Below are 55126 nucleotides of genomic sequence, written 5' to 3'. Positions count from 1 at the left end.
ACGCCGGCATGTCGATGGAGAGCATGGTCCGTGACATGCGGAACCGCTTCCTCGTGGCACTGGTGCTCGCCGCGGGGATCACCCTGTGGTCGCCCATGGGCCGGGACATGTTCGGATTCACGGTGCGCGCGCCGTTCGGGCTGCGCGACGACGTGTTCGCCCTGATTCTCAGCCTGCCGGTCGTGTTCTACTCCGCTTGGATCTTCTTCGACGGCGCCTGGCGGGCGCTGCGCAACCGCACGCTCGACATGATGGTGCTGGTCGCCGTCGCGGTCGCCGCCGGCTGGCTCTACAGCGTCGGCGTCACCGTCACCGGCGGCGGTGAGGTCTTCTACGAAGCCGCCGCGGTCCTGACCACGTTCGTGCTCCTCGGGCACTGGTTCGAGATGCGGGCCCGCGGCGGCGCCAACGACGCGATCCGCGCCCTCCTGGACCTGGCACCGCCCAAGGCCACGGTTTTGCGGGGGGACCAAGAGGTCGAAATCCCCACCGCCGAGGTCGTCGTCGGCGACCTCGTGCTGATCCGACCGGGTGGCAAGGTGCCCGTGGACGGCACGGTCGAGGACGGCATCTCCGAGGTCGACGAGTCGATGGTCACCGGCGAGAGCATGCCGGTCGGCAAGTCCCCAGGCTCCGAGGTGATCGGCGCCTCGATCAACACCACGGGCACCCTGCGGGTCCGGGCCACCAAGGTCGGCTCCGACACGGCGCTCGCCCAGATCGTCCAGCTGGTGCAGGAGGCCCAGAACTCCAAGGCCCCCGGACAGCGGCTCGCCGACCGCGCCGCGTTCTGGCTCGTCCTCGTCGCCCTCGTCGGCGGCGTCGGGACCTTCCTCGTGTGGCTGGCCGTCGGCGCACCCGTGCAGGTCGCCCTGCTCTTCGCCATCACGGTCGTGGTCATCACCTGCCCCGACGCCCTCGGCCTGGCCACCCCGACCGCGATCATGGTCGGCACCGGGCTCGGTGCCCAACGCGGCGTGCTGTTCAAGAACGCCACCGCCCTGGAGTCCGCAGCCCGCATCGACACCGTCGTGCTCGACAAGACCGGCACCCTCACCAAGGGTGAGCCCGAGGTCACCGACGTCGTCGTCGCCGACGGCACCGGCGAGGACGAGCTGCTGCGTCTGGTCAGCGCCGTCGAGCGCGAGTCCGAGCACCCCTTGGCGGGCGCCATCGTCGCGTATGCCGTGGAGCGGGGCATCGCGCCTCCCGTCGCCTCGGGCTTCCGCAACGTCCCCGGCCACGGGGCCGTGGCGGACGTCGACGGCCACCGTGTCGTCGTCGGCAACCGCAAGCTCATGACCCAGGAGGGCATCGACGCCGGTCCGCTGCTGGCCCGACGCGAGGAGCTCGCCGCCAGCGGCCGCACCGCGGTGCTCATCGGCGTGGACGGGCGCGGCGCGGGCGTCATCGCCCTGGCCGACGCGGTCCGCGAAACGTCCGAGCAGGCGATCCGCGAGCTGCACGAGCTCGGCACCGAGGTCGTCATGCTCAGTGGCGACAACCAGGCCACCGCAGAGCGCATCGCCGGCCAGCTCGGGATCGACACCGTCATCGCCGAGGTGCTCCCGGGCGACAAGGCCGCGAAGGTCGCCGAGCTCCAGGCCCAGGGCAGGAAGGTCGCCATGGTCGGCGACGGCGTCAACGACGCCCCCGCCCTGGCCCAGGCGGACCTCGGCATCGCCATCGGCGCCGGCACCGACGTCGCCATCGAGACGGCCGACCTCGTGCTCATGCGTTCGGACCCGCTCGACGTGCCCATCGCGCTGAGAGTCGGCCGCGGCACCCTGCGCAAGATGCGCCAGAACCTCGGCTGGGCCGTCGGCTACAACGTCATCGCGCTGCCCATCGCGGCCGGCGTCTTCGAGCCGTCGCTGGGCCTCGTCCTGCGGCCCGAGATCGCGGCCCTCTCGATGTCCGGGTCCAGCGTCATCGTCGCCGTCAACGCTCTGCTGCTCAAGCGGCTCCGCCTCCCCGCGGCACCGCAGACGGCGGCACGCCTTGAACCCACACAACATGCAGCCGAGCCCGTCGCCCACCCCGGCGGCTGACGCGAATCCGATCAGTCGTAGTGCCGATCAGCCGACCCAAGGCCATCTTCATTAAACCTTCAGGAAATTCAGATCAGAGCCTCATCGTCGCACCGCATGCTGGACACCGGTGCGCACCTGACTTCCCCTTTGCCGGGTGCGCACCACCGCGATCGAAAACGCAACTCAAGGAGCAAACTCTCGTGCACCTCAACAACCGCTACCCCATCCTTGCCGGGCTCGGCATCACGACCGTGCTCACGCTCAGCGCCTGCGGGACGGACGACGCCGTGACCGGAACGAGCGATGGGACGAGCTCCACGACGTCGAGCACGTCCGAGGCAGCTGACGCTGGCCAGAAGGGCGACGTCATGTTCGCGCAGATGATGATCCCGCACCACAAGCAGGCCGTCGAGATGGCGGACCAGGCTCTTCAGAAGGACGCTTCCCCGAAGGTGACGGAACTGGCAGAGCAGATCAAGGCGGCGCAGGGTCCTGAGATCGAGACCATGACGAAATGGCTCGAGGAGTGGAAGGCGCCCATGACGGCGGAGCAAGGTCATGGGGGACACGGCGGCGGTGGCGGCATGATGGACGACGGAGACATGAAGGACCTGTCCGCAGCCCGTGGTCCGGCGTTTGACGAGATGTGGCTCACGATGATGATCGAGCACCACGAGGGAGCCGTCGATATGGCGCAGGACGTTCTCAAGACGACCAGCAACCCTGAGGTCAAGGAGATGGCCCAGGCCATCGTCGATGGGCAGAACAAGGAGATCGCCACCATGAAGGCCCTCCTCTGACAACCCGCCAGCACGCACACCGACGACCTCCACCCGAAAGGCTCCGATGCGCTGGCCGGCACACCATGGCACCCGCGCGATAGTTGCGGCGGCTAGCTCGCTGGTGATACTCGCGGGGTGTTCGGCGGAGGCCAGCGACGAAGCAGACCAGGCGCCAACCGTGTCGGTTGGCGCCACCGGGGCCGCGCTACCGTCGGCGCACGTCCATGGGGTCGGTCGAGACCCTGGGGACGGTGCGCTTCTGCTGGCGACGCACGAAGGCCTCTTCCGGTACGGCGCCGACGGCCCCACCAGAGTGGGCCCCATCGTCGACCTCATGGGGTTCACCATTGTCGGTCCAGGTCACTACTACGCCTCGGGCCACCCCAACATGGTCCGCGACCTTCCTCAGCCCATGGGGCTCATCGAGAGCACCGACAGCGGCAAGAGCTGGACAGTTCTCTCGCGCGGGGGACAGTCGGACTTCCACACCCTCACGCAAGCCGGTGACACCCTCATCGCATTCGACGGACAGCTCCGCCGCACAAGTGACCACCGAGCCTGGTCAACTGGCGCCCTGTCGGGAGAACCACGAACGCTCTCCTCCGACCCAGAGGGCGAGACCGTTCTCGCGACCACCCAGACCGGGCTGATGGCGTCCAAGGACCAGGGAGTCACATGGGCGCCGATCGCGAATGCACCGCCGCTGCTGCAGGTTGCATGGGGTGACGCGCGAACGGTCGCGGGCGTCACCCCCGACGGGGCAGTAGCGATGAGTAGCGACGGCGCCCAGACATGGCGATTGACCGGGGCAAGCGTCCCTCCTCCGCAAGCGATGAGCGCCAGCGTGACCAAGGCAGGCCTTGAAATCCTCGTTGTGACCGAACAGGACGTGCTCGGCTCAAAGGACGGAACGCGGTTCACCACCATCAGCAAATGAGGTGGGGTCGCTCCCACCAGAACCGGTGAGGCGAATCGGCGGCGTCCCGCGTCTGCTCAACCTTCCGATCCGGAACAACCACTTCGTTGTCTGTTGTTCCCGCCTCGATTGCGCATGGGTCCTAGCGCGGTGGACGGTGCCAGGCGCCCAGCCGCGATGGACTCAAGGCGTCCCCCTGACCGCAGAAGTGGCGGCTTCCCAATCCGTTCGGCGTGCGGCTCCGAACTGCTTGGGACCACCGAGATCGCCTCCTTGGTCACCCTTCTCCCAGGAGCGAATCATGACGCGAAGCACCACAGCTTTCCTCGGTACCTCAGTACTCGCGCTCGTCGCGGCGGCGTCCCTCGGCACGAGCTCAGCCTCGGCCCACCCGAGCCCGGCGGGCAACGGCGCCGACAGGACCGTGTCCCTCAGCGCGCAGCTCGACGAACTCAACAACTCCGGTGCGTCCGGCACCGCCACCGCCACGGTGCGCAACCAGCGCATCCAGAAGATCGACGTGCACGCCCACGGCCTGACTCCCGACGCCCCGCACGCCCAGCACATCCACTACGGCCAAGAGGCCCTCAACGAATGCCCGACCCTAGCCCAGGACGACAACAACGACGGGCGCCTCAACACCGTCGAAGGCATCCCGGCATACGGACCGGTCGTCGTCTCGCTCAACACCTCCGGTGACACCACGCCCGCCAGTTTCCTGGACGTCACCCGGTTCCCGGTCTCCGACAACGGCTCGTACCACTACAGCCGCGACAACATCAAGTTCACCCGCGTCGCCGGCACCGGCTACACCGGCGGCGGCGGCACCGCCAAGCAGATCGCCGACTCCATCCGCGAGGGTGAAGGCGTTCTGGTCATCCACGGGGTCGACTACAACGGCAACGGCGTCTACGACTTCGAGGGTGCGGGTGCCAGCGAGCTCGACCCGAACCTGCCCGCCGAGGCGACCGATCCGGCCGTCTGCGGTGTCCTCAAGGTCGACAACTGACCCCTGATCTCGGCAATACCTTGACGCTTCGTCAGTAGCAATGGCCCACCGACACCACGGTGGGCTATTGCTGTACTACCTCCGGGATTTGTCAACGCCTGCACGGCAGTCGCCTGTTCATCCCTCGACCGACCATCTAGCGTGAGTGGTCCAGACGCTCGTGTTCAGACACAAGGAGCCGCACTGATGAGTGACCGCAGTCGTCAGATCCCGGACCGCGAGCCGGAGTCGTCGACGACGATGCACATCCCTGCGGTCGAGGGGCTCGAACGCTCCGACGTCGTCCACGAGAGCGAGCACGTCCTCACCCGGGCCGACCAGGCCACCGTCGAGACGCTCCGTCCCGACACAGCCCTGCTCGTCGTGCTGCGCGGCCCCAACACCGGGGCACGCTTCCTGCTCGACGACGACCGGGTCACCTCGGGGCGCCACCCCGAGAGCGACATCTTCCTCGACGACGTGACGGTGTCGCGCAAGCACGCGACGTTCGAGCGCACCGGGGGCCGGTTCGTCGTCAAGGACGTCGGCTCCCTCAACGGCACCTACGTCAACCGTGAGCGGATCGACGAGTCGGTCCTGCAGACCGGCGACGAGGTGCAGATCGGTAAGTACCACCTCGTCTTCTATGCCGCCAAGCAGGCCTCAGCGGCCGCTGACCCTTGGTGAGGGGACTCACGACCCTGAGAGCTCGCCTGACTATCCGCGTCCGTCCACCAGACCCCTCGTTTATGTTCTAAACGCAAGACCTTCGCACCCGCTTCAGCGCCCAGGCTCGTCATCCAAGGCATAGGTTGAGCAGTCTCCCGAACCAGTGATGGTCACGCCGGGCGGCTGCAACCGTGCTCTTACGGCGGTGTGGTCATGGCCGCGGGGGCCATGCCGGACGATGGACGATCAGTGCACCATTCTCCATTTGGGCCGAGGCCACCGCGAACGCTGCAGCCGGCCAGGGGCAGGCCAACCCCCACGCATGGAGGAAGAGCTCCCCGCATCACCTGGTCCTCGGTGGTTCACCCGGCGGGGAGCGCTTCGACACATTCGCCAGTGGTCTCGCAGCCTCGTTCGGCGGAGGCGCAGTCCGACCACTCGGTCGTGTGCCGTGAGCGCCAACGGCGCGCGTCGAAACCGCGCCGGGGTCAGCACACCGCCGATGTGCTGAGAGGACGCCAACATGTGCGGCCCCGACTAATGCTTGCAGCGTGGGCGCTGGTGGCGGAAGTGCTCAGCGAAGCCCGGATGAGGTCAGGGGTCAGCTGGAGACGGCGACCCCTGCCGAACGCCTCGTGTCAGCGATGCCGGTCACTGCACGGGCATCCCAGTCGACGGCAAGTGCTTGGACCGATCCCCAGGACGCGCGGTACGACTTGGGCATGACGCGAGTGCGGTAGTCGAGCTTCTGCAGGGCCGCCACATGCTCGCCGGACTCCAGACGCATCAACCCGTTGTCCAGCTTGAACCGGGGTGCCGGAACCGCTGCCTCCAGTCGTTGGCCGAGCAACGCCCACCTCAGCACCACGGAAGCGGTGGTGTTGGGGATCTGGCTGCCTCCGGGAGCGCCGATCACGAGGGCCGGGCGCCCGTCACTTCCCAGGACCATGGACGGGGAGCTCCACGTCACCGACCGGCGTCCCGGCTGCGGGCGGTTCGCCGTCCCGTTGCCGATGAGGTTGAAGCGCCCTAGCTGGTCGTTGAGGAAGAAGCCGCCGGTGTAGGTCTCCGAGCCCCAGTAGCTCGTGATGGTGTTGGTCATGGAGACCGCCATGCCGTCGTCGTCGACGACGGAGATGTGGGTGGTGTTCGGGTCGCCGGAGTTGTCCGGGCCGGTCCTGGCGCGGGGCTCCCGTTTGAGGGTCTTGGCGAGCGCCGCATTTCGAGCTTGCTCGGTGATGTCATCGAGCGGCACGTCGACGAAGTCCGGGTCGCCAAACCAGCGATGCACCGAGCGCTCGGCCACCTGCCATCCGCGGGACTGCATGTCAATGAATTCTGGGGAGTCCGGGTCCACGTCGCCGATACCCAGGGCTTCGGCGATCTGCGCCATTTGGATAATCGCGCCCCCCGGAAGGGCGGGCGCCCCCGAGAGAAACGTGAAATCGCCGAGGCGGCCACTGGCGGGCGTGGAGTGTTGGATCTTGTATGCCTTGAGTGATGCAGCGTCGAGCCCCGGCACCTCAGTGAAATGCCGTGTCAGGGAACCGTCGTAGACGGCGTTGGCGCCCTCGTTTGCCAGCACACGCATCGTCGCGGCGAGGTCCTTCTGCACCAAGGTGTCACCGCGACGCAGAATGCTGCCGTCGCTGCGGTGGAAGTGCTTGAGGTCGCGGACCACTCGGCGGCCGCGGACGGTAGCGAGCGTCTCCGCGAGGTAGGCCGAGACCGGACCGCCGTTCTCGGCAATGGCGATCGCCGGTTCGAGCAGGTCGGCCCACTTCTGTGTCCCGTAGCGCCGGTGGAGGTCGGCCATACCCGCGACAAACCCAGGTGTCCCCACGCCGCTCTCGGGCACCTCGCCCGACTGGGCGACCACCTCGCGGTAGTCGTGGTTGGCCTGCTCGTCCCCGCGGGCGACGATGCTGACCCCGCCCCCGCCGATGCCCGAGGACGCGGGCTGCATGACGGCGTCGGCGAAGGCTGCAGCGATTGCGGCATCGACGGCGTTGCCGCCACGGCCCAGGACGGCCATGGCCGCCTCGGTGGCCAGGGGGTGACCGGTGTTGGCCCCATGCGCTCCCAACGCCGGGGGACGTGGGGACCGTTGGTCACGTGAGGAGGCCGCCGTCGCGGAAGACGGTTCATCTGTTCCGTTCGTGCACCCGCCGACGAGCAAACCTGTGGCGAAGAGCCCAGTGATTGCCTGACGTCGGCTCGGCCGAGCGTGAGGGACTGACGTGTTGTGGGAGTTCATGCGCGTCCTTTCGCGATGTTGGCGAGCCAAGCGGCGCGCAGTATCCGTTCCAGCGGGCCGACACCCCAGCGACGCACCCACAGGGTGGCAAAGGCGGTGAAGCTGAGGACCAGCCCGATTGTCACCGGGACGCCCACAGCCCGCGACTCGATCCGTCCGCCCATCGCGGCGATGACGAAGAAATGGATGACGTAGAGCGTAAAGGCGAGCTGGCCGACGTGCGCCAGGGGCAGCGCCCACTGTGAAATCTTGGGCCAGAAGTACAAAGCACCACCGATGACGAATGTGGCGCTGCCGATGCTGCTGACCAACCACAGGGGCATCTGGCCGTGGGCTGCGCCGGTGAGCAGGCGCCTCCATCCGAAGTCGGCTCGTGCGCCGAGGATCATCGCGGACATCTGGCCCGTAACGAACGCAACTACTGCGACGGCAGCGCCGAGGATCAGCATGCGCCGCTGAAAGGTCCGGTCCCGGAGGTTTCGGCGGCCGAGCCACATTCCAGCTAGGAACGGCACCACCCAGACAAGCAGGGGGTACGCGCCAGACAGGAAGAGCGAGTGCAGGATCGTGCTCGGTGTCTCACCCAGCGTCGGCATCCGGGTCTTGTGCTCGCCAGGGATCTGGTCGGCCAGCACGATGACCGGGCCCACGAGGAGCATCAGGAGCGTGACGGCGGCCAAGGCACGGTCGGAGAGGCGTCTCCACAGCAGCGCACCCAGGAACAGCACTCCGTAGGTGGGCAGGATGACGCTGACCGCGGGGGTCAGAACCTGGAGTGCGAGGCCGCCAACAAGGAAAATCAGTGCCCTCCACAGCAACACCGGCCACCGGCCCGAGTGGTGCTGTCGTGAGGCCAGGAACAGCGACATCCCGACGCCTGCAAGGACCACGAACAGGATGGACGCCCGACCGAAGGGCAGCGTCCACACCTTGTTGAACCAGCCGTCGGAACGCACGGTGCCAAGATTGATCATCATCATGCCGATGAGAGCCACAGCCCGGGCAGCGTCAACAGCGTCAAGTCGCCCAGCGCTGTGAGTGTGGGGTAGGCGGGGAGTCGCTGACGCGCGGGCCTCGGTCATAATCCATGCTCCAGACACATAGGGGGTGCGGACGGGCGGCCGCGCCAGTTGTGCTCGATGGCGCGGCGACGGCGCGCATCTAAATGGTTGACGGCGAAGGGTTCTCTAACCGAGGCCCGATGAACAGCGTCAGCGCCCCTTGGGCGCCGGTGCTGCAGCGGCTGGGGGCGAGCGGCCATGGCGCCCACCGCACTCCTGGTCGAGTAGGGCTCAAAGCACTGCACCGACGTGACCACAACCGAGAGAACACTCAGCGTCCACGGTCGGTTTGTACACCTAGAAGGCGCGAGGGCAGCCGCAGCAGCGACAGGACGTGCTGGGCACTGAAGCCGAAGCCCAAGACGTACACGGCTACCGCGGACGCTGCCGGGGCAGAGCCGATTTACGTCCTATGGACGCATAGCCGTTCCGGAGCACCTTCGTAGACGGCGCGGGTTGTCCACAGCTCGGCAGCGGTAGACGAGCAACCTAGTTGGTTGACCATCGATCGTAAGTCGGCCCATGCAGGACGAAGAGGGGCCAGTTGCTCGCCAACCGCGGTGTACTTGCGAGTGGCCGTACGGGCCTGACTGCCCTCATCGAGCCCGTGCGGCGCGTGGCTGCTAGGCGAGTGGTGGTGGTTCGCGGTTGCCGAGCCGACGAGCGAATGAGTTGTCGCGTGGGCACCCGCGGCGAAACCCCACGATGCTCCGGCGGCACAAAGGAGGACGACCAGCAGACGCAGTAAGCGCCTACTCAGATCTGTCCTTGAAACCATGGGGTGATTCTAGGCCGGGCGCGGGGTGGCGCTGTCGGACGACATGCCGCACACGGCGGGCGCCGAGGTCTTCGCGAGATGCCATCGCGTGACATGGCCGTACCCTCGCTCGGACTTGATCTGGGGCATATCTGGTTGTACGCGTCGTTGGGTGACCACATCGGCTCGGTTCAACGCTTTAGGTCGACAGGATGCTGTCGTCGGCAATAGGTGGCTGGCGCGCCACGAAGGAGAGTTCATAGTGAGCACTTCCCAACCCCACTCAATTCAGCGTGCATCTACTCACGCCGATGACGAGCTACTCACTTTGCAGGAAGTAGCCGCTCTGGTCCGGGTACCGGTCGCAACGCTGCGCTACTGGCGCCACCTCGGGACGGGGCCTCGCAGTTTCAGGGTCGGACGGTGCGTTCGCTACTGGCGCACGGAGGTCGTAGCGTGGCTGGACCAGCAGTCCTCAGGGGCGGTGGACTTGGGGCGCGGCGGCGCGAATGCCGCCGGCTAGCACACCGGTCACCGAAATCGGGTGCGACAGACCCATGCGACCTCGGGGCATGCGTATTGCGACTCGAACTATGCAAGGGGATAGTTGAAGGGCGAGGTCGTCAACCTCAGACTGCTGCCGTGGCTTCACGGTGCGTCGCCACTCGCCGGCCTTGGAGCCATGGTGGCAAGGTTCGATGCCTCCGCAATCTGTCTGATGCAGCAGATCTCCGATGACTGTGGTCGCTGAGTAGATCGCGCCAACCAGCCGCATGGCACACCAGAAGGACTGTAAAGATGGCCAACATCGAGAAGCGACCCGGTGGGGTCTGGCGTGCGCGCTACTACGACGCGGCGGGTCGCCAGCACGCTCGTCATTTCAGGCGCAAGGTCGATGCCAAGAGCTGGATCGATGAGGTGACCGCCTCGCTCGTGACGGGCAACTATGTGGATCCGAGGGTGGCGCGGACCACCGTGTCTGACTGGTGCGACTCGTGGCTCGTCGGGTATGGGACTCGACGGAAGTCCACCGTGCGGCAGGCTGCCGTGCACGTGAAGGTGATCAAGGCCCACTTTGGGTCCACTCCGCTCTCCGCGGTAAAGCCGTCGGACGTGAAGGCTTGGACGGTGGCGCTGGGGGAGCGGTATGCGCCCTCGACGACTTACGCGACGTACCGCAGGTTCGCTCAGATCATGAGCGATGCCGTTCACGACGGGATCCTTCAGAAGTCGCCGTGCTCGAGGCGAACCTCACCTCCGCAGCCGAGGCAGCGGCCACATGTCGCGACGACCGAACAGGTGTGGGCCCTCCACGACGTCATGCCGGCGCACCTGCGCGTCGCCGTCCTGCTCGGTGCGTTTATCGGTCTGCGGGTGTCCGAGGCGGCAGCGCTTCGAGTGCAGGACGTGGACTACATGCGAGGTGTGGTCAAACCGCAGATCCAGTACCCGGACATGCCCCTGAAGTCCGAGATGAGCATGACGGCGGTGCCGATGCCATCGGAGCTGGCGCTGCTGTTGTCGGCGAACCATGCGGCATACGGCGGCACCACGGTCGTCACGACCGAGGACGGGCGGGCGACGACTCCGTACGCGATCGAGCGGGCGATCCGCGCAAGGAGAGGACAGGTTCCTGGGCTCCCGGAGGGCTTCCGGTTCCACGACCTGCGGCACTACCTCGCGTCGTTGTTGATCGCTTCTGGGCTCGACGTCAAGGTGGTCCAGACCAGGCTCCGCCACGCAACCGCGACCACGACGCTCAACACCTACGGCCACCTGTGGCCGGACGCCGACGAGTCCTCACGAGCCGCCGTGGCGGTGGCGCTGAATGCTCGTGAGGACTCGTCAAGGACTACTGGGGAGGCCTAGGCCTCTGACCTGCGGCTTTGCTCAGATGTCGAAGTACATCTCGAACTCGTGCGGGTGCGGACGGAAGCGGATCGGGTCGACCTCGTTCTTGGTCTTCCACTCGATCCACGTGTCGATGAGGTCCTGCGTGAAGACGTCGCCCTCGAGCAGGAACTCGTGGTCGGCCTGGAGTGCCTCGAGCACGGCCGGCAGCGAGCCGGGGACCTGCTCGATGGCCTCGTGCTCCTCCGGGGGGAGCTCGTACAGGTCCTTGTCCACCGGCTCCGGGGGCTCGATGCGGTTCTTGATCCCGTCGAGGCCGGCCATGAGCTGCGCGGCGAACGCGAGGTACGGGTTGCAGGACGGGTCCGGGATGCGGAACTCGATGCGCTTGGCCTTGGGGGAGTCGCCGGCGATCGGGATGCGGACGCAGGCGGAGCGGTTGCGTGCCGAGTAGACGAGGTTGACCGGCGCCTCGTAGCCCGGGACCAGGCGGTGGTAGGAGTTCACCGTCGGGTTGGTGAAGGCGAGCACCGCGGGGGCGTGCTTGAGCAGGCCACCGATGTACCAACGGGCGAGGTCGGACAGGCCGCCGTAGCCGCGCTCGTCGTAGAAGAGGGGCTCGCCGTCCTTCCAGAGCGACTGGTGGGTGTGCATGCCCGAGCCGTTGTCACCGAAGATCGGCTTCGGCATGAACGTCGCGGTCTTGCCGCCCTGCCACACCGTGTTCTTGACGACGTACTTGAACTTCATCATGTCGTCGCCGGACTGGAGCAGCGTGCCGAAGCGGTAGTTGATCTCCTGCTGGCCGGCGGTGCCGACCTCGTGGTGGCTGCGCTCGACGTTGATGCCGACCTTGTCGAGGTTGAGGCAGATGTTGTCGCGCATGTCGGCGAAGTGGTCGACCGGCGGGACGGGGAAGTAGCCGCCCTTGTAGCGGGTCTTGTAGCCCTTGTTGCCACCCTCCTCGACGCGCCCGGTGTTCCAGGCCGCCTCGATCGAGTCGACGTAGTAGTAGGACGCGTTCGCCTTGGTCTCGAAGCGGACGTCGTCGAAGACGTAGAACTCGGCCTCGGCGCCGAAGAACGCGGTGTCGGCGATGCCGGTCGACTTGAGGTAGGCCTCGGCCTTCGCGGCGATGTTGCGCGGGTCGCGGCTGTACGGCTCGTCGGTGAACGGGTCGACGATCGAGAAGTTCATGATGAGCGTCTTGTGCTCGCGGAACGGGTCGAGGTACGCCGAGCTCACGTCGGGGATGAGCTTCATGTCGGACTCGTGGATGGCCTGGAACCCGCGGATCGAGGACCCGTCGAACGCCTGACCGTTGGTGAAGAAGTCCGCGTCGACCGTCTCGGCGGGCACGTTGAAGTGCTGCATGACTCCGGGCAGGTCGCAGAAGCGAATGTCGACGAACTTGACGTCCTCGTCCTTGATGAACGACAGGACCTCGTCAGCAGAGCTGAACACGTGGGTCTCTCCTTGGCTGGGGTGATCGGGGCGGTGCCCCGGGCATGGCACCGACCCTAGAGGGCACCGGTTTCTCGTCCATGACCCGGATGTTTCACCGGTGTTACAGCCTGCCAGAGGCCCACTGACCCGCGTCGGGCCGTCTCGGGCACACGGCATACAGTCCTGCTGTGAGCACGACGGAACCGCAGGAGTATGCCGGCCAGCAGCTCGGTATGCCGGCCGCCGGTCCCGGGTCGATGGCTCCGCTGTGGCGTCGCGCCGTCGGGCTGCTCGTCGACTGGGTGCTCGTGCAGCTGCTGTCGGCGCTCGCCTTCGGTGCCGAGCTGGGCGCCGGGGGAGCGCAGGCGTTCGTGCCGCTCGGCGTCCTCGCGGTCCTCAACGTCCTCGCCATCACGGCGTTCGCCGCCACGCCGGGGCAGGCACTCATGGGCCTGCAGGTGCTGCAGATCCGCCCCGGGTCGTTCACGCTCCAGGTCCTCGTCCGGACCGGGCTGCTGTGCCTCTTCGTCCCGGCGCTGCTCACCGACCGCCACGGCCGCGGCTTCCACGACGCGGCCGCGGGCACGGTCATCGTCCGCCGCTGACCCGGCCGGGGTCTGGTCAGGAGCAGGTGAAGACGTCGCGGCTCACCGTGGTCACGCCGTTCGCGTTCACGGTCACCTTGCCGGCGAGGTGCAGGTCGAGGCTCGACCCGTCGGTGCCGGACAGCGACGTCTTGAGGCGGTACTGCCCGACGCGCAGGACGTCGCCCTCCGGGGTGAACTCGGTCGCGACCGCGTTGACCTTCTCGCGGTAGGTCCCGCTGTAGGTGGGCAGGGAAGCGTCGTCGGGGACGAGCTCCACGAGGCCGTGGATGACGCCGTTGATGTGCAGCTCGCCGGTCTGGCGCCCACCGGGCGGCGTGACGACCCGGTAGCCGCCGGTCCGGACCTCGCGGAAGCTCCCTGCCCAGGGGACGCAGAAACCCTCGCCGGCGGCGAAGTGCTCGACGGCGTCGTAGTCCTCCGGCCAGAAGTCGTGCAGGGCGCCGGCGGCGGCAGCTCCCGCCGAGCCGACGGTCAGGGCGGTGGCCGCGACGAGGGTCGTGATGAGGCGTCGCATGGTGTCTCCTTCGGGTGGCGTGCCTCGCGGGCACGCGGGTGGGTGGTGGGACCTCGAGCGGACCACGTGCCGGGTCGGGGCCGGATCGGTCATGGGACCCGGGTCGGCCGGGACGATCTCCCGGGCGCCGAGGGACATCGGACCGGGGACGGGGCGGCGCTGTCGGGAGGACACTTCAGGGATGGGATCGGCCTTGCTCGACCGGAGGCGCAGCGCCGCCGGATGGTTCCTCGCCCTCGTGGTGCTGACGCTGTACCTGACCATCCCGCTGTCGCTGGCGGGCGACGTCCTGCAGCGTCCCGGGGTCGTCTCGCCGCACTCCGACCTGTGGATCGGGCCGATCGTCGCGGCGTTCGCCCTGTCCGGTGCCGCCCTCACCCACCTGAGACCGAGGAACGCCATCGGCTGGCTGCTGCTGCTGTCGGCGCTGCTCCAGGTCACCAACCTCGCCGCCAGCGCGTACTCCGTCCGCGCGCTCACCGACCCCGACGGGTCGCTTCCCCTCGGGCTCGCCACGGCCTGGGTGGCCTCGTGGACGTGGCTTCCCTCGCTGCTGCTCGTCGCGCTCGTGCTCCCCGCGCTGTACCCGGCTGGGCACCCTCCGTCGAGGTACTGGGCGTGGCACGTCCGCCTGACCGTCGTCGCCATCGTGAGCGGGTCCGTGCTCTTGGGGGTCGCGCCCGGTGCCCTCGACGACGGGGTGGCAGGCACGGAGCTGCCGTGGTCGGTCCCGGCGTGGGCGCTGTGGGTCGTCGGTGCGCCGACCGTCGTCCTCCTCGCGGTTTCCGCCGTGAGCGTCATCGTCGGGACCGCCTGGCGTGCCGTGCGAGCCAGCGCCCCGGAGCGCCAGCAGCTCCTGTGGCTGCTCAGCGTCGTGGCGCTCATGGTCGGGACCGTCTTCACCGAGTACCGGTTCCTCTTCGGCCTGTCGTACGGCCTCGTCCCCGTCGCCGTGTCGATCGGTGTGCTGCGCTACCGGCTCCTCGGCATCGAGGTGGCCCTGCGCCGCACGCTGCTCTACGTCCCGATGACCGTGTTGGTCGCCCTCGTCGTCGGCGGGCTGACGACGGTTCTGGCCGACGTGCTGCCCGAGGGTCCGCTCCCGCTGCTCGTCGCCTCCGCCGTGGTCGTCGTCGTCATGCTTCCCCTGGCGCAGCGGTTGCGGGTCGTGGTCGACCGTCTCGTGCTGGGGGAGCGGGCCGACCCCCTCGCCCTCGTCGACCGCGTGGCCGCCGACCTCGAGGTCCCCCACGACGACCCCGTGGCGGCGATGCTCGAGGCGGTCGCGTCCGCTGCGGGCGCGTCGTGGGCCGTGGTGCGCGATCCCACGGGCCGGCTCGTCGCGCAGGTGGGGGCGGTCGACGACCGCGCTGCGCCGACGACGACGGTGGGGCTGAGGCACGGTGGCGAGGACCTCGGCACCGTGGCCATCGGCGTGACACGGGGACGTCCGGAGGTCACCGGGACCGGTCAACGGATCGCCGCCGCGCTGGCCCCGCACCTCGCCGTCGTCGTCCACGCCCGGCACCTCGCCGAGACCCTGGAGCGCGAACGCGAGCGCGTCACCACGGCCACCCTGGCCGAACGTGATCGCCTCCGACGCGACCTCCACGACGGCCTCGGACCCTCGCTGTCGGGGATCGCGCTCGGGCTCGAAGCTGCTGCCGTCGCCCAGACGACCGACCCCGCCTCGGTTCCCGCCCTGCTCTCCCGGACCCGGGCGGAGGCCGACTCGGCCGTGACGGAGATCCGACGGGTGGTCGACGGGCTGCGTCCCGCCACGCTGGTCCTGCGCGGCCTGCCAGCCGCCGTCCGCGACACCGCGTCCATGCTCGGGCTCGGCCGACCCGGCGGCGTGGGCTTCCGCTTGGAGGCGGACCTCCCACCCGTCATCGCACCGGCGGTGGAGGAGGCCGCCTTCCGCATCGTCGCCGAGGCGCTGACCAACGTCGTGCGGCACGCGGATGCGACCCGCTGCGCGGTGTCCCTCCGCGGAGTCGACGGGGGGCTCCACGTCGTCGTGTCCGACGACGGTCGCGGGCCGTTCCCCGTCAACGGCTCTGGCGTGGGGCTCGACTCGATGCGGCGCCGGGCCGCCGACCTCGACGGCCGGCTGCACGTCGACCCGGTCGACCGGGTGGGAGGGGGCGGCACCGTGGTCACCGCGGTCCTGCCCCTGGTCGCGCCATGACGGTGCGCGTCGTCGTCGCCGACGACCACCCGATGTACCGCTTCGGCCTCGCCGCCGTGCTCGCTCAGGCGGCGGGGGTCGAGGTCGTCGCCGAGGTCGGCGACGGGAACGCGCTCCTGAGGGCGGCCACCGACCTCGCACCCGACGTCGTCATCACCGACCTCACGATGCCGGACCTCGACGGCGTCACGGCGACCCGCCGGCTGCTCGAGGCACGACCCGGGCTGGCGGTCCTCGTGCTGTCGATGCACGAGGACGACGAGCACGTGTTCGCCGCCCTGCGCGCCGGCGCCCGCGGCTACCTCGTCAAGGGAGCCGACGGCACCGAGATCGTGGGAGCGGTGCGGGCCGTGGCTGCGGGAGGCGCGGTGTACGGCGGAAGCGTCGCAAGACGGATCGTGTCCTTCTACGCCGGCGGCGAGCAGGGCTCACCCACGGCGCGCGCCTTCCCGGACCTCACCCCACGGGAACGGGAGGTGCTCGAGCTCATCGCCGTCGGCTGCCGCAACCACGAGATCGCGCGCCGGCTCGAGCTGTCGGAGAAGACCGTCCGCAATCACGTGTCCCAGGTGCTCGCCAAGCTCCAGGTGCCCGACCGCACCTCGGCCGCGCTCCGGGCGCGCGACACGGGGATCGGCTGACCGCGCCGGCACGGCGGGGGTGAGGCGGGTGGACGGCCTCAGACCGTGCGCGACCCCGTGGCCGCGGTGAAGCCGCCGAGGCCGATGTAGGTCAGGCCGACCGCGACCCGGCCCTTGGCCGACCCGCTGCGTCGCCGGGCCAGCCGGGTGGAGATCGTGCCGGCGAGCGCGCCGTAGCTCGCGTCGAAGACGAGGCCGATGGCGACGAAGACGACGCCGAGCACGAGGATCTGGCCGGTCATCGACCCGCGGGCGGGGTCGAGGAACTGGGGGAAGAACGCGAGGAAGAACAGGGCGACCTTGGGGTTAGCGATCCCGACGAGGTAGCCCTGCCGCCAGCTCGTCCAGTCGCTCTGTCTCGGTTCGATCGTCGGGACGTCGACCGTCGTCGTCGCGCCGCGCGTGCGCAGGACCCCGATCCCGAGCCAGACGAGGTAGGCCGCCCCGGCGTACCTCACGACCGACAGCGCCAGGGCCGACGTCGCGAGCACGGCGGTGAGCCCGAACGCCGTCGCGAGCACGAACGTCGCGGTCGCCGACTCGACGCCGATCGCCGACATCACCCCGACGCGCCGCCCACCGGCGACCCCCCGGGCCACGAGGAAGAGCATCGCCGGACCGGGGAAGAGGATGAGCAGCAGCGACGCACCGGCGAACGCAGCGAGGGTGGTGGCGGACGGCATACGGCGAACGCTAGACCCGGGCCACGGGGGATGGCGAGGGGATTCCGCGACGTGGGCGGGGCCTACTTGCCGCGCGTGGCCTTGCGGTCGACGCGAGCACGGGTCGGGTCCATGCCTGCAGGCACGCCGGTGCGGAGGCCACCGAGCGACTTGAGGCGCTTGTTGACCACCGACGCCTCGTCCTTGGTGAGGACCGGGCGCATCCGGGTGAGCTTCGAGCTGATCTTGCTGACCTTGACCTCGCCCTCGCCGTCGCCGACGACCCAGAGGTGGACGGGCACGCCGGGGGCGACGCGGTTGGTCTTCTTCTCCTCGGCCTTGAGCAGCTTGAGCACACGCTGCTTGGGACCCTCGCCGAGGAGCACGACGCCCGGACGACCCAGGGCGCGGAACACCATGGCGGCGCTCGACATGTCGCCCGGCTTGGAGGCGCGGTTGACGTCGACGGCGACCGGCTCGGTCGAGGCGTACCAGCCACGACGGCCCATGCTCTGCAGGGCGGCGCCGGCGGCGCCGGCCTGGCCCTCGAGGACGCCGTACATGGCCTTGTTACCGCGGCGGTTCATCACGAAGGTGGCGGCGAGCAGCGCGGCCGGGATGGCGATGAGGACGAGGTACCAGCGCCACAGCCCGCCGAGGAGGAAGCCGATCCCGACGATGACCGCGAAGGTCACGAGCGCCGCCAGCAGCATGAACCACCCGATCTTGCCGTCGAGCTGCTTGATCGCGCGGTAGCCCTGGCGGATCTCGGCGAACCGGCCGGGCTTCTTCTCTTCGGTGCTCTCTTTGGCCTTGGCCACGGGGTGCGTGCTCCTGCGTCAGTTGAGTGGCGGCTGGGTGCGCGCCGGTGCGGAAACGATCTCGTGGATCAGGATACGGCCCGCGCGGAGCGCGCCACCAGTGACGCGGCCTCCTGGCGGGCGGGGTCGCTCGCGGCCTGGGCGAGGTGGGACAGGTGCTCCGGGATGGGGCGGCCCCACTTCGTCATCGCCGTGGCCCACAGGCGTCCGGCGCGGTAGGACGAGCGCACGAGCGGGCCGGCCATGACGCCCTTGAAGCCCATGTCCTCGGCCACCGTGCTCCAGTGGACGAACTCCTCCGGCTTGACCCACCGGTCGATGGGGTGGTGCAGCTTGGAGGGGCGGAGGTACTGGGTGATCGTGAGGATGTCGCAGCCGGCGTCGTGGAGGTCGGCGATGGCCTGCTCGACCTCGTGGTCCTCCTCGCCCATGCCGAGGATGAGGTTGGACTTGGTGACGAGCTCGGCCTCGCGGGCCATCGACAGCACCGCGAGCGACTTCTCGTAGGTGAAGGCCGGCCGGATCTGGCGGAAGATGCGCGGCACCGTCTCGAGGTTGTGCGCGAACACCTCGGGGCGCGCGTCGAAGACCTGCCCGACGAGCTCGGGCTTGGCCCCGAAGTCGGGCGGGAGGATCTCGACGCCGGTGTTGGGGTTGAGGGCGTGGATCTGGCGGATCGTCTCGGCGTAGAGGCCGGCGGCGCCGTCGGGCTGGTCGTCGCGGGCGACGCCGGTCACGGTGGAGTAGCGCAGACCCATCTGCTGCACCGACTCGGCCACGCGGCGCGGCTCGTCGAGGTCGAGCGTGGTGGGGCGGCCCGTGGCGATGTCGCAGAAGTCGCAGCGGCGGGTGCAGACGTCACCGCCGATGAGGAAGGTCGCCTCCTTGTCCTCCCAGCACTCGAAGATGTTGGGGCAGGAGGCCTCCTGGCAGACGGTGTGCAGGCCCTCCTTCTTCACCATCGAGTGGAGCTGGGTGTACTCCGGCCCCATCTTCGCGGTGGTCCGGATCCACTCGGGCTTGCGCTCGATCGGGGTCTCGGCGTTGCGGGCCTCGACACGCAGGAGACGACGTCCTTCGGGTGCGGCAGTCACGCGCTCCAGAGTACGCCCGGCCCCGGACAACCCCGTCACCGCCGGTCGGCCTCCGGGCCGGGCACCCTGCGCGGCAACCGTCCTCGGACGGGCGTCCTCACGCACGGCGAGCCGCTGCCGGCGTCCGTATGCCGCGCGGCGTGTCCCCCGCGGCCGGAACCTCGCGAGGCCCGGTAACGTCGAACGGACATGAGACGCATCGCAGCGTGGGGACTGGTCGGTCTGCTGGGGGCCTGTGGGTCCCCGAGCGACGCCGGGGACACACCGGGCCCGGTCCGGACGCCCACGGCGTTGTCCGGCTCCGGCACGGGCACCGACTGCGGCGTGGTCGTCCTGCGGCAGGGGGAGCGGCTCGAGGTCGCGGGTGCCATGCAGCGCGCCTGCCTGGAGGCCGCTCTTCGGGAGGGACGCGGTGCCGTGCTCACGGTCACGGCGCCCACGGTCGAGGGCGACCCGGTCGTCACCTCGTGGCGGCTCGGGGCCGATGGCACGCTCGCGGCCGACATCGACGCGAGCCGCGACCGCTTCGCCGGGAGCCAGCCGCGGACCCGGACCAGCTGCGGCGTCGTCACGGCGATCCCGAGCCCGCTCGCGTGCGACGGCAGCGGGTGACGCGCGGCATACGCCGTCGTGGGCTCAGCCGAGGACGTCGGTGAGGTGCTTCTCGGCGTAGGGGAGCAGGTCCTGCACGGTCACCGTGCGCCCGGCCTCGTGACTGATCGACGACACCCCGGCGTCCGGGATGCCGCACGCGACGATGTTGTCGGCCCACGACAGGTCGGCGTCGCAGTTGAGGGCGAACCCGTGCATCGTCGTCCGCCGGCTCACCCGCACCCCGATCGCTCCGAGCTTGCGGTCCGGCCCGCGGTCGTCGGCAAGGACCCAGACGCCACTGCGTCCGTCGACGCGCACCGTCTCCACCCCGAACTCGCGGGTCATCCGCATCATCGCGTCCTCGAGCCGACGCACGTGCGCGACGACGTCGATCGGGACCGTCGGCAGCGCGACGATCGGGTAGCCGACGAGCTGCCCCGGACCGTGCCACGTGATCTTGCCGCCGCGGTCGACGTCGACGACCGGTGTGCCGTCGAACGGTCGCTCGTGCGGCTCGGTCCGCTTGCCGGCGGTGTAGACCGCGGCGTGCTCGAGCAGCAGGGTCGTGTCGGGCTCGCGGCCCTCCGCCACCGCTGCGTGGACGACCCGCTGGCGCTCCCAGCCGTCGAGGTAGTCGACGTAGTCTGGAGCGAAGCCGAGGTGCACGAAACGCATGCCCCCACCGTATGCCGTCCGACCGCCTGACGCTGCGCCGCCGGGGACCTAGGGTGATCGGGTGAACCGCCACAGAGCCCGGCCCGGGCGGCCCCGGTCCCTGCTCTTCGGAGCCCTCGTCATCATCCTGTGCTGGCTCGCGGTCGGAGCCGTCGGCGGCCCCGCGACCGGTCGGCTCTCCGAGGTCCAGAAGAACGACAACGCGTCCTTCCTCCCCACCGACGCCGAGTCCACCGCGGTGCTCGAGCGGGTGAGCCGCTTCACCGACGAGGAGGAGATCCCCCTCATCCTCGTCGCCGAGCAGGGTGACGGCGCCGAGCTCGACGAGAAGGACGGGCTCGCGCTGGTCCAGCTCACGCAGGCCCTGCCCGGCCTCCCGCTGCCCGGTACGGACCGGACGCTCGGCGACTACCTCGTGGCCGGGACGCAGCTGGTCCCGATCCCCAGCGAGGACCGCAAGGCCGTCCTCGTCGTCATCCCCCTCACGGAGGCGGCGGTCTCGGACGTCGTCGAGGGGGAGGCGCCCATCATCTCCGCGGCGGAGGAGGTGCGGGTCAAGGCGCGCATCGCCCTCTCCGGAACCGGGCTCACCTCCAGCGTCGGGGGACCCGGCGGTCTCGTCGCCGACTTCTCCTCGGCCTTCGCCGGGATCGACGGCGTCCTGCTGCTCGTCGCGCTCGCGGTCGTGCTCGTCATCCTGCTCATCGTCTACCGCAGCCCGATCCTGCCGGTCGCCGTGCTGCTCAGCGCCGTCTTCGGGCTCAGCCTCGCCGCGCTCGTCGTCCGGCCCCTCGCCGAGAGCGGCACGATCGAGCTCTCCGGCCAGTCGCAGGGGATCATGTTCATCCTCGTCGTCGGCGCCGCCACCGACTACGCACTCCTGCTCGTGAGCCGCTTCCGCGAGGAGCTGCACGGCGAGCCGAACACCTGGCTGGCGCTGCGCCGGGCCTGGCGGGGATCGGTCGAGCCGATCGTCGCCTCCGGTGCGACGGTGATCCTCGGCCTGCTGTGCCTGCTGCTGGCCGACCTGCGCAACACCGCCGGACTCGGCCCGGTCGGTGCGCTCGGCATCGCCGGCGCCCTGCTGGCCTCCCTGACGTTCCTGCCCGCGGTCCTGCTCGTCATCGGGCGCAAGGCGTTCTGGCCGTTCGCCCCCCGCGTCGACAACGTGCACGCCGAGGACGTCGTCGGCACCCGGGCCCTGTGGGGCCGGGTCTCCGGACTGGTCGGCCGGCACCCTCGCCGGGTCTGGGTCAGCACGCTCGCCGTCCTCCTCGCCGCCGCGGCGTTCGCCCCGACCTTCAGCGCCGAGGGCGTGAGCATCAAGGACACCTTCCTCACCGCGACCGACTCCGTCGATGCGCAGGAGGCCATCGAGCGCCACTTCCCCGCCGGGTCGGGCAGCCCCATCCAGGTCGTCGTGCCCGCGGAGCGCGCCGAGGCGGTGCGCGAGGCGATGGAGGCCGACGACGGGATCGAGGGCGCCTTCGTCGGCCTGACCCCGCCGATCCCCGGGCAGGAGCCACCCACGGCGGCACCGGTCGACGGCCTGCAGCTCGTGCAGGGCACGGCGACCGGCGCCTCCGACAGCCCCGAGGCCGAGGAGACCGTGCGGCGGCTGCGGGTCTCGCTCGACGACGTGAGCGAGGAGGCGCTCGTCGGGGGCCAGGCGGCGATCAACCTCGACGTCCTCGAGGCGAGTGGACGCGACCTGCGCGTCATCGTGCCCGCGATCCTCGTCGTGATCTTCCTCGTGCTGTGCCTGCTGCTGCGCTCCTTCGTCGCGCCGCTGCTCCTCGTCGTCGCCAACGTCGTCTCGTTCGCGGCGACCATCGGGGTCGCGGCCCTCGTCTTCGACGGGCTCGGGTTCGGCGGCAGCGACCCGGCGATCCCGCTCTACGGGTTCGTCTTCCTCGTCGCCCTGGGGATCGACTACTCGATCTTCCTCATGACGCGCGTGCGCGAGGAGTCGATCCACCGCGGGACGAGGCCCGGCATCCTCGTCGGGCTCGCCGTCACCGGCGGTGTCATCACGAGCGCGGGCATCGTCCTCGCCGCGACGTTCTCGTCGCTGTCCGTCCTGCCCCTCGTCTTCCTCGTGCAGGTGGCCTTCATCGTCGCCTTCGGCGTCATCCTCGACACCTTCGTCGTCCGCAGCCTCCTCGTCCCGGCCGCCGCGCACGACCTCGGACCGGCGGTGTGGTGGCCCGCCCGACTGGCCGGGGACCGCCGCGACGACACCGCGGGTGGCGCCGGCGGCGGGGGTGCCGACGACGGCGAGCGTGTCGACGACGCCGGGGGCGACCCGACGGACGAGACGTTCGCCTCGAGGGCGCCGGCCGCCCACTAGGGTCCAGCCATGGTCAGAGTCGGGCTCGCAGGGTACGCATCGGCAGGGCGCCACTTCCACGCGCCGCTCATCCGCGACGCGGGGCTGGAGCTGGCCGCCGTGGCCACCGCCAACCCCGAGCGCCGCGCCGAGGTCGCCGCCGACTTCCCGCAGGCGCAGGTGGTCGACGACCTCGAGGCGCTCCTCGCTCTCGAGGGACTCGACGTCATCGTCCTCGCCACCCCGACGGGCAGCCACCTCGAGCACGCCCAGCGGGTCATCGACGCGGGCATCGCGTGCGTCGTCGACAAGCCGCTCGCCGTCAACGCGGACGACGCTCTGTCGCTCGTGGACGCCGCGGAGCGGGCGGGCGTGCCCCTCACGGTCTTCCAGAACCGGCGGTACGACCACCAGTTCGCCACGCTCGCCACGGTCGTCTCCGACCGCCTTGCAGGAGAACCGTTCCGGTGCGAGCTGCGGTGGGAACGCTGGCGGCCGGTGGCCAAGGACCGGTGGCGCGAGAACGCACCGGCGACCGAGGGCGGCGGCATCCTGCTCGACCTGCACGCGCACCTCATCGACATGGCGGTCCGGCTCTTCGGGCCGGTCACCACCGTCTTCGCGACCGTCGAGGCGCACAGCACGACGTCCGAGGACGACGCCTTCCTCGTCTGCCGACACGACTCCGGCGTGGTCAGCCACCTGGGTGCCACGTCCCTGTCCGGGGCGGCAGGGCCGCGGGTCCGCCTGCTCGGGCGGGGGGCGGCCTACGTCCAGAACGACTTCAACGGCGAGCCGAACGTCCTCCCGGACACGGCCGACGCCGACCCGGAGCACTGCGGCTGGCTGTACCGCGAGACCGAGCGGGAGGCGGTGCCGACCACGCCGTCGAGCCCCGTCGAGTTCTACCGGGCCGTCGGGGCGGCGCTGGCCGCGGACGACCCCCAGCCCGCCATGCCGGTCGACCCGCACGACGCGGTCCACACGCTCGCCGTCATCGACGCCGCACGGCTCAGCTCCGAGGGGCAGCGGGTCGTCGAGGTCATCACGCCCGGCACCCGGCCCGGGCACGCCGACGAGGTGTGACGTGACCGACGACGCCAAGGCCGTCCTGCGGCGCTACCTCGCCTGGGCGCGAGAGGCCGTCCTCTGGAAGCTCGAGGGCCTGTCGGAGCACGACGTCCGCCGACCCCTCACGCCCACCGGGACCAACCTCCTCGGGGTCGTCAAGCACCTCGCCGGCGTCGAGGCCGGCTACCTCGGCGACTGCCTCGGGCGCCCCGTCCCGGACATGCCCGCGTGGTACGCCGAGATGATGGCGGACACCCTCGAGGACAACGCCGACATGTGGGCGACCGCGGACGAGTCGCGCGAGTCGGTCGTCGGGCTCTACCAGCGGGTCGCGGCTCACACCGACGCCGTCCTCGACGAGGTCGAGCTCGAGGACACCGGCACCGTCGAGTGGTGGGGGGACGCGGGCCGGGACGTGTCGGTGCACCGGTTCCTCGTCCACCTCATCGCCGAGACCAACCGGCACGCCGGCCACATGGACGTCGTGCGGGAGCTCGTGGACGGGCTCGCCGGGATGCGTGCCGACGTCCCCAACCTGCCCGACGGGGACGCCGCGTCGTGGAAGGCGTACCGGGACCGGGTGCAGGACACGGCCGACCGCTTCCGGTGACGACGGATCAGGGGCTGGTGAGCCGCCGCGGCTCGAGCCGTTGCTCGACGGCCCGCTCGCCGTCCCGGGTGACGACGTAGGCGCCCTTCCCGTCGCGCTCGGAGACCGCCTCGACGAGCTCGGTGCCGTGGTAGACCAGCCCGACCCCGTCGTCGGTGCAGTGCGTCGTCGGAAGGGTGCCGTCGGCGACGAGTGCGTGGACGAGGGGCCGTCGTCGCGCCTCCGAGTCGTAGTGGACCCCGCTGCCGTAGGGGAGCAGCGCCAGGCCGTTGTTCACCGCGCGCAGCTCGGGACCGAACGAGTCGGTCGTGCCGCCGACGTACCAGCAGATCGACCCCGCCGACACCCCGGCGAGCACGACACCCGCCTCCCACGCCGCCCGCATCGAGGGGCCGACGTCGTGCACGGCCCAGACGGCGAGGAGGTTGGCGACCGACCCGCCGTTGACCCAGACGACGTCCTGGTCGAGCAGGTGCCCCCGGACGTCGTCGTGGTTGGGCATCGGGAACAGGTCGAGCGTCGAGAGCTCGAAGCCGGCGACCCGGGCGGCCTGGTGGAGGTGGTCGTTGAAGAACCGCTGGTCCCCGCTGGCCGTCCCGAGGACCGTGACCCGCGGCCGCCGGCCGGTCACACCGGACAGCTCGACGGCGTGGTGGACGAGGGCGTCGAACTCGAGCTGGGTGCGCTGGGCGGGGCGGTAGCCGCCCGAGGTCGCGAGGATCGTCGGCTGGTCGGCAGGCATGACCTGCACCCTAGGGGTGGGAACCGTCGGCCGGGCCCTCGGGGGGAACGACGGCGCCGGGCCGCGCGTTGACCCTCCGCCGCCTACGCAGAGGGAGAACGCATGTCATTCGAGGAGCAGGTCGACCGGCTCGTCACGATGGGATACCCGGCCATGGCCGGACTGGGGGAGAGCGGATTCCGTGACCTGCTGGCGCCGCTGGCCGTGGAAGCACGCCGACTCGACGAGGCGCACCCGGAGGACCGACCGGGGCGGACGGCATACGTCGTCGTCGTCACGCGCGCGCTCGTCGACCCCGCGACGACCGTCCCGCTGCTCCGCCTCGTCGGTAGTCGCAAGCCCGGCGTCGTCGACCGCAACCACGCGGACGGTGACCTCGCGACCTACCACCCGCTGCCGGAGCTGGCGGTGCCCGACGCCGGCGCGTACCTGCTCGTCGACGTCGAGCGCGGCGAGGAGTTCTGCGGGGTCAAGCCCGAGGACGCCCTGCCGGTGATCCGGGGCCGCGGGCGGACTCCGCTCACGATCGACGAGGGCGTCGCCGTGGTCACCCACGCCCCGCACCTGCTCGAGAAGAACCGGTGCTTCATGCTCTCGGGCTCGCGGCGTGGCGACCGACGGGTTCCGGCGATGTGGATCAGTGAGCGCGCGCCCAAGCTCGGCTGGTGCTGGGACGGCAACCCGCACTCCTGGCTCGGGGTGGCATCGGCCGGAGCGCGCCTCGGCTGAGCCTGTGGACAACCCGGAGGGTGAGTCGCCGGGCTCGGCCACAGTGAGGTCATGGAGACCACCCGCCCGACCGCGTCGTCGACGTATGCCGGCCGCCACCGGACCGTGGAGCACGACGCTCCCGTCGTCGCCGGCTACGAGGTGGTCGGTCCGCTCGCGCGCGGAGGGTCGGGGACCGTGTGGTCGGCCACCACGGCGTCCGGCGACGCGGTGGCGATCAAGGTCGTCCCGGCGGCCGACGCCGACGACGCGCTCGTCGAGCTCGCGGTCCTCGGACGCATCACCGACCCGCACCTCGTGCGTCTGCACGAGGCGGTCGCGCTGCCCTCCGGCGAGGTCGCGCTCGTCCTCGACCACCTCTCCGGTGGCACGGTCGGGTCGGTGGTGCGGGCGCGCGGGCACCTGGCGACGGGCGAGGTCGTCACCGTGCTCAGCCCGATCGCGTCGACGCTGGCCCGACTGCACGAGGTCGGGGTGGTGCACGGCGACGTCTCTCCCGACAACGTCCTCCTCGACCTCCACGGGCGGCCGTTCCTCGCGGACCTCGGGGTGGCCCGGATCGCGGGGGAGCGCTCGGCGCAGCTCCGCGGGACCGAGGGTTTCGTGGCACCGGAGGTCGTCCTCGGTGCGGTGCCGATGGCCGCGTCCGACGTGCACGCGCTCGGCGCGCTGGCGTGGTTCTGCCTCAGCGGCGACGTGCCCGACCTCGCCGCTGTGCGGGGACGGCTGGCCGACCTCGTGCCGGGGCTGCCCGTGGCGCTCGTCGAGGCGGTGGAGGGCGCGCTGCGGCTGCGGCCCGAGGGCCGGCCGAGCGCCGACGAGCTCGCGCTCGCCCTCTTCGAGAGTGCGCCGGCGGAGCCGTTGCTCCTTGCGGGCGGGGGTGACGACGTGAGCCTGCTGACCCGACGGATCCGCGCGGCGGCACGGGCCGAGCCGGCCGGCGTGACGTCCGGACGTCACGGTCGGGTCGGTCTGGTGGCGCTGCGCGCCCGGCTCGCCCGGACGTGGCGGCGCGCGGGGATGGCCGTCGTCGCGGTCGTGGTCCTCGCGGTCGCCGCCGGGTCGTGGGTGGGGGGCGTGGGCGAGACCGAGGTCCCCAGCGCACCGGGAGCGTCGCCGTCGTCGAACCGCTCACGGACCCCGCCCGACCTCCGGCTGGCCGCCGACGCTCCCGAGCGTGACCCGGTCGGTCTCGTGCGGGCCCTCGCGGCCGCCCGGGCCGACGCCTGGGCGACGGGGGTCGCCGCCCGTCTCGTCGAGGTCGACGCTCCCGGCTCGCCGGCACTGGCCCGTGACACCGAGGTCCTCGCCGGGGTCCAGCGGGCACGGCAGCGCTATGTCGGCCTGACCTTCGTCGTGCGCGAGGCGAGCGTCGTGGGGAAGGGTGCCGACGTGGTCACGGTCCGCGCCGGGATCGACACGGGGGCGCACGTCGTCCGCGGCCCGCGCGGGGAGGAGCCGCGTCTGGCCACGTCAGCCGCCCCGGTGCTCCTCGACCTCGTCCACACCGGGTCGGGGTGGCGGGTCCGCGACGTCAGGACGCCCTAGTGAGGGGTGAGGAGCCAGCGAACGGCGTCGGGAAGGGTGGCGTGATGGTGCTCGAAACCGCTGTCCCGCAGCCGGTTCGGCAGTGCACGCTGGCTCGCGACGATGTCCCCGGCCATCTCCCCGACGACGATCCGCAGGGCGAACGTGGGCGCCGGGAGCCAGGTCGGACGACGCAGCTGGCGCCCCATCTCGGCGACGATGTCGCGCTGGCGCGCCGGCTCCGGGCCGGTGACGTTGATCGGGCCCTCGAGCCGTTCGTCGAGCACGTGCTCGATGGCACGCACCTCGTCCGCGAGGGTGATCCACGGCCAGAAGTGCCGGCCGTTGCCCAGTGGCCCACCCAGCCCCAGCCGGGTGAGGAGGAGCAGCGTCTTGATGGCGTCACCGGTCGGCGCGAGCACGATGCCGGTGCGCAGCAGCGCGACGGGGGCGCCGGCGGCACGCGCCGGTTCGGTCGCGCCCTCCCAGGCCCGCACGAGGTCGGCGAGGAAGCCGGAGCCGCCCTCACTGTCCTCGGTGAGCACCTCGTCGTCGCGGTCGCCGTAGTAGCCGACCGCAGCCCCGTTGACGAGGTGGATCGGCCGGCCGGTGGCCGCGATCGCCGTCGCGAGCGCGGTCGTGCCGTCAGTGCGCGAGGAGATGAGCTCGGCCTTGAACTGCGGGGTCCACCGGCGGGCTCCGATGCTCACGCCCGCGACGTTGACGACCGCGTCGACGCCGTCGAGCACCGCCGGGTCGAGGTGTCGGGTGGAGGGGTCCCACTGGACCTCCGAGGCGTGCTCCGGCGGTCGCCGGACCAGCCGGACGACGTCGTCCCCGCGCTCCCGCAGGGAGCGGCACAGCGCACCGCCGATCAGTCCGGACGAGCCTGCGACGGCGATGCGCTGTGCCACGTGGATCAAAGACCCAGGTCCGCCTCGAAGGCGCCTTCCTCGAGCCGCTCCTTGACGGTGCCGAGGAAGCGAGCCGCGTCCGCGCCGTCGACGATGCGGTGGTCGTAGGAGAGAGCCAGGTAGACCATCGAGCGGATCGCGATCGTCTCGCCACCGTCGGAGTCGGTGACGACGATCGGACGCTTGACGACGGCGCCCGTGCCGAGGATGGCGACCTGCGGCATGTTGATGATCGGCGTGTCGAACAGCGCACCGCGCGACCCGGTGTTGGTGATGGTGAAGGTGCCACCCGCCAGGTCGTCCGGCGTGATCTTGTTGGTGCGGGTCCGCTCGGCGAGGTCGGCGATGTTGCGCGACAGCCCGGCGATGTTGAGGTCGCCGGCGTTCTTGACCACCGGGACGATGAGGCCCTTGGGGGTGTCGACGGCCATCCCGATGTTCTCGCTGCCGTGGTAGATCACCGTGTCGCCGTCGATGCTGGCGTTGACGGTCGGGTGGACCTTGAGCGCCTCGATCGCCGCGAGGGTGAAGAACGGCAGGAAGCTGAGCTTCGTGCCCTCCCGCTTGGCGAAGTCGGCCTTGGCCCGGTCGCGCAGCCGAGCGATCTTCGTGACGTCGACCTCGACGACCGTCGTGAGCTGGGCCGAGCTCTGGAGCGACTCGACCATGCGCGTGGCGATCATCTTGCGCAGGCGGCTCATCTTCTGGGTCGTCCCGCGCAGATCGGTGTCGCCACCGGCCGCGGGCTTGGCCGCAGCCGGGGTCGCTTGGGCGGCGGCGGGCGCGGCCTCCGCCTTCGGTGCCGGTGCCTTGGCAGCCTCGGCGGCGGCGAGGACGTCCTGCTTGCGGATCCGACCACCGACGCCGGTGCCCTTGACCGAGCCGAGGTCGATCTTGTTCTCGGACGCGATCTTGCGCACGAGCGGCGTGACGTAGGCGGACGCGTCGTCGGAGCCACCGGCCGTGGGGGCCGGTGCGGTCGCCTCGGCGACCTTGCCCGCGGAGGGCGCGGGCTCGTCCGGGGCCGCCTGCTGCTGCTTCGCGGGGTCGGCGGCCGGCTTCTCGTCGGCGGGGGCGGACTCCTGCTTCACAGGGGCCGCCGGCTCCTCCTGCTTCGCGGGAGCCTCGGGCTCCTGCTGCTTCGCGGCAGCCTCGGGCTCCTTCGGCTCGGGCTTCTCCTCGGCCGGCTGCGAGGCCTGCTCGCCCTCGTCCGAGCCGGAGTCCGCGGACCCGCTGCCACCGACGACGGCGAGGTCGGCGCCGACGGGCACGGTCTCGTCCTCCTGGACGAGGATCTTGCTCAGCGTGCCGGCGACGGGGGACGGGATCTCGGTGTCGACCTTGTCGGTGGAGACCTCGAGCAGCGGCTCGTCGACGGCGACCTCGTCGCCCTCGGCCTTGAGCCAGCGGGTGATGGTGCCCTCGGTGACGGACTCTCCGAGCGCGGGCATCGTCACGGTCGTGCCGCCGCTGTCACCGCCGCCGCTGCCACCCGAGGACGGGGCCGGCGCGGAGTCGGCGGGCGCGTCCTGCGCCTGGTCGGTGTGGGGCTCGGCCGGCTCCTGGCCGCCCTCGTCGCCCGCCGGCGTCACCGCGTCCTGGTCCGACGCGGAGTCGACGGCGTCACCGTCGCCGGTCTGGCCGGTGTTGTCCTCGGCGGCCGGTGCCGCGTCCGCGGTGTCGTCGGCGGCGGCGGGCTCCTCGGCGGGCTCCTCGGCGGGCGCGGCGTCGCCGCCGCTCGGGGCGTCACCGTCCCCGATGACGGCGAGGTCGGCGCCGACGGCGACGGTCTCGTCCTCCTCGGCGAGGATCTCCTGCAGCGTCCCGGCCACGGGGGAGGGGATCTCGGTGTCGACCTTGTCGGTCGAGACCTCGAGCAGGGGCTCGTCGACCTCCACCTGGTCTCCGACGTTCTTGAGCCACCGGGTGACGGTGCCCTCGGTCACGGACTCGCCGAGGGCGGGCATGGTCACACGTTCGGACATGGTGTCAGTTCTCCTTCACGACGGTGGCGTTCTAGAACTCTAGTTGTGAGCATGCAGGGGTTTGCCTGCAAGGGCCAGATGGGCTTCCCCGAGCGCCTCGTTCTGCGTCGGGTGCGCGTGCACGAGCGGCGCGACGTCCTCGGCGTGGGCCTCCCAGCCGACGATGAGCTGGGCCTCGCCGATCTGCTCGCCCATCCGGGCGCCGATCATGTGGACGCCCACGACGGGGCCGTCCTTGGTGCGGACCAGCTTGACGAAGCCCTGGGTCTGGAGGATCTGCGACTTGCCGTTGCCGCCGAGGTTGTACTCGTAGGTCTCGACCTCGCCGTGCGCCGCGCGGGCCTGGGCCTCGGTGAGGCCGACGGAGGCGATCTCCGGGTTGCAGTAGGTGACGCGCGGGATCGTCGACTCGACGATCGTCGCGGGAGCCAGCCCGGCGATCTCCTCGGCGACGAAGATGCCCTGCTGGAAGCCGCGGTGCGCGAGCTGGAGCCCGGGCACGATGTCGCCCACGGCATACACGCCCTCGACGCCGGTCCGCAGGCGCTCGTCGGTCGTGACGAAGCCACGGTCGAGCGTCACGCCCGCCTCCGCGTACCCGAGGCCGTCGGTGACGGGGCCGCGGCCGACGGCGACGAGGAGGAGGTCTGACTCGATGGTCGTGCCGTTCTCGAGCGAGACGGTGACGACGTCGCCCGCCTGGGTGGCGCCGGTGAACTTCACGCCCACCTTGACGGTGATCTTGCGCTTGCGGAAGGCCCGCTCGAGGACCTTGGACACGGCCTCGTCCTCGGCGGCGACGAGCCGCGGCAGTGCCTCGACGACGGTGACCTCCGAACCGAACGACCGGAAGACCGACGCGAACTCGACCCCGATGACGCCGCCACCGAGCACGACGACCCGGTCGGGGACGTGGTCGAGCCGGAGCGCCTCCTCGCTGGTCATGATCCGGCCGGCGATCTCGAGGCCCGGCAGCGACTTCGGGTAGGAACCGGTCGCGAGGACGACGTGCTTGCCCGAGACGCGCCGGCCGTCGACCTCGACGGTGGAGCGGTCGACGAGGCGGCCGGTGCCCTCGACGATGTCGACCTCGTGTGCCTTGGCGAGGCCGATGAGGCCCTTGTGCAGGCGGCTGACGACGCCGTCCTTGTAGGCGTTGACGCCGGCCATGTCGATGCCCTCGAGCATCGTGCGGACGCCGAACTGCGCGCCCTCGCGGGCGGTGTCGGCCACCTCGGCGGCGTGGAGCAGGGCCTTGGTCGGGATGCAGCCCACGTGCAGGCAGGTGCCGCCGAGCTTCGACTTCTCGACCAGCGCCACCCGCAGGCCCAGCTCGGCGGCGCGGAAGGCGCACGCGTAGCCGCCGCTCCCGCCCCCCAGGATGACGACGTCGTAGGTGTCCTCGGCGGTGGCCGGCATCGCTGCTGCTCCCTTGCTCGCTGGGCGGCGCACGCCGAGCGGTTCTCGCCGACCGCGCGCCAGTGCCGCCCATCCAATCACTGCACCGTGTCGCCCGTCACACGAGGTCTGGCCGCCGCCACCCCCGATGCCGTATGCCGTCCGCGCACCCCGCGCACCCCCGCGCGCCCTCGGCGCACCCCCGCGTGTCCAGCGAACCCTCGGCCCCTTCTCAACCTTCGCCCGTATCGTGTCCGCATGGCGTGGTGGAGGCGGCGAAAGGGTGGGCGGACCGCAGGTGGGTCCGCAGCGCCCTCCAAGGACGACGCGCGCCGGGCCCGGAAGCACTTCACCGAGTTCGCCTCCAGCCGGCGCGGTGTCGAGGCGTTCGTCGAGCCGGCCACGCACGTCACCGCGACGACGGTCATCCTCATCGCCCACGACGGGGAGTGGACGCGGCGGGCCGTGGCCTCCCGCGAGGACGGGTTCCGGATCGCGACCGAGCTGCAGCTCCCGACCTACGACGTCAACCAGACCGGCTACCCGCAGCGGATGCGCGACTGGAACGCGCGCCAGCGCGGCCGCTGACCGACGCGGACCGCCGCGTCAGAACTCGCGGCGGCAGGGCACGTTCGCCAGGGCGGCCAGTCCTCGCCGGTCGCCGTCCCCGAGCCGGGTCTGTCCCGAGTTCTCGGCGTGCATCAGCTGGTTCTCGTCCTCGGAGTGGTCCAGGCCGAGCAGGTGCCCGAGCTCGTGGGCGACGATGGCCACGGCGAGCGCGTGACCGCCCCTGCTCCGGCTGACCTCGGTGAGCTCGGGCCCGTCGAGGTGCACGATCCCCGAGACGTTGTGCAGCCGTCCGAGCTGGTCGCTCACGGCCACGCTGCCCCCCACGCCGGCCGTGTTCCCCTCCAGGAGCGGCACGCGCCCGGGTGTCGTCCACGCGACGAGCGCCGGTGACCACCGGTTGCCGTAGCGCGCGCGGTCCATCGGATCCCGGTCCGTGGCGGCCACCTCGTCGGTTCCCCCGTCGACGACGATGCGCAACCCGGCGGCCGGTCCCACCATCGCGATGGCGTCGTCGAGGATCCTCGCGGCCGTCGGCGGCGCGGACTCGGCGTTGACGACGAGGTGCAGCGGGCGGCACGGGTCGTAGGCCGCCACGTTCGTCGAGGTGGTGAGGAGCAGGGCGTAGCCGTCGGTGCCGGCGGGTGCCTGGGGTGCCGGAAGCAACCGCGACGTCGAGGCGTCGGCGGGCAGCGGCGGGCGCCCGCCGTCGACGGCGATGATCCCGGCGACGTGGTCGATCTGCTCGCTCGCCGCGCCCCGCAGCCACAGCAGCCCGCCGGTGATCGCCAGCGTGGCGACGAGCGGGAGGAGGGTGGCGCCGTGACGGCGCCGCGGACGGGGTGCTGACAGCGCGGTCGGCCCCCGCCAGAGGTCGGGACCGGCGGCGGCGTCGCGCCGGTCGAGCTCGGCCAGCAGCCGGGTCATCCGGCGTCGTCGCCGACGGGGGCCCAGGCTCACCCGGTCCCACCACTGCCCCGTCGCCATGCGCCCCAAGATGACACCACCGACGCGTGATGTCCGCCATTTGCGCGACATCGGGGGAATCGTGATGCCCGCGACGGTCGCGGCGTGTCAGAGTGAGTGCGACCGCACCACCGATCCAGGAGGCCACCGTGTCCGAGTCGAAGAGCACGCGTCCGACGCCCAGCGAGGACATGAAGAAGAAGTTCAGGGAGGCCTTGGACAAGAAGCACGCGCACGGCGGCGCCGACGTGTCCGACCAGTCCGAGCGTTCCAAGGTCGACCATGGCCACGGCCCGGAGACCTCCGGCCGAGACCAGATGTTCCGCCGCAAGTCCGGCTGACCCGGGGACCGTTTCCCGCCTGACCCGTGAAACGGGCCCGGGGCAAGAGAACAGTTCTCTTGCCCCGGGCCCGTTTTCCGGGTGCCCCGGAAAAGGAGTGGCTGGTGTGTCAGCCGGCGTGGTCCTCGATGATGCGCACGAGGGTGGCGACGCCGTAGCCGGTGCCGCCCTTGGGGGCGACGCCGTCGGCGCCCTTCTCGTTGAACGACGGGCCGGCGATGTCGACGTGGGCCCAGGGGATGCCCTCGCCGACGAACTCCTGGAGGAAGAGCCCGGCGGTGAGCATGCCGCCCCAGCGGTCGGCCTTGTGGGCCAGGTCGGCGACGACGGAGTCGAGGCCGGCGCGCAGCTCTCGGGGGAGCGGCATCGGCCAGGAGTCCTCGCCCTCCGCGCCACCGGCGTCGACGACGCGTGTCCGGAAGGCGTCGTCGTTGCCCATGACCCCGGCGACCTTGCTGCCGAGCGCGACCATCTGCGCACCGGTGAGGGTGGCGATGTCGACGATGGCGTCGGGCTTGGCCTCGCTGGCGAGGCAGATCCCGTCGCCGAGCACCATCCGGCCCTCGGCGTCGGTATCGATGATCTCGACGGTCGTGCCGTTGCGCATCGTCACGACGTCGCCGGGACGCTGCGCGGTGCCGCTGGGCATGTTCTCGGCGAGGCAGAGGTAGCCGGTGACAGCGACCGGGCCACCGAGCTCCGCAGCGGCGACGACGGCCGCGGCGACGGCCGCGGCTCCGGCCATGTCCGACTTCATCGTCAGCATGCCCGCGGCCGGCTTGATGCAGAGGCCACCGGAGTCGAAGGTGATGCCCTTGCCGACGAGCGCGACTGACGGGGCCTTGCCGGAGCGAGCGCGGCCGGGGGAGTAGGTCATCGTGACGATCCGCGGCGGGTTCGCCGATCCCTGGCCGACGCCGACGATGCCGCCGAAGCCGCCCTTGACGAGCGCCTTCTCGTCGAGCACCGAGACGGTCACCTTGCCCGAGGAGGCGGCGACGACGGCCTTGACGCGGTCGACGAAGGTCTGCGGGGTGAGCAGGTTCGGCGGCGTGTTGACGAGGTCGCGGGCGAGGTCGCGGCCCGCGCCGATCACGGCGGCACGGGTGACGGCGGCCTTGGCGGACTTGCCCTGGCCGACCGTCGACACCACGGTGATCGCCGGGCCGGACGGGGCCGCCGCAGCGGTCGGCTTCCTGGTCGCGGTCGACACCTTGGTGGAGGCGGCGTCGAAGGAGTAGCACCCGGCATACGCACCGTCGGAGACGGCCGCGAGGGCGGCCTCGTCGGCGGCGGGGAGCGCGACGGCCACGGACTTCTTCGTCGAGACCGAGCGCAGAGCGGTGCCGGCGGCGGAGCGCAGGACGTCGGCGGTGACGTCGCCCTCCGCGCCGAGCCCGGCGACGACGACGGCCGTGGCGGTGACGCCGGGGACGGCGACGACGCGGGCGACCTCGCCCGGCTTCCCCTTCGCCTCCAGGTCGGTGAGGACGGCGGCGAGGTGCTTCGCGGCGGCAGCGGGCAGGCCGTGCCCGTCGGCGAGCCGGGCTCCGGCGTCGGTGGAGACGGAGCCGACGACGAGGGCGTCGACCTTGAGGTTCGCGGCGTCGCGCGTGGTGAGGTTGAGGCTGGGCACTGCGGTCACTCCTGGGCTGGTTCGCGGCAGGCGAGGTCGTCGCCCCTTCCGTCCCGCACCCTAGCCGCGACGCCCGTCGGGCCCGCGCGATAGCGTGCGGACATGAGCGACCTGCTGCACTCCCCCGTCCACGACCGCCACGTCGCGCTGGGCGCCAAGATGGCCGACTTCGGCGGCTGGGAGATGCCGATCGAGTACCCCGGTGGTGGCGTCGTCGCCGAGCACACCGCGGTCCGCGAGCGGGTCGGGCTCTTCGACGTCAGCCACCTCGGCAAGGCGCGCGTCAGCGGCCGCTCCGGCGACGTGAGTGCCCTCGACTTCGTCAACACCTGCCTCACCAACGACCTGCGCCGGATCGGTCCCGGCCAGGCCCAGTACACGATGTGCTGCCAGGACGACGGTGGCGTCGTCGACGACCTCATCGCCTACGTCCGCAGCGACGAGGACGTCTTCCTCATCCCCAACGCGGCCAACACCGCGGCCGTCGTCGAGCTGCTGCGGGCGGCCGCGCCGGAGGGCCTGACCGTCGAGAACCTCCACGACGCGTATGCCGTGTTCGCCGTCCAGGGTCCGCTCAGCGACGAGGTCCTCACCGCCCTCGACCTGCCCGTCGACCACGACTACATGTCGTTCGTCGAGGCGCAGTGGCAGGGCTCGCCCGTCATCGTCTGCCGCACCGGCTACACCGGGGAGCGCGGCTACGAGCTCGTGCCGACGTGGGAGACCGCCGGCACGCTCTGGGACGCCCTCGCCTCCGCCGTCGCCGACCAGGGCGGTCTGCCGGCCGGTCTCGGCGCGCGCGACACGCTCCGCACCGAGATGGGCTACCCGCTGCACGGCAACGACCTCAGCACCGAGATCACCCCCGTCATGGCCGGCGCCGCGTGGGCGGTCGGCTGGGACAAGGCGGCGTTCTGGGGCAAGGAGGCGCTCGCCGAGCAGCGCGCCGCCAAGACCTCGCGCCTGACCCGCGGCCTCGTCGTCACCGGCCGCGGCATCCCCCGCGCGCACTGCGCGGTCCGCAAGGACGGCGAGGTCGTCGGCGAGGTCACGTCGGGGACGTTCAGCCCGACCCGCAAGGAGGGCATCGCCCTGGCCCAGCTCGACCGCTCGGTCACCGTCGGCGACGAGGTCGTCATCGACGTGCGCGGCCGCGAGGTGCCCGCCACCGTCACCAAGCCGCCGTTCGTCGAGGTCGGCGTCCGCGAGGCCTGAGCCGTGGCAGGCGGACACCGCGCGGGTGCGCACACCTACCGCGCCACGATCGCGTGGGAGGGCTCCACGGGAGGCGGCTACACGGCATACGCGCGTGAGCACGAGGGCACGGTGCCGCCGGCGCGCGACCCGGTAGCGCTCAGCGCCGACCCCCACTTCCGCGGCGACGCCGCCCGGGCCAACCCGGAGCAGCTGCTCGTCCTCGCCGCCAGCTCCTGCCAGCTCCTGTCCTTCCTGCACGTGGCGGCCACCGCTGGACTGGACGTCCTCGACTACACCGACGACGCCGAGGGCGTCATGCCTCTCGGCGTGCGCCCTCAGCGCCTCACCCGGATCACCCTGCGCCCCCGAGTCCTCGTCGCCGCCGGCAGCGACGTCGGCCGGTTCGAGGACCTCGTGCACGAGGCCCACGAGGGCTGCTTCATCGCCAACTCACTCACCACCGAGGTCGTCGTCGAGGCGACGGTCGAGGTCGCACCCAAGGAGAGCCCGTCATGACCGATGCGTGGACCTGGACCTACGAGGACACCGAGGGCGAGCCGGTGACGGGGGAGCCGACGACCGAGACGGCGTTCCCGACCCAGTCGGACGCCGAGAACTGGTTCGGCGAGGTGTGGCGAGAGCTCGCCGAGGCCGGCGTGGCCGCGGTGACGCTGCACCACGAGGGCGCCAAGGTCTACGGGCCGATGCGCCTCGACAGCTCCGCCTGAGCGCTCAGCTCGGGTACTGCCCGCGGGCCACGATCGGGCGGGGCATGCGGGTGCGACGCATCTGGAAGGCGCGCATCGCGGCGTAGAAGCCGTCGCCGCGGTGCACGGCCGCCTCGCCGTGCTTGGCCTCGAGCTTCTTCTTCACGCGGCGCCACATGAGGAACGTGTCGATGGCCGCAGCCGTGATGAGGCCGTAGACGAGCGCGAAGACGATGAGCATCGCCCACGGCTGCCGCACGAACGACAGGGCGAGGACGATCAGCATGACCGGGAGCATGAACTCCGCCACGCCCCAGCGGGCGTCGACGTAGTCGCGGATGTAGCGCTTGACCGGTCCCTTGTCGCGCGGCGGCAGGTGCGCCTCGTCGCCGGTGAGCATCGCCTGGCGCTGCTTGGCCATGGCCTCGCGTCGCTTGGCTCGGTCGGTGTTGCGCGCCGCCTTGCGGTCGGTGACGACGAGCGGCTGCTTGCGCGCCGCCTCCTGGTCGCGCCGCTTGGGCGTGGGGCGGTTCTTCGCGCCGACGCGGGCGGCGTTGGCCGACTCCGCGAGCTCTTCGTTGTTGGTCTTGCTGCGTCCGAACACCGGCTGAGTGTATGCCGCCGGGCTGGGTTCCCTCGTCCGAACTCGCGCTGAGTAGGGTCAGGACGTGACCGACCCCACCACTGCGACCGCCCTGCCCGACCTCTCTGCGCTCCGGGAGACCGTGCAGGCCCTCATGCCCCAGCTCCGCAGCGACCTCGAGGCGCTGACCCGGATCCCGAGCGTCTCGCTCCCCGCCTTCGACCAGAGCCACGTCGAGGCGTCCGCCGAGGCGACCGCCGCGCTGCTGCGGGCCGAGGGGCTCGAGGTGGAGATCGTGCGCGAGGGAGGCGCCCCGGCGGTCATCGGGCACATCGCCGGGCCGGAGGGCGCACCCACCGTCATGCTCTACGCGCACCACGACGTGCAGCCGCCCGGCGACGACGCGGACTGGGACAGCGCCCCGTTCGAGCCGACCGAGCGCGACGGCCGTCTCTACGGTCGTGGCGCCGCCGACGACAAGGCCGGGATCATGGCGCACATCGCGGCGCTGCGCGCCCACGCCGGCAACTTGCCCGTGGGCGTCACGGTGTTCGTCGAGGGGGAGGAGGAGGTCGGCTCCGACTCGCTGCTCACCATCCTCGAGCGCCACGGCGACAAGCTGCGCGCCGACGCGATCGTCCTCGCCGACTCCATGAACTGGGACATCGGCACCCCGGCGCTGACGACGACGCTGCGCGGCCTCATCCGGGTCGTCGTCACCGTCTCGACGCTCGACCACGGCGTCCACTCGGGCATGTTCGGCGGCGCCGTCCCCGACGCCATCACCGCGCTCGTGCGCCTCATCGCGACCCTCCACGACGACGAGGGCAACGTCGCGGTGGCCGGCCTGAAGTCCGGCGAGGCCGCCGACCTCGACTTCTCGGAGGAGCGGCTGCGCGAGGAGTCGGGCCTGCTCGACGGCGTCTCGACGATCGGGTCGGGCTCCCTGCTCTCACGCATGTGGACCAAGCCGGCCCTCACGACCATCGGCCTCAACGTGCCGACCGTCGAGCGCTCGTCCAACACCCTCGTCCCGTCCGCGTCGGCCAAGCTGTCGATGCGCATCGCCGCCGACGAGGAGCCGATGGACGCGTACGCCGCGCTCGAGGCCCACCTGCGCGAGCACGCCCCGTGGGGGGCCCGGGTCGAGGTCCACCTCGACGACCAGGGCGCGGGGTTCGCGGCCGACGCGAGCGGACCCGTCTACGACCAGGCTCGCGCAGCCTTCGCCGACGCCTGGGGCACGCAGCCGGTGGACATCGGCGTCGGCGGGTCGATCCCGTTCGTCGCGGCCTTCGCCGAGCGCTTCCCCGACGCCGCGATCCTCGTGACCGGCGTCGAGGACCCCGACACCCGCGCGCACGGGGCCAACGAGTCGCTGCACCTCGGCGAGTTCGAGAACGTCTGCGTCGCCGAGGCCGTGCTCTTCGCCCGGCTCGGCGCGATGAGGAGGAGCTGACCATGGGGGAGAGCAGCCACGGGTCGTACGTCGAGCCCGAGTTCGAGCGTGACACGACCTACATCGAGGACCGGATCACCGCCGAGGCCGGACCGTGGCCGGTCGAGGCGGGGCGCTACCGCCTCGTCGTCGCCCGGGCCTGCCCGTGGGCCAACCGCGCGATCATCGTCCGTCGGCTCCTCGGCCTCGAGGACGCCATCTCCCTGGGCATCTGCGGGCCGACCCACGACGCGGACTCGTGGACGTTCGACCTCGACCCGGACGGGCTCGACCCGGTGCTGCGGATCCCGCGCATCAAGGACGCCTACCTGGCCCGCTTCCCGGACTACCCCAAGGGCATCACCGTCCCGGCCGTCGTCGACGTGCCCAGCGGCAAGGTCGTCACCAACGACTTCCCCCGGATGACGATCGACCTGTCGACCCAGTGGACCGCGCACCACCGCGAGGGCGCCCCGGTCCTCTACCCGGAGGCGCTGCGCGCGGAGATCGACGAGGTCAACCAGCGCGTCTACACCGAGGTCAACAACGGCGTCTACCGCTGCGGGTTCGCCGGGACGCAGAAGGCGTACGACGCGGCATACGAGCGGTTGTTCACGGCCCTGGACTGGCTCGAAGCGCGGCTGTCCACGCAGCGCTACCTCGTCGGAGACACGATCACCGAGGCCGACGTCCGGCTGTTCACGACGCTCGCGCGCTTCGACGCGGTCTACCACGGCCACTTCAAGTGCAACCGGAGCAAGCTCAGCGAGATGCCGGTGCTCTGGGCGTACGCGCGCGACCTGTTCCAGACCCCCGGGTTCGGCGACACGACGGACTTCGTGCACATCAAGAGCCACTACTACGAGGTCCACCGCGACATCAACCCGACCGGGGTCGTCCCCGCGGGGCCGGACCTGTCGGGCTGGGCCACGCCGCATGGGCGCGAGTCCCTCGGTGGTCGACCCTTCGGTGACGGCACGCCTCCGGGGGCGCTCGCTTCCGGGGAGCGGGTGCCGACCGCGCACAACCCGCACGTCGGCGAGGACGGACTCGTCACGGTCTGACCTGTCGGGTCCGTCCCGCAGCGCCACGTCGGTCCCGCTGCGGGGCGTCGCCGTGGCGCCGTGTCGCGACGAGATCGACGTGGCGCTCGGGATTTCTCGCCACGGCGGTCAACCTTTTGGCTCCGTGGTGCGACTCTGCTGGTGTGAGCCCCCTCCCGCGAGCAGTCCGTGACAGCGGGTCCGGTGCGCCGGCCGCCGGCACCGACCTCGGTCGCGAGGAGGCCCTGGTCGTCCTGTTCCGCACCCACTGCGCCGACCTCGTGCGCCTCGGGTACGCCCTCACCGGCGACCGGGGCGCCGCGGAGGAGGCCGTCCAGGACGCCTTCATGTCGCTGCACCGGAACTGGCGCACGCTGCGCGACCGGTCGGCGATGCACGCCTACCTGCGGGCGGCCGTGGTCAACCGGTGCCGGTCCGTGCACCGCGCCCGCGCCAGCCGGGTGCGGGCCACCGAGCCCTTGCGGGCCGACCTCTCGGCCCGTCCCGGCGTCGAGACCGACGTCCTCGCCCACGAGGCGTCGCGGCGCATCGCCGAGCAGGTCCGGGGGCTGCCGCAGCGCCAGCGCGAGGTCGTCGTCTGCCGCTACTACCTCGACCTCACCGAGCGCCAGACGGCCGACCTCCTGCAGGTGTCCGTCGGCTCGGTGAAGAAGCACGCCAGCCGGGCGCTGGCCACGTTGCACGACCGGATGGAGGTGGCGCCATGAGCGAGGTGGAGGAACGCACGCGGGAGGCGCTGCACGAGGTCGTCGACGGCGTCGGCGTGACCCACCACGACGTCGCGCGCATGGAGGCCGACCTCCTCTCGGCGCTGGAGAGCCCGCGCCGTCTGGCCGGTTCCCGCGTCCGGGCGCTGGTCCCGGTTCGGCGGCGGTGGGGGCTGGCCGCTGCGGCGGTGGCGGTGGTTGCCGCGGTCGCCGGAGGACTCGCCCTGACCTCGGACGACCGAGAGCCGGCCCGCCCCGCCGGAGCGCCGACGCCGTCGGACCTGCCGCCGTCGGACCGACCCCTCGTCCCTGCCGAGCTCGTGGGGCTGTGGCGCAACGTGCCGCAGAGTCCGTGGTTGTGGGAGTTCACGTCGGACGGCCGCATGGGGGCCACCTCGACGTCCAGCGGATATCTCAACGGTGGCACCGTGGCGAAGACCATCAGCCGGCGCGACGGTGACCGGTACATCACGTCCGACCCGACCGAGGCCTGCAGCACCGACTTCCGGGTCCGCCTCACGTCGGCGGGGGCAGTGGTGACGGTTCTCAGCGGTACCTGTGCGGAGGACTTCGTCGGCGCCGAGTACGACATCGAACGCCTGTCACCCGGGCGCGTCGGCGCGCAAGCCCTCGAGCCCCGCTACCCCAGGGCCGCCGCCGCCGTGCGCATGCCCCTCAGCCTGCTCGACGGGACGTGGCTGCACGCCGAGTCGCGGACCCTGCTCGTGATTGGCACGGGGTACGCAGGCTCGTCAAAGACCTACATCATGGACGACGACGGTGACGGTTCCACGGATCCCGACCAGCGCGGGGTGATCAGCACGGGGCCCGGCGGCGTAGTCCAGGCGCGACCGACGGCGGACAACGACCCGGGGTGCGCCCCGCAGTTCGTGGCAGTGGTCAGCGACTCGGCGACGATGACAACGACCGCGGGTGACGGTGGGTGCGTCCCCACCGGGGTTCGGCAGACCTGGATCCGCCTCAACTGAGCCGCAGCGAGCAGCCGCGTCAGTCCTTGGACGTCTCGCCGGGCAGGCCGAGCATCTGGTCCAGCGCGACCCGGGCGTCGGCGGCCACCTGCGGCTCGACCCGGATCGGGTTGACCACCCGTCCGTCGACGAGCGACTCGAGCGCCCAGACGAGGTGGGGCAGGTCGATCCGGTTCATCGTCGAGCAGTAGCAGACGTTCTTCTCGAGGAACGTGATCCGCTGCGCCGGGAACATCTGCCCGAGCCGCTGCACGAGGTTGAGCTCGGTCCCGACGGCCCACGCCGTCCCGTCGGGGGCGGCGGCGATCGTCTGGATGATCCGCTCGGTCGAGCCGACCTCGTCCGCGAGCTCGACGACCTCGTGCCGGCACTCCGGGTGGACGATGACGCGCACGCCCGGGATCGCGGCGCGGGCCGCCGCGACGGCCTCGGTCGTGAACCGGCCGTGCACCGAGCAGTGCCCCCGCCAGAGGATCATCCGGGCCGCGCGCAGCTCCTCGACGGTGAGCCCACCCATCGGGCGGTGCGGGTCCCACACGACGCAGTCGTCGAGCGAGCCGCCGAGGTCGCGGGCCCAGGTGTTGCGGCCGAGGTGCTGGTCGGGCAGGAACAGGACCTTGCCGTCGCCGTCGAGACCGCCACGCTCGGACAGGGCCCAGGTGAGGGCCGTCCTGGCGTTGGAGGAGGTGCACACGGTGCCGCCGTGGCGCCCGGTGAACGCCTTGATCGCCGCCGAGCTGTTCATGTAGGTGACCGGCACGACCGAGTCCGCCACCCCCGCCTCGACGAGCTCGTCCCAGCAGTCCTCCACCTGGGCGATCGCGGCCATGTCCGCCATGGAGCACCCGGCCGCCAGGTCGGGGAGGATCACGGTCTGGTGCTCGCTCGTGAGGATGTCCGCCGACTCGGCCATGAAGTGCACCCCGCAGAAGACGATCCACGGCGCGTCCGGACGGGCGGCGGCCTCCTTGGCGAGCTTGAACGAGTCTCCGGTGACGTCGGCGAACTCGATGACCTCGTCGCGCTGGTAGTGGTGACCGAGCACGAAGACCTTGTCGCCGAGCGCGGCCTTCGCGGCCCGGGCCCGCTCGACGAGGCCCGGGTCCGAAGGGGCCGGCAGGTCACCGGGGCACTCCACTCCGCGCTCGGAGTGGAGGTCGCGCCCGCGTCCGAGCACGAGAAGGGGGAGCGGAGCAGCAGGCGTCGTCGTCACGGGAACGATCGTATGCCGGTGCGCCGGGCCTGCGACATCGGTGCGCCTGCCGTCCGCCCACCCCTGCGTTCCCGAGTCAGGGCTGGGGGATCTCCATGTGCTGGTAGTCCTTGAGCGAGGTCCAGTGGCCGCCCCAGTCGAAGCCCCGGCTGGTGAACGCGGTCACGGCCCGGTCGCCGTCGACGAGCATGCCCGGTCGCACGTCCGACCGGTCGGTGAACGCAGCGCCCGCGGCCGGGACGACGAGCGTGCCCTTGACGTAGGGGTTCTCGATCGTGTTGATGTCGATGGCCTTGCCGTAGGAGTGCACCGAGTTCCTCGTCCCACCGGTGATCGCCCGGCAGTTGAACGCCGAGGTGTTGTCCGCCGCCATGGACGCGTCGTCGGACCCGCCGTAGGTCTCGATGAGCTCCATCCGCCGGAGCGGGAAGTCCCGCAGGTACAGCTGGCGGAACGCGTTCACGGTGTCGCGGGCGATGTCCTCGTGGACCATGAGATGGCCGACGTGGTCGGCGCCGTCGAAGCCCCGGTGGGTCATCTCGACCACCCGCAGGTCCTCGATCGGCACCGGGCACCCCGGCTTCCACGAGACGCCCATCATCGTGGCGCGGGTGGCGCCGTCGACCGGGCTGATCACCGCATGGAAACCCTGGCCGGGCGGCAGCCCGCCACCCGTGGGCACGGCGGACGCGGAGGTCCCTCCGGCAGCGAGGGCGACGACCGCCGCGAGCGCGGTGGCGCGCAGGGCGAGGGGGAGGTGACGCAGGCGCATGCTGACTCCTGGGTTCGTGGGGGGATCCTTCGACCAACCACGCGGGTGCACGGCTTGCCACCGGAAGCGCGGCGGGGCGGAGGTCCGCCGGGTCGGCGCCGACGGTGGGTGTCCGGGCCGTCGCGGACCCGATACCGTGCGTGCCGTGCACGTCGTCATCGCCCCGGACTGCTTCACCGGCACCCTCACCGCCACCCAGGCCGCGGAGGCGATGGCGGCCGGCTGGCACGACACCGCCCCCCGCGACGCCCTGACCCTGCTGCCCCTGTCCGACGGGGGCCCCGGCTTCCTCGACGTCCTCGGGCACGCCCTCGGCGGGACCACCGTGGCCCTCACCGTGAGCGACCCGCTCGGGCGGGAGGTGCCCGCAGCGGTCCTCGTCACGGGCGACCCGGGGGACCGGACGGCATACGTCGAGTCGGCGCAGGCCGCCGGGCTGCACCTCCTGGCGGCGGACGAGCGCAACCCCGCCCTCACGAGCACGTGGGGGGTCGGCCAGCTCGTGCGGGCCGCCCTCGCCGAGCAGCCGCGCCGCATCGTCGTCGGCCTCGGCGGCAGCGGCACCAACGACGGCGGGGCCGGGATGCTCGCCGCTCTCGGTGCGGGCCCGACCGAGAGCCTCGCCCGCGGTGGGACCGCTCTCGCGACGGCCCCCGACGACGCCCTGTCCGGCCTGCTCGCCCTGCGCGACGAGCTCGCGGACGTCGAGCTCGTCATCGCCAGCGACGTCGACAACCCGCTTCTCGGCTTCAAGGGCGCGAGTGCGGTGTTCTCCCCGCAGAAGGGGGCCACCCCCGAGGTCGCGCAGGAGCTCGAGGGGGCGCTGGGCCGGTTCACCGAGATCGTCGCGCGCACCGTGCCCGCCCCCACGGACCTGCTCACGGGCGCACCGCGCCGCCTCGAGCGCGAGCCCGGGGCCGGCGCGGCCGGGGGCCTCGGCTACGCCCTCATGCTGCTCGGCGGGCACCGCGTCAGCGGGGTCCAGCTCGTGCTCGACGCGGTCGGCTTCCACGACGTCATCTCGGGCAGCGACCTCGTCGTCACGGGGGAGGGGACCTTCGACTGGCAGAGCCTCAGCGGCAAGGTCGCGTCCGGGGTGGCGGAGGCCGCCCTCGGCGCCGGGCTGCCCACCGTCGTCCTCGCGGGACAGGTCCTCGTCGGGCGCCGGGAGACCATGGGGCTCGGGATCAGCGGGGCGTATGCCGTCGCGGAGACGCCCGCGGAGCTGGACGCGGCCATGCTCGACCCGGTGGGCACCCTCCGCGCCCGGGCCGCGCGGGTGGCCAGGACGTGGTCCCCTGCTCGGTGATCCTCTCGAGGGGACGTACTCTGGGAGGACGAACGGGAACAGATGAGGGTTGCGGACCGTTGCGACCTGATGCACGACCACAGACCACCCGAGCCCCGACGCAGCACAGGAGTCACCCATGAGCGAGCTCGACACCCAGGCCCCCGAGACCACCACCGACGCGCCCGCGCACGGCGTCCTCCTCACCGACCTCGCGGCCGGCAAGGTCCGCTCGCTCCTCGAGCAGGAGGGTCGCGACGACCTGCGCCTGCGCGTCGGAGTCCAGCCCGGCGGCTGCTCCGGCCTCATCTACCAGCTCTACTTCGACGAGCGCAGCCTCGACGGTGACCTCGTCCGCGACTTCGACGGTGTCGAGGTCGTCGTCGACCGGATGAGCGGCCCCTACCTCGAGGGCGCGACGATCGACTTCTCCGACACCATCGAGAAGCAGGGCTTCACCATCGACAACCCCAACGCCGGCAGCTCCTGCGCCTGCGGTGACAGCTTCGGCTGAGCCGACCCACGGGACGACGAAGGGCCCCTCACCATCGCGGTGAGGGGCCCTTCGTCGTATGCCGTTTCAGCGGTACTCGGGGTTGGGGTGGTCGAAGTTCGCCCCCTGGTCCCACTTCACCCGCTCGTTGCCGCCGGTGGGGAACCCGCCTCGCTCCTTGAGCAGCTGGGCGAGGTGCATGAGGTTCCACGTCATGAACGTCGTGTTGCGCTGGGTGAACTCGTTCTCCGGGCCGCCGCTGCCCTCGTCGAGGTACGAGGGGCCCGGCCCGGCCTCGCCGATCCAGCCGGCGTCGGCGTTCGGCGGGATCGTGCAGCCGAGGTGCTGGAGGCTGTAGAGGATGTTGGACGCGCAGTGCTTGATGCCGTCCTCGTTGCCGGTGATGATCGTCCCGCCGACCTTGCCGTAGTAGATGTACTGGCCCTGCTCGTTGGTCAGCCCGCTCATCGCGTAGAGGCGCTCGATGACCCGCTTGGTGACGCTGGAGTTGTCGCCGAGCCAGATCGGGCCGGCGATGACGAGGATGTCGCTGGCCTGCACCCGCAGCCAGATCTCGGGCCACGCGTCGCTCGCCCAGCCGTGCTCGGTCATGTCGGGGTAGACGCCGGTGGCGATGTCGTGGTCCACGACGCGCAGCACCTCCACCTCGACTCCGTGCTTCTCCATGATCGCGGTGCTCACGTCGATGAGGCCCTGTGTGTGGCTCTTCTCGGGGGAGCGCTTGAGGGTGCAGTTGAAGACGATGGCCCGAAGGCCCGTGAAGTCGGCGTCCTGCCAGCGGGGGGTGTCCATGTCGAGCACTCTGCTCGATCGACCGTCGGCGGACAAGGGCGGCGATGACCCCGTGGGTCGCAGGGGGAGCGGCTCAGGAACGGTGACCCGTCCGGGAGGCGGACGTCGCTGCGGAGGCGGGCTGCCGCCGGCGCAGGACACGCCACGGCTGCGCCACGAGGAGGAACACCAGGAGCGGCACCCCGAGGAACCACGTGCCCACGCCGCCGGCCCCGGTCGAGAACCCTCGACCGTCCGCCTCCACGCGCGCGGAGAAGTCGACGCCGAACCAGGGGAAGACGAACCCGCGCACGGTGCGTCCCACCACCCCGCTGGCCTCCACCCCCGCGGTGAACGCGATCGCCGTGAAGAGGCACGCGAAGACGACGAGCCCGAAGGCCACCGACGCCCAGATCGCCGCCTGGGACCACCGGGGGCGGGAGGGGTCGGTGTCCGTGGCGGCGTGGGCGAGCTCCTTGGGTGAGCCGATGCCGAAGAGGGCCCGGGTGGTGCCCACGTCCGCGCTGGCCTCGGCGAGGTTGGACCGCAGCTCGCGGCGCAGCTCCCGCCGCCTCGAGCCGCGCACCCCGCGCATCTCGAGCCAGAAGTCGTAGCGGAGGACGGCGTTCTCGATGCGAAGTCGGTCCAGGACGGTCATGCGGGTTCCCCTGTCGTGAGTGTGGCGCGGACGGCGGCGGTGGCGGTCTCCACCGACCTGACGAGGCCGCTCCACGCCGTCTGGCGGTGGGCGAGCTCGGCGCGGCCGGTGTCGGTGAGCCGGTAGTACTTCCGCGCGGGACCGGAGTCGCTGCGCAGGAGGTAGGACTCGAGGAACCCTGCGGCCTCGAGCCGGGTGAGGCCGGGGTAGACGGTCCCCTCGGCGAGGTCCTCGAAGCCGGCGACGCGGAGCTGGGTGACGATCCCGTACCCGTACTGGTCTCGCGTCGACAGCATGCTCAGGAGGAGGAGTCCGAGGACTCCCTTGAGCATCTGCGGGTCGTGGGCGGGCATGGCCAGATTCTTGGCCCAGTACTCAACAATGTCAAGTACCTGCGTATGTCGAGCCCGTGGCCGGAGGGTAGGTTGCCGAGGTGCGCATCGCAGTCACCGGGTCCATCGCGACCGACCACCTCATGACCTTCCGCGGCCGCTTCGCCGACTCCCTCGTCGTCGAGCAGCTCGACAAGATCTCGGTGTCGTTCCTCGCGGACACGCTCGAGATCCGGCGCGGGGGAGTCGCGGGCAACATCTGCTTCGGCATGGCCGCCCTCGGGCAGCGGCCGCTGCTCGTCGGTGCGGCCGGCGAGGACTTCGCCGACTACCGCAGCTGGCTCACCCGGCACGGCGTGAACTGCGACCACGTCCACATCTCCGACTCCCGCCACACCGCGCGCTTCGTCTGCACGACTGACGACGACATGGCCCAGATGGCGACGTTCTACGCCGGTGCGATGAGCGAGGCCCGCCTCATCGAGCTCGGGCCGATCGCCGAGCAGGGTCTCGACCTCGTCCTCATCGGCGCGAACGACCCGGAGGCGATGCTGCGCCACACCGAGGAGTGCCGCACCCGGGGGATCACCTTCGTCGCCGACCCCTCGCAGCAGCTCGCCTTCGCGGACGGGCCGTTCATCCGCCGGCTCATCGAGGGCGCCGACTACCTCTTCACCAACGAGTACGAGGCGCACCTCACCGAGCAGAAGACCGGCTGGAGCGAGGCCGACATCGACGCCCAGGTGACGACCCGGGTCATCACCAAGGGCAAGGACGGCGCTGTCATCACGACCCGCGGCGAGGAGCCGATCGAGGTTCCCATCGCTCTCGAGGCGCGACGCGCCGACCCCACCGGTGTCGGCGACGCCTTCCGCGCCGGCTTCCTCACCGGGCTCTCCGCGGGCCTGCACCACCGGCGCTGCGCCGAGATCGGCTCGCTCCTCGCGACCTACGTCCTCGAGACCGTGGGGACCCAGGAGTACACGCTCGACAAGCGCGCCTTCCTCGACCGGCTCGCCCGGGCCTACGGTGACGACTCGGCCGCCGACGTCGAGCCGCACATCATCGTCTCGGGGCACTGACCGCACGACCGTGACCGTGCCCTTCCCGCCGGTCGAGCCGCCTCCCAGCGAGTGGGAGCTCGGCCGCCTCCGGCCCACGCCCGACGACGACCTCGTCGGTGCCGGCGCCGACCTGGCCCCCGGCACGGTGCTCGCGGCCTACCGCGCGGGCCTGTTCCCCATGGGGCTCGGCGTCGACGGCGGACGGCCCCTCGGGTGGTGGTCGCCGCAGCCGCGGGGTGTCCTCGAGCCCGGTGCGTTCCGCGAGCGACGCTCGCTGAGGAAGGCCCGCGCCCGCTTCGAGATCCGGGTCGACACGGCCTTCGAGGAGGTCGTGCGCCGGTGCGGCGACCCCGAACGTGAGGGCCGCTGGATCACCGACGAGATCGTCGCCGCCTACGCCGAGCTGCACCGGCTGGGGTGGGCGCACAGCATCGAGACCTGGCGCGAGGACCGGCTCGTGGGCGGGCTCTACGGCCTCGCGATCGGGGGCCTGTTCGCCGGCGAGTCGATGTTCCACGCCGAGCGCGACGCGTCCAAGGTGGCGCTGGCCGCCCTCGTCGACCTCGTCCGGGCCGACGGCGACCCACGCCGCATCGTCGACGTGCAGTGGGCCACCGAGCACCTGCAGCGGCTCGGGGTGGCGCAGTGGCCGCGTGAGCGCTACCTCGACGCGCTGGCGGAAGCGCTGCTCGCCCCGCCCATCCGGTTCGGCTCGTCCTAGCCGAGCACGACGACGTATGCCGTGTGCGCGCCCCGGCGCTCGAGCGTCACCGTGTGCCCGCGCATCCGGGCCCAGGCCGGGATGTCGGCCTCGGCGGCCGGGTCGTCGGCCAGGGCCACGAGGGTGCGGCCGGGCGGAAGGCCGCGCGCGAGGCGGGCGAGCTCGATGACGGGCAGCGGGCACCTCAGCCCGCGTGCGTCGAGGTCGACGTCGCCGGTCACAGCCCCTCCACCCCGAGGCGGGCCCGGAGCCGCGCGACCACGCCCGGCAGCTCGCGGCACAGGCTGTCGACGTCCCGGTCGCGGTCGGGGCTGACCGCTGCCAGCGGGAGCGTGACGCGCACGTTGCCGTGGGTCAGCGCTCCCATCGCCGCGAGGACGTGACTGGGCTCGAGCCGGCTGGAGGTGCACGCCGAGCCCGAGGCGACGACGACGCCCCGCCGATCGAGGGCGTCGACGAGGCTCTCGCCGTCGACGTAGAGCACGCTGAAGGTGACGACGTGGGGGAGCCGTCCGGTCGGGTCGCCGACGACGTCGACGTCGTCGACGGCCGCGGCAGCGGAGCGGATCCGGTCGACGAGCTCGCGGGCGGTGGTGTCCTCCTCGGCGCGGGCGTGGTCGACCTGCCGCCAGGCCTCGGCCGCGGCGAGCGCCGCGGGCACCCACGGGTCGGCGGGCTCGCGACCGTGCTCGGGTTCCCAGCGGGGCCCGGGGAGGTCGAAACGGGTCCCCGTCCGCACGGCGAGCACCCCGAGGGGAGGCCCGGCCACGGTGGCGGCGTCACCGACGAGGAGGTCCCAGGAGGGCGGGGGTGCCACCCGGCCCAGCGAGGAGGTGCCGTCGACGAGCAGCGGGAGCCGCGCGGAACGGCATACGGCGTGGAGCCCGTCGAGGGGCTGGGTGGTGCCGACCTCGCCGTTGGCCTGCTGGAGCGCGACGGCGGCCACCGGGGCTCCGCCGGCGAGCGCGCCCGCCAGCGTGTCGGGGTGGAGCCGCCCGAGGGGGTCGACGGCGAGCGGCGCGGCCGCCGGGTCCGCGTCGTGGGCCTCGAGGAGGAGGACGGCCTGGTCCACCGCCGAGGTGACCACCCGGGTGCCGACCCGACGACGTGCGTGCCGCAGGCCTGCGACCCCGGTCCGCAGGGCGTGGGCCCCGCTGGGGTGGAAGGAGACCTCGTCGGCCCGGGCGCCGAGCGACGCGGCGACGCTCTCGCGCGCCTGGTCGAGGAGGAGGCGGGCCCGGCGACCCTCGCGGTGCAGGCGGCGCGGGTCGGCCCAACCCGCGTCCAGCGCCGCCAGCAGGGTCTCGCGCGCGGCGGGGTGCAGGGGGCTGCGGGTGGCATCGAGCACGTGCTGACCGTAACCCCACCCGTCCCCGGCCACGAGCCCTCCATGCACTAGTGTTTGTTGGTGTTCCAGCCCACGACGCAGGAGGGTGCTCCGGTGCCTCAGCACGACCATCTCAACCCCCGCACGCGCGGTCGGCGGCTGACCACGTGGGCCGTGGTGACCGTGGCGGCGATGGTGGCGCTCAGCGGCTGTGAGCTCGGTGAGTTCAAGGACGGCTACCTCCCCAACGGCATCACCGAGAACGCCGACCGGGTGCGTGAGCTGTGGATCGGCGCCTGGATCGCGCTCCTCGTCGTCGGTGCCCTCGTCTGGGGCCTCATCGGCTGGTGTGTCGTGGCCTACCGACGTCGACGCGACGACAACGAGCTCCCCGTGCAGCTGCGCTACAACGTGCCGCTCGAGATCCTCTACACGATCGTCCCGATCTTCATGATCGCGGTCTTCTTCTTCTATACCGCCCGTGACCAGACCGCCCTGCTCGACACCGAGCAGGACCCGGCCGTGACGGTCAACGTCGTCGGCAAGCAGTGGTCCTGGGACTTCAACTACCTCGAGGCCGACGTCCACGAGACCGGCTCGCAGGCCATCCTCACCGGGGAGCCCGGCGCCGAGGAGACCATCCCGACGATGTACCTGCCGGTGGGGGAGCGCGTCGAGTTCGTGCTCACCGCCCGCGACGTCATCCACTCCTTCTGGGTGCCGCAGTTCCTCCAGAAGCTCGACATGATCCCCGGCCGGGTCAACAAGTTCCAGGTCGTCCCCACCGAGGAGGGCACCTTCAAGGGCAAGTGCGCCGAGCTCTGCGGCGCCTACCACTCGGCCATGCTGTTCAACGTCAAGGTCGTCCCCCGCGCCGAGTTCGACGCGCACATGGAGGACCTCAAGTCGCAGGGTCAGACCGGACTCCTCGGTCCTGACCTCAACCGCGAGAACCTTTCGCCGGCAGAGCAGGAGAAGCTGCCCGAGGAACTGAGGACCCCATGAGTGCCGCAGCCGACACCAGGACGATGCTCCGCGAGCGTGAGTCCGTCTCACGTGCCCGGATTGCCCCCGGCGCCACGGTGGTCAAGTGGATCACGACGACCGACCACAAGGTCATCGGCAACCTCTACTTCATCACCTCGTTCATGTGGTTCCTCCTCGGCGGCCTCATGGCGCTGGTCATCCGCGCCGAGCTCATGCAGCCCGGCATGCAGATCGTGGACAACCCCGACCAGTACAACCAGATGTTCACGATGCACGGCACGATCATGCTGCTGCTCTTCGCGACGCCGCTGTTCGCCGCCTTCGCCAACGCGCTCATGCCGCTGCAGATCGGCGCGCCCGACGTGTCGTTCCCGCGCCTCAACATGTTCGCCTACTGGCTCTACCTCTTCGGTGGCCTCATCGCGGCCGGCGGGTTCCTCACCCCCGGCGGCGCGGCCTCCTTCGGCTGGTTCGCCTACACGCCGCTGTCCGACACCTCGTACAGCCCGGGAATGGGCGGTGACCTCTGGGTCTTCGGTCTCGCCCTCGCCGGCTTCGGCACCATCCTCGGGGCGGTCAACTTCATCACGACGATCCTCACGATGCGCGCGCCCGGCATGACGATGTTCCGGATGCCCGTCTTCACGTGGACGGTCCTCGTCACCTCGATCCTCGTGCTGCTCATCTTCCCGGCGCTGGCCGCGGCCCTGTTCGCCCTCGGCGCCGACCGGCGCTTCGGTGCGCACATCTTCGACCCGGAGGCGGGCGGGGTGATGCTGTGGCAGCACATCTTCTGGTTCTTCGGCCACCCCGAGGTCTACGTCATCGCCCTGCCGTTCTTCGGCATCATCTCCGAGATCCTCCCGGTGTTCTCGCGCAAGCCCGTCTTCGGCTACAAGACCCTCGTCTACGCGACGATCTCGATCGCCGCCCTGTCGGTCTCGGTCTGGGCCCACCACATGTACGGCACGGGCCAGGTGCTGCTGCCCTTCTTCGCGATCATGACGATGCTCATCGCCGTCCCCACCGGCGTGAAGTTCTTCAACTGGATCGGCACGATGTGGGGCGGGAAGCTCACCTTCGAGACCCCGATGCTGTGGGCGCTCGGCTTCCTCGTGACCTTCCTCTTCGGCGGCCTCACCGGCGTCATCCTCGCCAGCCCGGCGCTCGACTTCCACCTCACCGACAGCTACTTCGTCGTGGCGCACTTCCACTACGTCGTCTTCGGCACCGTCGTCTTCGCGATGTTCGGTGGCTTCTACTTCTGGTGGCCCAAGCTCACCGGTCGGATGCTCGACGAGCCGCTGGGCAAGATCCACTTCTGGATGCTCTTCGTCGGCTTCCACACGACCTTCCTCATCCAGCACCTGCTCGGGATCTGGGGCATGCCGCGTCGCTACGCCGACTACCTCCCCGAGGACGGCTTCACCTTCGCCAACCAGGTGTCGACGGTCGGCGCCTTCATCCTCGGCGCCTCGATGATCCCGTTCTTCTACAACGTGTGGAAGACGTGGCGCTACGCGCCGCTCGTCGAGACCGACGACCCGTGGGGCTACGGCGCCTCGCTCGAGTGGGCGACGTCCTGCCCGCCCCCGCGACACAACTTCAACTCCATCCCGCGCATCCGTTCGGAGCGCCCGGCCTTCGACCTCAACCACCCGGAAGCCGCGCCCGCCGGCTACGAGTCCTCCGGACTCGTCAAGGCGATGGGCCCGGCAGACCTCGGTGGCGACTCGTTGTCCGCCAACAGCAAGGAGTCCTGACCCATGCTAGCGATGGAACGACTCGGCCTCGTCCTCGGCGTCTTCTGCGCGGGAGTGGCCGTCCTGTACGGCGTGTGGGGGGACTGGGCCGAGCCCGTCGGCGTCACCGGCCTCACGCTCGGGGCGCTCCTGGGGTTCATGATCGCGGGCTACCTCAACATCACCCGGCGCAAGCTCGATGGCGTCCCGCCGGAGGACGACCCGCTCGGCGAGATCAGCGACATCGCCGGCGACTTCGGCTTCTTCAGCCCGCACAGCTGGTGGCCGCTCTGGCTCGCCGGCTCCGCAGCCATCATCTTCCTCGGCCTGGCCATCGGCTGGTGGCTCGTGGCCCTGGGGACGTTCTTCGCCGTCCCGGCGCTCGTCGGCTGGGTCTTCGAGTACTGGAAGGGCCCGCACGCCCTCTGAGCGCGCTCAGCCCCACCCGAGCTCGTGCAGGGTGTCGTCGTCGATGCCGAAGTGGTGCGCGATCTCGTGCACCACGGTCACCGCGATCTCCTCGCGGAGGTCCTCGACGTCCTCGCACATCCGCGTCAGGGGCCCTGCGAACAGGGTGATCCGGTCGGGCAGGTTGCCCAGGCCCCACCCGGAGTCCCGCTCGGTGAGCGGCACCCCGTCGTAGACCCCGAGCAGGTCGGGGTCGTCCGCGGGGGGCTCGTCCTCGACGAGGAAGACGACGTTGTCGAGCATCGCCATGAGCTCCTCGGGCACCTCGTCGAGCGACTCCTCGATGATGGCCTCGAAGGCGGCGGGTTCAATCGGCTCCACCCGCCACACCCTGTCACGCCTGCCGGAGGCGCGCGTGCAGGCGGGCCGCCAGACGGGTGAGGTGGTCGCGCTCGGCGGAGCTGGCCGCGGCGCGGGACGCGACGGCAAACAGCCGTTGTGCCTCCGCGAGGTCACCCGCGCGCTCGTGCAGGTGCGCGCGGACCGCCGCGTGCCGCGGGACGCTCTCGGGCACGTCCGCGACCGCCCGCAGGCCGGCGAGGGGACCATCCACCTCCCCGAGGGCGACGGCGCGGTTGAGCGCGACGACGGGTGAGGGGTGGAGCCGCAGCAGCTCGTCGTACCACTCGAGGACCTGGGTCCAGTCGGTCTCCGCCGTCGACGGGGCGTCGGCGTGCAGGGCCGCGATGGCCGCCTGTGCCTGGAACTCCCCGAGCCGGTCCCCGGCCAGCGCGTCCTGCAGGATCTGCACCCCCTCGGCGACGAGCGCGGTGTCCCACCGGGCGCGGTCCTGCTCGTCCAGCGGCACGAGCTCACCGCTTCGCCCCCAGCGTGCCGGCCGACGGGCGTGGTGGAGCAGCATGAGCGCGAGGAGGCCGGACACCTCGGGTTCGGTCGAGGCCGCCGCCAGCTGGCGGGTGAGCCGGATCGCCTCCTCGGCGAGGTCGACCTCCCCGGTGTGGCCCTCGTTGTAGATGAGGTAGAGCACACGCAGGACGCTGTCCAGTGAGCCCGGCTGCGCCAGTCCCTCCCGGGCGATCGTGCGTTTGGCCCGGGAGATGCGCTGGGCCATCGTGGCCTCGGGGACGAGGTGGGCCCGGGCGATCTGCCGGGTCGTGAGCCCACCGACGGCGCGCAGGGTGAGCGGTACCGCCGACGAGGTCGACAGCGCCGGGTGGCACGCGAGGAAGAGCAGGAGCAGGGTCTCGT

General features: G+C 71.3%; 56 protein-coding genes (2 of these 56 cut by a window edge). 32 read left to right on the top strand and 24 right to left on the bottom strand.

Translation table 11 applies throughout. The features are described from left to right. The 5 genes from AC3EU2_RS18245 to AC3EU2_RS18225 all read left to right on the top strand — a co-directional run. Window positions 1-2051: the 3' portion of a heavy metal translocating P-type ATPase gene (locus AC3EU2_RS18245; protein WP_488177687.1), read on the top strand. The gene continues 430 nt to the left of window position 1, outside the view; only the last 2051 of its 2481 coding nucleotides appear in the window; the start codon falls outside the window, past its left edge; the stop codon is at window positions 2049-2051. A gap of 182 nt (window positions 2052-2233) precedes the next feature. Beyond that, window positions 2234-2833 (top strand): DUF305 domain-containing protein, encoded by a 600-nt coding sequence (locus AC3EU2_RS18240; RefSeq protein ID WP_488177686.1) that lies wholly within the window; start codon window positions 2234-2236, stop codon window positions 2831-2833. A gap of 46 nt (window positions 2834-2879) precedes the next feature. Further along, complete coding sequence (locus tag AC3EU2_RS18235) at window positions 2880-3752, top strand: F510_1955 family glycosylhydrolase (protein WP_488177685.1); 873 nt, start codon at window positions 2880-2882, stop codon at window positions 3750-3752. A gap of 280 nt (window positions 3753-4032) precedes the next feature. Next, window positions 4033-4740 (top strand): hypothetical protein, encoded by a 708-nt coding sequence (locus AC3EU2_RS18230; protein WP_488177684.1) that lies wholly within the window; start codon window positions 4033-4035, stop codon window positions 4738-4740. 186 nt (window positions 4741-4926) lie between these two features. Then, entirely contained in the window at window positions 4927-5406 is a 480-nt protein-coding gene (locus tag AC3EU2_RS18225) for an FHA domain-containing protein (RefSeq protein WP_488177683.1), read from the top strand. 583 nt (window positions 5407-5989) lie between these two features. On the opposite strand, the gene AC3EU2_RS18220 is transcribed toward AC3EU2_RS18225, so the two are convergent. Continuing rightward, the gene (locus AC3EU2_RS18220) at window positions 5990-7645 is read right to left on the bottom strand and encodes a gamma-glutamyltransferase (RefSeq protein WP_488177682.1); all 1656 of its coding nucleotides are present in this window, start codon (window positions 7643-7645) and stop codon (window positions 5990-5992) included. Continuing rightward, window positions 7642-8640 carry a DUF418 domain-containing protein gene (locus AC3EU2_RS18215; RefSeq protein WP_488177681.1) on the bottom strand — a complete coding sequence of 333 codons (999 nt, stop codon included), beginning with the start codon at window positions 8638-8640 and terminating at the stop codon, window positions 7642-7644. Before AC3EU2_RS18215 ends, AC3EU2_RS18220 begins: the two co-directional genes overlap by 4 nt. Window positions 8641-9527: 887 nt before the next feature. Between AC3EU2_RS18215 and AC3EU2_RS18210 the strand changes: the two genes are divergently transcribed. Then, entirely contained in the window at window positions 9528-9986 is a 459-nt protein-coding gene (locus AC3EU2_RS18210; RefSeq protein WP_488179515.1) for a helix-turn-helix transcriptional regulator, read from the top strand. A gap of 275 nt (window positions 9987-10261) precedes the next feature. After that, complete coding sequence (locus AC3EU2_RS18205; protein WP_488177680.1) at window positions 10262-11332, top strand: tyrosine-type recombinase/integrase; 1071 nt, start codon at window positions 10262-10264, stop codon at window positions 11330-11332. 21 nt (window positions 11333-11353) lie between these two features. Here AC3EU2_RS18205 and glnA read toward each other — a convergent pair whose 3' ends face one another. Continuing rightward, window positions 11354-12778: a type I glutamate--ammonia ligase gene (gene glnA / locus AC3EU2_RS18200; protein ID WP_488177679.1), complete on the bottom strand. Its 1425-nt coding sequence runs from the start codon at window positions 12776-12778 to the stop codon at window positions 11354-11356. Window positions 12779-12948: 170 nt separating this feature from the next. Between glnA and AC3EU2_RS18195 the strand changes: the two genes are divergently transcribed. Beyond that, complete coding sequence (locus AC3EU2_RS18195) at window positions 12949-13365, top strand: RDD family protein (protein WP_488177678.1); 417 nt, start codon at window positions 12949-12951, stop codon at window positions 13363-13365. 16 nt (window positions 13366-13381) lie between these two features. On the opposite strand, the gene AC3EU2_RS18190 is transcribed toward AC3EU2_RS18195, so the two are convergent. Further along, window positions 13382-13882, bottom strand: a complete 501-nt coding sequence (locus tag AC3EU2_RS18190; protein ID WP_488177677.1) for a hypothetical protein — start codon at window positions 13880-13882, stop codon at window positions 13382-13384. A 181-nt stretch (window positions 13883-14063) separates the two neighbouring features. Here AC3EU2_RS18190 and AC3EU2_RS18185 point away from each other — a divergent pair, with 181 nt between their 5' ends. Next, window positions 14064-16073 (top strand): sensor histidine kinase, encoded by a 2010-nt coding sequence (locus AC3EU2_RS18185; RefSeq protein ID WP_488177676.1) that lies wholly within the window; start codon window positions 14064-14066, stop codon window positions 16071-16073. After that, a complete protein-coding gene (locus AC3EU2_RS18180; protein WP_488177675.1) occupies window positions 16070-16714 on the top strand; it encodes a response regulator transcription factor in 645 nt (214 codons plus the stop codon). Before AC3EU2_RS18185 ends, AC3EU2_RS18180 begins: the two co-directional genes overlap by 4 nt. Window positions 16715-16752: 38 nt before the next feature. Here the strand turns inward: AC3EU2_RS18180 and AC3EU2_RS18175 are convergent, their stop codons facing one another. The 3 genes from AC3EU2_RS18175 to lipA all read right to left on the bottom strand — a co-directional run bounded on the left by AC3EU2_RS18175 (window position 16753) and on the right by lipA (window position 19291). After that, window positions 16753-17397, bottom strand: coding sequence for a LysE family translocator (locus AC3EU2_RS18175; RefSeq protein ID WP_488177674.1), 645 nt, complete (start codon window positions 17395-17397; stop codon window positions 16753-16755). 62 nt (window positions 17398-17459) lie between these two features. Continuing rightward, window positions 17460-18197, bottom strand: coding sequence for a DUF4191 domain-containing protein (locus AC3EU2_RS18170; protein WP_488177673.1), 738 nt, complete (start codon window positions 18195-18197; stop codon window positions 17460-17462). A 68-nt stretch (window positions 18198-18265) separates the two neighbouring features. Next, complete coding sequence (gene lipA, locus AC3EU2_RS18165; protein ID WP_488177672.1) at window positions 18266-19291, bottom strand: lipoyl synthase; 1026 nt, start codon at window positions 19289-19291, stop codon at window positions 18266-18268. Window positions 19292-19480: 189 nt separating this feature from the next. Here lipA and AC3EU2_RS18160 point away from each other — a divergent pair, with 189 nt between their 5' ends. Continuing rightward, window positions 19481-19903 (top strand): hypothetical protein, encoded by a 423-nt coding sequence (locus AC3EU2_RS18160; protein WP_488177671.1) that lies wholly within the window; start codon window positions 19481-19483, stop codon window positions 19901-19903. 24 nt (window positions 19904-19927) lie between these two features. Here AC3EU2_RS18160 and lipB read toward each other — a convergent pair whose 3' ends face one another. Continuing rightward, window positions 19928-20560 carry a lipoyl(octanoyl) transferase LipB gene (lipB, locus tag AC3EU2_RS18155; RefSeq protein WP_488177670.1) on the bottom strand — a complete coding sequence of 211 codons (633 nt, stop codon included), beginning with the start codon at window positions 20558-20560 and terminating at the stop codon, window positions 19928-19930. Window positions 20561-20621: 61 nt separating this feature from the next. Between lipB and AC3EU2_RS18150 the strand changes: the two genes are divergently transcribed. Genes AC3EU2_RS18150 through AC3EU2_RS18140 form a run of 3 tightly spaced genes read left to right on the top strand, consistent with a single transcriptional unit; the run spans window position 20622 to window position 24570 of the window. Next, the gene (locus tag AC3EU2_RS18150; RefSeq protein WP_488177669.1) at window positions 20622-22910 is read left to right on the top strand and encodes an MMPL family transporter; all 2289 of its coding nucleotides are present in this window, start codon (window positions 20622-20624) and stop codon (window positions 22908-22910) included. A 9-nt stretch (window positions 22911-22919) separates the two neighbouring features. Continuing rightward, window positions 22920-23975, top strand: a complete 1056-nt coding sequence (locus tag AC3EU2_RS18145; RefSeq protein ID WP_488177668.1) for a Gfo/Idh/MocA family protein — start codon at window positions 22920-22922, stop codon at window positions 23973-23975. A 1-nt stretch (window position 23976) separates the two neighbouring features. Beyond that, entirely contained in the window at window positions 23977-24570 is a 594-nt protein-coding gene (locus AC3EU2_RS18140) for a DinB family protein (RefSeq protein WP_488177667.1), read from the top strand. Window positions 24571-24577: 7 nt separating this feature from the next. Here AC3EU2_RS18140 and AC3EU2_RS18135 read toward each other — a convergent pair whose 3' ends face one another. Beyond that, the gene (locus AC3EU2_RS18135; protein ID WP_488177666.1) at window positions 24578-25312 is read right to left on the bottom strand and encodes a Type 1 glutamine amidotransferase-like domain-containing protein; all 735 of its coding nucleotides are present in this window, start codon (window positions 25310-25312) and stop codon (window positions 24578-24580) included. Window positions 25313-25414: 102 nt separating this feature from the next. On the opposite strand from AC3EU2_RS18135, the gene AC3EU2_RS18130 reads away from it, so the two are divergent. Together AC3EU2_RS18130 and AC3EU2_RS18125 are read left to right on the top strand one after the other, a co-directional pair. Further along, window positions 25415-26041, top strand: a complete 627-nt coding sequence (locus AC3EU2_RS18130; RefSeq protein ID WP_488177665.1) for a DUF5701 family protein — start codon at window positions 25415-25417, stop codon at window positions 26039-26041. A gap of 51 nt (window positions 26042-26092) precedes the next feature. Then, entirely contained in the window at window positions 26093-27589 is a 1497-nt protein-coding gene (locus AC3EU2_RS18125; protein ID WP_488177664.1) for a serine/threonine-protein kinase, read from the top strand. Here the strand turns inward: AC3EU2_RS18125 and AC3EU2_RS18120 are convergent. From AC3EU2_RS18120 to lpdA, 3 genes are read right to left on the bottom strand one after another with little or no spacing between them, the layout of a single operon-like run. Next, entirely contained in the window at window positions 27586-28482 is an 897-nt protein-coding gene (locus AC3EU2_RS18120; RefSeq protein WP_488177663.1) for a TIGR01777 family oxidoreductase, read from the bottom strand. The genes AC3EU2_RS18125 and AC3EU2_RS18120 overlap by 4 nt on opposite strands. Before the next feature lie 5 nt (window positions 28483-28487). Continuing rightward, window positions 28488-30467 (bottom strand): 2-oxoglutarate dehydrogenase, E2 component, dihydrolipoamide succinyltransferase, encoded by a 1980-nt coding sequence (sucB, locus tag AC3EU2_RS18115; RefSeq protein ID WP_488177662.1) that lies wholly within the window; start codon window positions 30465-30467, stop codon window positions 28488-28490. 39 nt (window positions 30468-30506) lie between these two features. After that, window positions 30507-31886: a dihydrolipoyl dehydrogenase gene (lpdA, locus tag AC3EU2_RS18110; protein ID WP_488177661.1), complete on the bottom strand. Its 1380-nt coding sequence runs from the start codon at window positions 31884-31886 to the stop codon at window positions 30507-30509. A gap of 237 nt (window positions 31887-32123) precedes the next feature. On the opposite strand from lpdA, the gene AC3EU2_RS18105 reads away from it, so the two are divergent. Then, on the top strand, window positions 32124-32453 hold the full coding sequence (locus AC3EU2_RS18105; protein ID WP_488177660.1) for a hypothetical protein: 330 nt from the start codon (window positions 32124-32126) through the stop codon (window positions 32451-32453). Window positions 32454-32471: 18 nt separating this feature from the next. Here the strand turns inward: AC3EU2_RS18105 and AC3EU2_RS18100 are convergent, their stop codons facing one another. Beyond that, the gene (locus AC3EU2_RS18100; protein WP_488177659.1) at window positions 32472-33419 is read right to left on the bottom strand and encodes a matrixin family metalloprotease; all 948 of its coding nucleotides are present in this window, start codon (window positions 33417-33419) and stop codon (window positions 32472-32474) included. 128 nt (window positions 33420-33547) lie between these two features. Between AC3EU2_RS18100 and AC3EU2_RS18095 the strand changes: the two genes are divergently transcribed. Further along, the gene (locus tag AC3EU2_RS18095) at window positions 33548-33739 is read left to right on the top strand and encodes a DUF5302 domain-containing protein (protein WP_488177658.1); all 192 of its coding nucleotides are present in this window, start codon (window positions 33548-33550) and stop codon (window positions 33737-33739) included. 109 nt (window positions 33740-33848) lie between these two features. Here AC3EU2_RS18095 and AC3EU2_RS18090 read toward each other — a convergent pair whose 3' ends face one another. Continuing rightward, complete coding sequence (locus AC3EU2_RS18090; RefSeq protein WP_488179514.1) at window positions 33849-35375, bottom strand: leucyl aminopeptidase; 1527 nt, start codon at window positions 35373-35375, stop codon at window positions 33849-33851. Window positions 35376-35477: 102 nt separating this feature from the next. On the opposite strand from AC3EU2_RS18090, the gene gcvT reads away from it, so the two are divergent. From gcvT to AC3EU2_RS18075, 3 genes are read left to right on the top strand one after another with little or no spacing between them, the layout of a single operon-like run. Next, on the top strand, window positions 35478-36590 hold the full coding sequence (gene gcvT / locus AC3EU2_RS18085) for a glycine cleavage system aminomethyltransferase GcvT (RefSeq protein ID WP_488177657.1): 1113 nt from the start codon (window positions 35478-35480) through the stop codon (window positions 36588-36590). A 3-nt stretch (window positions 36591-36593) separates the two neighbouring features. Next, window positions 36594-37088, top strand: coding sequence for an OsmC family protein (locus AC3EU2_RS18080; RefSeq protein ID WP_488177656.1), 495 nt, complete (start codon window positions 36594-36596; stop codon window positions 37086-37088). After that, window positions 37085-37300 carry a hypothetical protein gene (locus tag AC3EU2_RS18075; RefSeq protein ID WP_488177655.1) on the top strand — a complete coding sequence of 72 codons (216 nt, stop codon included), beginning with the start codon at window positions 37085-37087 and terminating at the stop codon, window positions 37298-37300. The genes AC3EU2_RS18080 and AC3EU2_RS18075 overlap by 4 nt, the downstream gene beginning before the upstream one ends. 4 nt (window positions 37301-37304) lie before the next feature. Here the strand turns inward: AC3EU2_RS18075 and AC3EU2_RS18070 are convergent, their stop codons facing one another. Next, complete coding sequence (locus tag AC3EU2_RS18070; RefSeq protein WP_488177654.1) at window positions 37305-37883, bottom strand: DUF3043 domain-containing protein; 579 nt, start codon at window positions 37881-37883, stop codon at window positions 37305-37307. Between the two features lie 64 nt (window positions 37884-37947). Here AC3EU2_RS18070 and AC3EU2_RS18065 point away from each other — a divergent pair, with 64 nt between their 5' ends. The 4 genes from AC3EU2_RS18065 (at window position 37948) to AC3EU2_RS18050 (ending at window position 42060) form a co-directional block, all read left to right on the top strand. After that, a complete protein-coding gene (locus AC3EU2_RS18065; protein WP_488177653.1) occupies window positions 37948-39321 on the top strand; it encodes a M20/M25/M40 family metallo-hydrolase in 1374 nt (457 codons plus the stop codon). Between the two features lie 2 nt (window positions 39322-39323). Next, window positions 39324-40364 (top strand): glutathione S-transferase family protein, encoded by a 1041-nt coding sequence (locus AC3EU2_RS18060; RefSeq protein WP_488177652.1) that lies wholly within the window; start codon window positions 39324-39326, stop codon window positions 40362-40364. 143 nt (window positions 40365-40507) lie between these two features. Next, complete coding sequence (locus tag AC3EU2_RS18055; protein WP_488177651.1) at window positions 40508-41071, top strand: RNA polymerase sigma factor; 564 nt, start codon at window positions 40508-40510, stop codon at window positions 41069-41071. Further along, window positions 41068-42060, top strand: coding sequence for a hypothetical protein (locus AC3EU2_RS18050; protein WP_488177650.1), 993 nt, complete (start codon window positions 41068-41070; stop codon window positions 42058-42060). The genes AC3EU2_RS18055 and AC3EU2_RS18050 overlap by 4 nt, the downstream gene beginning before the upstream one ends. Before the next feature lie 19 nt (window positions 42061-42079). Here AC3EU2_RS18050 and nadA read toward each other — a convergent pair whose 3' ends face one another. Together nadA and AC3EU2_RS18040 are read right to left on the bottom strand one after the other, a co-directional pair. Further along, entirely contained in the window at window positions 42080-43273 is a 1194-nt protein-coding gene (nadA, locus tag AC3EU2_RS18045; protein ID WP_488177649.1) for a quinolinate synthase NadA, read from the bottom strand. Window positions 43274-43349: 76 nt separating this feature from the next. After that, a complete protein-coding gene (locus tag AC3EU2_RS18040; protein ID WP_488177648.1) occupies window positions 43350-44045 on the bottom strand; it encodes a M15 family metallopeptidase in 696 nt (231 codons plus the stop codon). Window positions 44046-44190: 145 nt separating this feature from the next. On the opposite strand from AC3EU2_RS18040, the gene AC3EU2_RS18035 reads away from it, so the two are divergent. Together AC3EU2_RS18035 and AC3EU2_RS18030 are read left to right on the top strand one after the other, a co-directional pair. Next, window positions 44191-45354 (top strand): glycerate kinase family protein, encoded by a 1164-nt coding sequence (locus AC3EU2_RS18035; protein ID WP_488177647.1) that lies wholly within the window; start codon window positions 44191-44193, stop codon window positions 45352-45354. Window positions 45355-45472: 118 nt separating this feature from the next. Further along, window positions 45473-45847 (top strand): HesB/IscA family protein, encoded by a 375-nt coding sequence (locus tag AC3EU2_RS18030; RefSeq protein WP_488177646.1) that lies wholly within the window; start codon window positions 45473-45475, stop codon window positions 45845-45847. A 66-nt stretch (window positions 45848-45913) separates the two neighbouring features. Here AC3EU2_RS18030 and AC3EU2_RS18025 read toward each other — a convergent pair whose 3' ends face one another. The 3 genes from AC3EU2_RS18025 to AC3EU2_RS18015 form a co-directional block, all read right to left on the bottom strand. Next, window positions 45914-46639 carry a flavodoxin family protein gene (locus AC3EU2_RS18025; RefSeq protein WP_488177645.1) on the bottom strand — a complete coding sequence of 242 codons (726 nt, stop codon included), beginning with the start codon at window positions 46637-46639 and terminating at the stop codon, window positions 45914-45916. A 73-nt stretch (window positions 46640-46712) separates the two neighbouring features. Continuing rightward, the gene (locus AC3EU2_RS18020) at window positions 46713-47276 is read right to left on the bottom strand and encodes a hypothetical protein (protein WP_488177644.1); all 564 of its coding nucleotides are present in this window, start codon (window positions 47274-47276) and stop codon (window positions 46713-46715) included. After that, the gene (locus AC3EU2_RS18015; RefSeq protein WP_488177643.1) at window positions 47273-47629 is read right to left on the bottom strand and encodes a PadR family transcriptional regulator; all 357 of its coding nucleotides are present in this window, start codon (window positions 47627-47629) and stop codon (window positions 47273-47275) included. Before AC3EU2_RS18015 ends, AC3EU2_RS18020 begins: the two co-directional genes overlap by 4 nt. 80 nt (window positions 47630-47709) lie before the next feature. Between AC3EU2_RS18015 and AC3EU2_RS18010 the strand changes: the two genes are divergently transcribed. Both AC3EU2_RS18010 and aat read left to right on the top strand, forming a co-directional pair. Further along, window positions 47710-48690 (top strand): carbohydrate kinase family protein, encoded by a 981-nt coding sequence (locus AC3EU2_RS18010; protein ID WP_488177642.1) that lies wholly within the window; start codon window positions 47710-47712, stop codon window positions 48688-48690. Between the two features lie 10 nt (window positions 48691-48700). Next, the gene (aat, locus tag AC3EU2_RS18005) at window positions 48701-49393 is read left to right on the top strand and encodes a leucyl/phenylalanyl-tRNA--protein transferase (RefSeq protein WP_488177641.1); all 693 of its coding nucleotides are present in this window, start codon (window positions 48701-48703) and stop codon (window positions 49391-49393) included. On the opposite strand, the gene AC3EU2_RS18000 is transcribed toward aat, so the two are convergent. Further along, window positions 49390-49614, bottom strand: coding sequence for a sulfurtransferase TusA family protein (locus AC3EU2_RS18000; protein ID WP_488177640.1), 225 nt, complete (start codon window positions 49612-49614; stop codon window positions 49390-49392). The genes aat and AC3EU2_RS18000 overlap by 4 nt on opposite strands. Continuing rightward, window positions 49611-50741 carry an aminotransferase class V-fold PLP-dependent enzyme gene (locus AC3EU2_RS17995; protein ID WP_488177639.1) on the bottom strand — a complete coding sequence of 377 codons (1131 nt, stop codon included), beginning with the start codon at window positions 50739-50741 and terminating at the stop codon, window positions 49611-49613. The genes AC3EU2_RS18000 and AC3EU2_RS17995 overlap by 4 nt, the downstream gene beginning before the upstream one ends. Before the next feature lie 93 nt (window positions 50742-50834). Here AC3EU2_RS17995 and ctaC point away from each other — a divergent pair, with 93 nt between their 5' ends. Genes ctaC through AC3EU2_RS17980 form a run of 3 tightly spaced genes read left to right on the top strand, consistent with a single transcriptional unit; the run spans window position 50835 to window position 53878 of the window. After that, window positions 50835-51725 carry an aa3-type cytochrome oxidase subunit II gene (gene ctaC, locus AC3EU2_RS17990; RefSeq protein WP_488177637.1) on the top strand — a complete coding sequence of 297 codons (891 nt, stop codon included), beginning with the start codon at window positions 50835-50837 and terminating at the stop codon, window positions 51723-51725. Between the two features lie 23 nt (window positions 51726-51748). After that, window positions 51749-53470: an aa3-type cytochrome oxidase subunit I gene (gene ctaD, locus AC3EU2_RS17985; protein WP_488179513.1), complete on the top strand. Its 1722-nt coding sequence runs from the start codon at window positions 51749-51751 to the stop codon at window positions 53468-53470. 3 nt (window positions 53471-53473) lie between these two features. Continuing rightward, window positions 53474-53878, top strand: coding sequence for a cytochrome c oxidase subunit 4 (locus AC3EU2_RS17980; RefSeq protein WP_488177636.1), 405 nt, complete (start codon window positions 53474-53476; stop codon window positions 53876-53878). 6 nt (window positions 53879-53884) lie between these two features. On the opposite strand, the gene AC3EU2_RS17975 is transcribed toward AC3EU2_RS17980, so the two are convergent. Together AC3EU2_RS17975 and AC3EU2_RS17970 are read right to left on the bottom strand one after the other, a co-directional pair. After that, a complete protein-coding gene (locus AC3EU2_RS17975; RefSeq protein WP_488177635.1) occupies window positions 53885-54238 on the bottom strand; it encodes a metallopeptidase family protein in 354 nt (117 codons plus the stop codon). Between the two features lie 13 nt (window positions 54239-54251). Further along, on the bottom strand, window positions 54252-55126 hold the 3' portion of the coding sequence (locus tag AC3EU2_RS17970; RefSeq protein ID WP_488177634.1) for an RNA polymerase sigma factor. Its footprint extends 280 nt past the window's final position; 875 of the gene's 1155 nt are visible here — the last part of the coding sequence; the start codon falls outside the window, past its right edge; the stop codon is at window positions 54252-54254.

It is taken from the genome of Knoellia sp. B-D-2 (assembly GCF_057714695.1).
Note: the sequence above shows the minus strand (reverse complement) of the source record. Positions and strands in the feature narration are given on the sequence as shown.

Bases quoted from the DNA above. Each gene is read 5' to 3' on its own strand.
- AC3EU2_RS18235 (WP_488177685.1), top strand. From the start codon at position 2,880: ATGCGCTGGCCGGCACACCATGGCACCCGCGCGATAGTTGCGGCGGCT.
- AC3EU2_RS18230 (WP_488177684.1), top strand. From the start codon at position 4,033: ATGACGCGAAGCACCACAGCTTTCCTCGGTACCTCAGTACTCGCGCTC.
- AC3EU2_RS18225 (WP_488177683.1), top strand. From the start codon at position 4,927: ATGAGTGACCGCAGTCGTCAGATCCCGGACCGCGAGCCGGAGTCGTCG.
- AC3EU2_RS18220 (WP_488177682.1), bottom strand. From the start codon at position 7,645: ATGAACTCCCACAACACGTCAGTCCCTCACGCTCGGCCGAGCCGACGT.
- AC3EU2_RS18210 (WP_488179515.1), top strand. From the start codon at position 9,528: ATGCCGCACACGGCGGGCGCCGAGGTCTTCGCGAGATGCCATCGCGTG.
- AC3EU2_RS18205 (WP_488177680.1), top strand. From the start codon at position 10,262: ATGGCCAACATCGAGAAGCGACCCGGTGGGGTCTGGCGTGCGCGCTAC.
- AC3EU2_RS18190 (WP_488177677.1), bottom strand. From the start codon at position 13,882: ATGCGACGCCTCATCACGACCCTCGTCGCGGCCACCGCCCTGACCGTC.
- AC3EU2_RS18185 (WP_488177676.1), top strand. From the start codon at position 14,064: ATGGGATCGGCCTTGCTCGACCGGAGGCGCAGCGCCGCCGGATGGTTC.
- AC3EU2_RS18180 (WP_488177675.1), top strand. From the start codon at position 16,070: ATGACGGTGCGCGTCGTCGTCGCCGACGACCACCCGATGTACCGCTTC.
- AC3EU2_RS18175 (WP_488177674.1), bottom strand. From the start codon at position 17,397: ATGCCGTCCGCCACCACCCTCGCTGCGTTCGCCGGTGCGTCGCTGCTG.
- AC3EU2_RS18160 (WP_488177671.1), top strand. From the start codon at position 19,481: ATGAGACGCATCGCAGCGTGGGGACTGGTCGGTCTGCTGGGGGCCTGT.
- lipB (WP_488177670.1), bottom strand. From the start codon at position 20,560: ATGCGTTTCGTGCACCTCGGCTTCGCTCCAGACTACGTCGACTACCTC.
- AC3EU2_RS18145 (WP_488177668.1), top strand. From the start codon at position 22,920: ATGGTCAGAGTCGGGCTCGCAGGGTACGCATCGGCAGGGCGCCACTTC.
- AC3EU2_RS18135 (WP_488177666.1), bottom strand. From the start codon at position 25,312: ATGCCTGCCGACCAGCCGACGATCCTCGCGACCTCGGGCGGCTACCGC.
- AC3EU2_RS18130 (WP_488177665.1), top strand. From the start codon at position 25,415: ATGTCATTCGAGGAGCAGGTCGACCGGCTCGTCACGATGGGATACCCG.
- AC3EU2_RS18125 (WP_488177664.1), top strand. From the start codon at position 26,093: ATGGAGACCACCCGCCCGACCGCGTCGTCGACGTATGCCGGCCGCCAC.
- sucB (WP_488177662.1), bottom strand. From the start codon at position 30,467: ATGTCCGAACGTGTGACCATGCCCGCCCTCGGCGAGTCCGTGACCGAG.
- lpdA (WP_488177661.1), bottom strand. From the start codon at position 31,886: ATGCCGGCCACCGCCGAGGACACCTACGACGTCGTCATCCTGGGGGGC.
- AC3EU2_RS18105 (WP_488177660.1), top strand. From the start codon at position 32,124: ATGGCGTGGTGGAGGCGGCGAAAGGGTGGGCGGACCGCAGGTGGGTCC.
- AC3EU2_RS18100 (WP_488177659.1), bottom strand. From the start codon at position 33,419: ATGGCGACGGGGCAGTGGTGGGACCGGGTGAGCCTGGGCCCCCGTCGG.
- gcvT (WP_488177657.1), top strand. From the start codon at position 35,478: ATGAGCGACCTGCTGCACTCCCCCGTCCACGACCGCCACGTCGCGCTG.
- AC3EU2_RS18075 (WP_488177655.1), top strand. From the start codon at position 37,085: ATGACCGATGCGTGGACCTGGACCTACGAGGACACCGAGGGCGAGCCG.
- AC3EU2_RS18060 (WP_488177652.1), top strand. From the start codon at position 39,324: ATGGGGGAGAGCAGCCACGGGTCGTACGTCGAGCCCGAGTTCGAGCGT.
- AC3EU2_RS18050 (WP_488177650.1), top strand. From the start codon at position 41,068: ATGAGCGAGGTGGAGGAACGCACGCGGGAGGCGCTGCACGAGGTCGTC.
- AC3EU2_RS18040 (WP_488177648.1), bottom strand. From the start codon at position 44,045: ATGCGCCTGCGTCACCTCCCCCTCGCCCTGCGCGCCACCGCGCTCGCG.
- AC3EU2_RS18030 (WP_488177646.1), top strand. From the start codon at position 45,473: ATGAGCGAGCTCGACACCCAGGCCCCCGAGACCACCACCGACGCGCCC.
- AC3EU2_RS18025 (WP_488177645.1), bottom strand. From the start codon at position 46,639: ATGGACACCCCCCGCTGGCAGGACGCCGACTTCACGGGCCTTCGGGCC.
- AC3EU2_RS18020 (WP_488177644.1), bottom strand. From the start codon at position 47,276: ATGACCGTCCTGGACCGACTTCGCATCGAGAACGCCGTCCTCCGCTAC.
- AC3EU2_RS18015 (WP_488177643.1), bottom strand. From the start codon at position 47,629: ATGCCCGCCCACGACCCGCAGATGCTCAAGGGAGTCCTCGGACTCCTC.
- ctaD (WP_488179513.1), top strand. From the start codon at position 51,749: ATGCTCCGCGAGCGTGAGTCCGTCTCACGTGCCCGGATTGCCCCCGGC.
- AC3EU2_RS17980 (WP_488177636.1), top strand. From the start codon at position 53,474: ATGCTAGCGATGGAACGACTCGGCCTCGTCCTCGGCGTCTTCTGCGCG.